Annotated in this window: 55 protein-coding genes (2 of these 55 cut by a window edge); 7 read left to right on the top strand and 48 right to left on the bottom strand. The window is 45.2% G+C overall.

Annotated features, from left to right (window positions below):
* The 22 genes from DN599_RS18665 to DN599_RS17155 all read right to left on the bottom strand — a co-directional run.
* Nucleotides 1–15, bottom strand: the 5' end (the start) of a protein-coding gene (locus DN599_RS18665) for a PDDEXK family nuclease (RefSeq protein ID WP_162599237.1). The gene continues 282 nt to the left of window position 1, outside the view; the window shows 15 of its 297 coding nt (coding positions 1–15); the start codon lies at nucleotides 13–15; the stop codon falls past the left edge of the window.
* 135 nt (nucleotides 16–150) lie between these two features.
* Nucleotides 151–1980, bottom strand: coding sequence for a glutamine--fructose-6-phosphate transaminase (isomerizing) (gene glmS / locus DN599_RS17255; RefSeq protein ID WP_110458830.1), 1830 nt, complete (start codon nucleotides 1978–1980; stop codon nucleotides 151–153).
* A gap of 43 nt (nucleotides 1981–2023) precedes the next feature.
* Nucleotides 2024–2794: a DeoR/GlpR family DNA-binding transcription regulator gene (locus DN599_RS17250; RefSeq protein WP_110458847.1), complete on the bottom strand. Its 771-nt coding sequence runs from the start codon at nucleotides 2792–2794 to the stop codon at nucleotides 2024–2026.
* Between the two features lie 209 nt (nucleotides 2795–3003).
* On the bottom strand, nucleotides 3004–5142 hold the full coding sequence (locus DN599_RS17245) for a TonB-dependent receptor (protein WP_110458829.1): 2139 nt from the start codon (nucleotides 5140–5142) through the stop codon (nucleotides 3004–3006).
* Between the two features lie 225 nt (nucleotides 5143–5367).
* Complete coding sequence (glmU, locus tag DN599_RS17240) at nucleotides 5368–6732, bottom strand: bifunctional UDP-N-acetylglucosamine diphosphorylase/glucosamine-1-phosphate N-acetyltransferase GlmU (RefSeq protein WP_110458828.1); 1365 nt, start codon at nucleotides 6730–6732, stop codon at nucleotides 5368–5370.
* A gap of 122 nt (nucleotides 6733–6854) precedes the next feature.
* The gene (locus DN599_RS17235) at nucleotides 6855–7214 is read right to left on the bottom strand and encodes a DsrE/DsrF/TusD sulfur relay family protein (protein ID WP_420820878.1); all 360 of its coding nucleotides are present in this window, start codon (nucleotides 7212–7214) and stop codon (nucleotides 6855–6857) included.
* A 165-nt stretch (nucleotides 7215–7379) separates the two neighbouring features.
* On the bottom strand, nucleotides 7380–7808 hold the full coding sequence (locus DN599_RS17230) for a F0F1 ATP synthase subunit epsilon (RefSeq protein WP_110458827.1): 429 nt from the start codon (nucleotides 7806–7808) through the stop codon (nucleotides 7380–7382).
* A 31-nt stretch (nucleotides 7809–7839) separates the two neighbouring features.
* The gene (gene atpD / locus DN599_RS17225; protein ID WP_110458826.1) at nucleotides 7840–9216 is read right to left on the bottom strand and encodes a F0F1 ATP synthase subunit beta; all 1377 of its coding nucleotides are present in this window, start codon (nucleotides 9214–9216) and stop codon (nucleotides 7840–7842) included.
* A 35-nt stretch (nucleotides 9217–9251) separates the two neighbouring features.
* The gene (atpG, locus tag DN599_RS17220) at nucleotides 9252–10112 is read right to left on the bottom strand and encodes a F0F1 ATP synthase subunit gamma (RefSeq protein WP_110458825.1); all 861 of its coding nucleotides are present in this window, start codon (nucleotides 10110–10112) and stop codon (nucleotides 9252–9254) included.
* 48 nt (nucleotides 10113–10160) lie between these two features.
* Nucleotides 10161–11702, bottom strand: a complete 1542-nt coding sequence (gene atpA / locus DN599_RS17215) for a F0F1 ATP synthase subunit alpha (protein ID WP_110458824.1) — start codon at nucleotides 11700–11702, stop codon at nucleotides 10161–10163.
* Nucleotides 11703–11716: 14 nt separating this feature from the next.
* On the bottom strand, nucleotides 11717–12250 hold the full coding sequence (atpH, locus tag DN599_RS17210; protein ID WP_110458823.1) for a F0F1 ATP synthase subunit delta: 534 nt from the start codon (nucleotides 12248–12250) through the stop codon (nucleotides 11717–11719).
* 16 nt (nucleotides 12251–12266) lie between these two features.
* Entirely contained in the window at nucleotides 12267–12737 is a 471-nt protein-coding gene (atpF, locus tag DN599_RS17205; protein WP_110458822.1) for a F0F1 ATP synthase subunit B, read from the bottom strand.
* Nucleotides 12738–12764: 27 nt separating this feature from the next.
* Nucleotides 12765–13022 (bottom strand): F0F1 ATP synthase subunit C, encoded by a 258-nt coding sequence (gene atpE / locus DN599_RS17200; RefSeq protein WP_110458821.1) that lies wholly within the window; start codon nucleotides 13020–13022, stop codon nucleotides 12765–12767.
* A 32-nt stretch (nucleotides 13023–13054) separates the two neighbouring features.
* Nucleotides 13055–13885 carry a F0F1 ATP synthase subunit A gene (atpB, locus tag DN599_RS17195; RefSeq protein WP_110458820.1) on the bottom strand — a complete coding sequence of 277 codons (831 nt, stop codon included), beginning with the start codon at nucleotides 13883–13885 and terminating at the stop codon, nucleotides 13055–13057.
* A 12-nt stretch (nucleotides 13886–13897) separates the two neighbouring features.
* On the bottom strand, nucleotides 13898–14281 hold the full coding sequence (locus DN599_RS17190; RefSeq protein ID WP_110458819.1) for an ATP synthase subunit I: 384 nt from the start codon (nucleotides 14279–14281) through the stop codon (nucleotides 13898–13900).
* Between the two features lie 223 nt (nucleotides 14282–14504).
* Nucleotides 14505–15383 carry a ParB/RepB/Spo0J family partition protein gene (locus DN599_RS17185; protein ID WP_110458818.1) on the bottom strand — a complete coding sequence of 293 codons (879 nt, stop codon included), beginning with the start codon at nucleotides 15381–15383 and terminating at the stop codon, nucleotides 14505–14507.
* 10 nt (nucleotides 15384–15393) lie between these two features.
* A complete protein-coding gene (locus DN599_RS17180; RefSeq protein ID WP_110458817.1) occupies nucleotides 15394–16182 on the bottom strand; it encodes a ParA family protein in 789 nt (262 codons plus the stop codon).
* Nucleotides 16183–16283: 101 nt separating this feature from the next.
* A complete protein-coding gene (rsmG, locus tag DN599_RS17175; protein WP_110458816.1) occupies nucleotides 16284–16907 on the bottom strand; it encodes a 16S rRNA (guanine(527)-N(7))-methyltransferase RsmG in 624 nt (207 codons plus the stop codon).
* Nucleotides 16908–17009: 102 nt separating this feature from the next.
* Nucleotides 17010–18899, bottom strand: a complete 1890-nt coding sequence (gene mnmG / locus DN599_RS17170) for a tRNA uridine-5-carboxymethylaminomethyl(34) synthesis enzyme MnmG (RefSeq protein ID WP_110458815.1) — start codon at nucleotides 18897–18899, stop codon at nucleotides 17010–17012.
* A gap of 483 nt (nucleotides 18900–19382) precedes the next feature.
* On the bottom strand, nucleotides 19383–19823 hold the full coding sequence (mioC, locus tag DN599_RS17165) for an FMN-binding protein MioC (RefSeq protein ID WP_110458814.1): 441 nt from the start codon (nucleotides 19821–19823) through the stop codon (nucleotides 19383–19385).
* A 192-nt stretch (nucleotides 19824–20015) separates the two neighbouring features.
* Nucleotides 20016–20780 (bottom strand): bifunctional 2-polyprenyl-6-hydroxyphenol methylase/3-demethylubiquinol 3-O-methyltransferase UbiG, encoded by a 765-nt coding sequence (ubiG, locus tag DN599_RS17160; RefSeq protein ID WP_110458813.1) that lies wholly within the window; start codon nucleotides 20778–20780, stop codon nucleotides 20016–20018.
* A 516-nt stretch (nucleotides 20781–21296) separates the two neighbouring features.
* Nucleotides 21297–21938: a LysE family translocator gene (locus DN599_RS17155; RefSeq protein ID WP_204165148.1), complete on the bottom strand. Its 642-nt coding sequence runs from the start codon at nucleotides 21936–21938 to the stop codon at nucleotides 21297–21299.
* A gap of 398 nt (nucleotides 21939–22336) precedes the next feature.
* Here DN599_RS17155 and DN599_RS17150 point away from each other — a divergent pair, with 398 nt between their 5' ends.
* Both DN599_RS17150 and DN599_RS17145 read left to right on the top strand, forming a co-directional pair.
* Nucleotides 22337–25504 carry a DUF3427 domain-containing protein gene (locus DN599_RS17150; RefSeq protein ID WP_110458811.1) on the top strand — a complete coding sequence of 1056 codons (3168 nt, stop codon included), beginning with the start codon at nucleotides 22337–22339 and terminating at the stop codon, nucleotides 25502–25504.
* 226 nt (nucleotides 25505–25730) lie between these two features.
* On the top strand, nucleotides 25731–26438 hold the full coding sequence (locus DN599_RS17145) for a sulfotransferase (protein WP_110458810.1): 708 nt from the start codon (nucleotides 25731–25733) through the stop codon (nucleotides 26436–26438).
* A gap of 1753 nt (nucleotides 26439–28191) precedes the next feature.
* Here the strand turns inward: DN599_RS17145 and DN599_RS17135 are convergent.
* The 17 genes from DN599_RS17135 to DN599_RS17055 all read right to left on the bottom strand — a co-directional run bounded on the left by DN599_RS17135 (nucleotide 28192) and on the right by DN599_RS17055 (nucleotide 42190).
* Complete coding sequence (locus tag DN599_RS17135; RefSeq protein WP_162599236.1) at nucleotides 28192–29079, bottom strand: OmpA family protein; 888 nt, start codon at nucleotides 29077–29079, stop codon at nucleotides 28192–28194.
* A gap of 11 nt (nucleotides 29080–29090) precedes the next feature.
* Entirely contained in the window at nucleotides 29091–29798 is a 708-nt protein-coding gene (locus DN599_RS17130; RefSeq protein WP_110458807.1) for a TadE/TadG family type IV pilus assembly protein, read from the bottom strand.
* Nucleotide 29799: 1 nt separating this feature from the next.
* Nucleotides 29800–30240 (bottom strand): tetratricopeptide repeat protein, encoded by a 441-nt coding sequence (locus tag DN599_RS17125; protein WP_162599235.1) that lies wholly within the window; start codon nucleotides 30238–30240, stop codon nucleotides 29800–29802.
* A 2-nt stretch (nucleotides 30241–30242) separates the two neighbouring features.
* Complete coding sequence (locus DN599_RS17120) at nucleotides 30243–30584, bottom strand: DUF192 domain-containing protein (protein WP_110458805.1); 342 nt, start codon at nucleotides 30582–30584, stop codon at nucleotides 30243–30245.
* Entirely contained in the window at nucleotides 30585–31460 is an 876-nt protein-coding gene (locus tag DN599_RS17115; RefSeq protein WP_110458845.1) for a type II secretion system F family protein, read from the bottom strand. It lies immediately after the preceding gene.
* A gap of 5 nt (nucleotides 31461–31465) precedes the next feature.
* Nucleotides 31466–32320, bottom strand: coding sequence for a type II secretion system F family protein (locus DN599_RS17110; RefSeq protein ID WP_110458804.1), 855 nt, complete (start codon nucleotides 32318–32320; stop codon nucleotides 31466–31468).
* On the bottom strand, nucleotides 32317–34035 hold the full coding sequence (locus tag DN599_RS17105) for a TadA family conjugal transfer-associated ATPase (RefSeq protein ID WP_110458803.1): 1719 nt from the start codon (nucleotides 34033–34035) through the stop codon (nucleotides 32317–32319). The genes DN599_RS17110 and DN599_RS17105 overlap by 4 nt, the downstream gene beginning before the upstream one ends.
* Nucleotides 34036–34044: 9 nt before the next feature.
* On the bottom strand, nucleotides 34045–35349 hold the full coding sequence (locus DN599_RS17100) for a type II and III secretion system protein family protein (RefSeq protein ID WP_110458802.1): 1305 nt from the start codon (nucleotides 35347–35349) through the stop codon (nucleotides 34045–34047).
* Nucleotides 35350–35360: 11 nt separating this feature from the next.
* On the bottom strand, nucleotides 35361–36293 hold the full coding sequence (gene cpaB, locus DN599_RS17095) for a Flp pilus assembly protein CpaB (protein ID WP_110458801.1): 933 nt from the start codon (nucleotides 36291–36293) through the stop codon (nucleotides 35361–35363).
* A gap of 11 nt (nucleotides 36294–36304) precedes the next feature.
* Nucleotides 36305–36556: a hypothetical protein gene (locus DN599_RS17090; RefSeq protein ID WP_110458800.1), complete on the bottom strand. Its 252-nt coding sequence runs from the start codon at nucleotides 36554–36556 to the stop codon at nucleotides 36305–36307.
* Nucleotides 36556–37215: a hypothetical protein gene (locus tag DN599_RS17085; RefSeq protein WP_162599234.1), complete on the bottom strand. Its 660-nt coding sequence runs from the start codon at nucleotides 37213–37215 to the stop codon at nucleotides 36556–36558. Before DN599_RS17085 ends, DN599_RS17090 begins: the two co-directional genes overlap by 1 nt.
* A complete protein-coding gene (locus DN599_RS17080; protein WP_110458798.1) occupies nucleotides 37212–38111 on the bottom strand; it encodes a hypothetical protein in 900 nt (299 codons plus the stop codon). Before DN599_RS17080 ends, DN599_RS17085 begins: the two co-directional genes overlap by 4 nt.
* A complete protein-coding gene (locus tag DN599_RS17075) occupies nucleotides 38108–39748 on the bottom strand; it encodes a TadE/TadG family type IV pilus assembly protein (protein WP_110458797.1) in 1641 nt (546 codons plus the stop codon). Before DN599_RS17075 ends, DN599_RS17080 begins: the two co-directional genes overlap by 4 nt.
* Before the next feature lie 136 nt (nucleotides 39749–39884).
* On the bottom strand, nucleotides 39885–40463 hold the full coding sequence (locus DN599_RS19020; RefSeq protein ID WP_239473340.1) for a hypothetical protein: 579 nt from the start codon (nucleotides 40461–40463) through the stop codon (nucleotides 39885–39887).
* A 48-nt stretch (nucleotides 40464–40511) separates the two neighbouring features.
* Nucleotides 40512–41087, bottom strand: a complete 576-nt coding sequence (locus tag DN599_RS17065; protein ID WP_162599233.1) for a hypothetical protein — start codon at nucleotides 41085–41087, stop codon at nucleotides 40512–40514.
* A 105-nt stretch (nucleotides 41088–41192) separates the two neighbouring features.
* Nucleotides 41193–41468, bottom strand: a complete 276-nt coding sequence (locus tag DN599_RS17060; RefSeq protein ID WP_110458795.1) for a pilus assembly protein — start codon at nucleotides 41466–41468, stop codon at nucleotides 41193–41195.
* A gap of 122 nt (nucleotides 41469–41590) precedes the next feature.
* A complete protein-coding gene (locus DN599_RS17055; RefSeq protein WP_110458794.1) occupies nucleotides 41591–42190 on the bottom strand; it encodes a response regulator transcription factor in 600 nt (199 codons plus the stop codon).
* Nucleotides 42191–42315: 125 nt separating this feature from the next.
* Between DN599_RS17055 and DN599_RS17050 the strand changes: the two genes are divergently transcribed.
* Nucleotides 42316–43761, top strand: coding sequence for an OmpA family protein (locus tag DN599_RS17050; RefSeq protein ID WP_110458793.1), 1446 nt, complete (start codon nucleotides 42316–42318; stop codon nucleotides 43759–43761).
* A gap of 485 nt (nucleotides 43762–44246) precedes the next feature.
* On the opposite strand, the gene mnmE is transcribed toward DN599_RS17050, so the two are convergent.
* The 5 genes from mnmE to rpmH all read right to left on the bottom strand — a co-directional run bounded on the left by mnmE (nucleotide 44247) and on the right by rpmH (nucleotide 48083).
* Nucleotides 44247–45608, bottom strand: coding sequence for a tRNA uridine-5-carboxymethylaminomethyl(34) synthesis GTPase MnmE (gene mnmE / locus DN599_RS17045; protein WP_110458792.1), 1362 nt, complete (start codon nucleotides 45606–45608; stop codon nucleotides 44247–44249).
* 109 nt (nucleotides 45609–45717) lie between these two features.
* Nucleotides 45718–47349: a membrane protein insertase YidC gene (yidC, locus tag DN599_RS17040; RefSeq protein WP_110458791.1), complete on the bottom strand. Its 1632-nt coding sequence runs from the start codon at nucleotides 47347–47349 to the stop codon at nucleotides 45718–45720.
* Between the two features lie 3 nt (nucleotides 47350–47352).
* Nucleotides 47353–47607, bottom strand: a complete 255-nt coding sequence (yidD, locus tag DN599_RS17035) for a membrane protein insertion efficiency factor YidD (RefSeq protein ID WP_110458790.1) — start codon at nucleotides 47605–47607, stop codon at nucleotides 47353–47355.
* On the bottom strand, nucleotides 47574–47930 hold the full coding sequence (gene rnpA / locus DN599_RS17030; protein WP_110458843.1) for a ribonuclease P protein component: 357 nt from the start codon (nucleotides 47928–47930) through the stop codon (nucleotides 47574–47576). Before rnpA ends, yidD begins: the two co-directional genes overlap by 34 nt.
* 15 nt (nucleotides 47931–47945) lie before the next feature.
* Nucleotides 47946–48083 carry a 50S ribosomal protein L34 gene (gene rpmH / locus DN599_RS17025; protein WP_011867659.1) on the bottom strand — a complete coding sequence of 46 codons (138 nt, stop codon included), beginning with the start codon at nucleotides 48081–48083 and terminating at the stop codon, nucleotides 47946–47948.
* Nucleotides 48084–48527: 444 nt separating this feature from the next.
* Between rpmH and dnaA the strand changes: the two genes are divergently transcribed.
* The 4 genes from dnaA to gyrB all read left to right on the top strand — a co-directional run bounded on the left by dnaA (nucleotide 48528) and on the right by gyrB (nucleotide 54615).
* On the top strand, nucleotides 48528–49910 hold the full coding sequence (gene dnaA / locus DN599_RS17020; protein WP_110458789.1) for a chromosomal replication initiator protein DnaA: 1383 nt from the start codon (nucleotides 48528–48530) through the stop codon (nucleotides 49908–49910).
* A 20-nt stretch (nucleotides 49911–49930) separates the two neighbouring features.
* Nucleotides 49931–51031, top strand: a complete 1101-nt coding sequence (gene dnaN, locus DN599_RS17015) for a DNA polymerase III subunit beta (RefSeq protein WP_110458788.1) — start codon at nucleotides 49931–49933, stop codon at nucleotides 51029–51031.
* A 67-nt stretch (nucleotides 51032–51098) separates the two neighbouring features.
* A complete protein-coding gene (recF, locus tag DN599_RS17010) occupies nucleotides 51099–52181 on the top strand; it encodes a DNA replication/repair protein RecF (protein WP_110458787.1) in 1083 nt (360 codons plus the stop codon).
* A 16-nt stretch (nucleotides 52182–52197) separates the two neighbouring features.
* Complete coding sequence (gene gyrB, locus DN599_RS17005; protein WP_110458786.1) at nucleotides 52198–54615, top strand: DNA topoisomerase (ATP-hydrolyzing) subunit B; 2418 nt, start codon at nucleotides 52198–52200, stop codon at nucleotides 54613–54615.
* Nucleotides 54616–54776: 161 nt separating this feature from the next.
* On the opposite strand, the gene pxpA is transcribed toward gyrB, so the two are convergent.
* From pxpA to glyS, 4 genes are all read right to left on the bottom strand, one after another.
* Nucleotides 54777–55547, bottom strand: a complete 771-nt coding sequence (gene pxpA / locus DN599_RS17000) for a 5-oxoprolinase subunit PxpA (protein ID WP_110458785.1) — start codon at nucleotides 55545–55547, stop codon at nucleotides 54777–54779.
* Nucleotides 55537–56469 carry a 5-oxoprolinase subunit C family protein gene (locus DN599_RS16995; RefSeq protein WP_110458784.1) on the bottom strand — a complete coding sequence of 311 codons (933 nt, stop codon included), beginning with the start codon at nucleotides 56467–56469 and terminating at the stop codon, nucleotides 55537–55539. Before DN599_RS16995 ends, pxpA begins: the two co-directional genes overlap by 11 nt.
* Nucleotides 56466–57128, bottom strand: a complete 663-nt coding sequence (gene pxpB, locus DN599_RS16990; protein ID WP_110458783.1) for a 5-oxoprolinase subunit PxpB — start codon at nucleotides 57126–57128, stop codon at nucleotides 56466–56468. The genes DN599_RS16995 and pxpB overlap by 4 nt, the downstream gene beginning before the upstream one ends.
* 153 nt (nucleotides 57129–57281) lie before the next feature.
* Nucleotides 57282–57671, bottom strand: the 3' portion of a protein-coding gene (gene glyS, locus DN599_RS16985; RefSeq protein ID WP_110458782.1) for a glycine--tRNA ligase subunit beta. Its footprint extends 1680 nt past the window's final position; 390 of the gene's 2070 nt are visible here — the last part of the coding sequence; its start codon lies beyond the right edge, outside the window — the gene reads right to left on this strand; the stop codon is at nucleotides 57282–57284.

The following is a 57671-nucleotide window of genomic DNA, read 5'->3' as shown; positions in this document are numbered from 1 at the left end:
TTCTGAGTCACGCATAAAAAAGCCTCCTGTCTCAATGAAGAGTAACAGGAGGCTAAAAAATATCAAACTATATTAACAATTATCAAACTATATTATAAAATATCAAACTTTATTATGAACGCACACTATCGATGTAGCAAAAGTTGTCTTTTACTCAACTGTCACCGATTTGGCTAGGTTACGTGGCTGATCCACATCGGTACCTTTAATCAGTGCCACATGATATGACAGTAACTGTAATGGAATGGTGTAGATCAGTGGTGCCATAAACTCATCACAATGAGGAATGGGGATCACCTTCATGGTGTCGTCTGACTCAAATTTGGCATCTTTGTCGGCAAACACATACATTAACCCACCGCGGGCACGCACTTCCTCCACGTTTGACTTAAGCTTTTCCAGTAACTCGTTGTTTGGTGCAACGACAATCACTGGCATATCGGCATCGATAAGTGCTAGCGGGCCATGCTTAAGCTCACCTGAAGCATAAGCTTCGGCATGAATATAAGAGATCTCTTTTAGCTTTAGCGCACCTTCCATCGCGATAGGGTACTGATCGCCACGGCCTAAAAACAGGGCATGATGCTTGTCGGCAAAGTCTTCCGCCAGTTCGGCAATGGCGTCATCTAAGCCCAGTGCTTGCTCCACTTTGGCTGGCATAGATTGTAGGCTCTGGGTGATTTTTGCTTGCATCTCGTCAGACATCCCATTATGACGACCAATCACAGCCGTTAACATCAGCAGTCCGGCTAACTGCACGGTAAAGGCTTTGGTTGACGCAACACCAATTTCGGCGCCCGCTTTCATCATGTAAGCCATATCAGATTCACGCACCAAAGATGAACCCGGCGCATTACAGATGGTCATGGTGGCTTTGTAACCCATCTCTTTAGCAAGACGCAGTGCAGCAAGCGTATCGGCCGTTTCACCCGATTGAGAGATAGTCACTAACAAGCTATTGGGAAACAGGTGAGATTTACGGTAACGGAACTCAGAGGCAATTTCGACATTGCATGACACACCCGCCCAATCTTCAAGCCAATAACGCGCCGCCATTCCGGCGTGATAACTGGTACCACAGGCAATGATCTGCACGTGTTTAATGTCTTTTAAAAACGCTGCTGCATTGTCGCCAAACGCCGAGTCCAATACCTGACCACCAGCAATACGCCCTTCTAAGGTATGGGCAATCGCACGTGGCTGCTCATAAATTTCTTTGAGCATATAGTGACGGTATTCGCCTTTATCACCCGCATCATGAGTCACTTCAGACTCTTTCACTTCGCGCTCAACAGGATTACCGTCAATATCGAAAATTGAGACTTGGCGTCGAGTCACTTCGGCCACATCGCCTTCTTCTAAGAAAGCAAAAGAGCGAGTCACTGGTAATAGTGCTAGCTGATCGGAGGCGACAAAGTTTTCGCCTAAGCCATAGCCAATCACCAACGGACTACCAGAACGTGCCACGATCATGCGCTCAGAATCACGACGGTCAATCACCACAGTGCCGTAAGCACCTTCTAGCTGTTTTACCGTCGCCTGTACCGCTGCCAATAAGGTATCGTGCGACTTAAGCTCGTGATGCACCAAGTGACAAATCACCTCGGTATCGGTATCAGAGGTAAATACGTAACCTAAGCCTTTTAGCATTGCACGCAGTTTATTGTGGTTTTCAATAATGCCGTTATGCACCACGGCAATGTCGCCAGATGATTGATGTGGATGGGCATTACGCTCACTTGGCTCACCATGGGTAGCCCAACGAGTGTGGGCGATACCTGTGCCGCCCGCTAATGGCGTTTGCTCTAGCGCGCAAGAGAGCTCCTGCACTTTACCTACGCGGCGAGTGCTCTTGAGCTCGCCATTGTGAATAACCGCCACACCTGCCGAGTCATAACCGCGGTATTCGAGGCGACGTAACCCCTCGACCAAAATTTCTGCAACATCCCGTTGCGCTACTGCGCCAACAATTCCACACATAATGTTTTTCCTACACGCTAATCTTAAGATTTAAAAGTAATAATTAGTTTGAGTAAGGCGCTAAGATCACTTCTACGCCTTGCTCGGTAATTTTTTTCACCACCGCGCAATCAATGCGGTCGTCGGTCACCAGCACGCTTATCTGTTGCCATGCCAACTCTAAATTCGGTATTCGTTTGCCAACTTTATCTGAATCAACCATCACGATAACGTCGCGCGAGACTTCGGCCATCACTTTGCTCAGGCCGGTCAATTCATTAAAAGTCGTGGTGCCACGCTCGAGATCTATGCCGTCAGCGCCGATAAACAGTTGGTCAAAGTTATATGAACGTAATACCTGTTCGGCAACTTGTCCTTGAAAGGATTCAGAGTGCGGGTCCCAGGTGCCACCAGTCATCAATAATGTCGGTTCGTTTTCCAACTCATGTATGGCATTGGCCAATTGCAGCGCATTGGTCATCACCACTAAGCCACGCTTATCATTAAGCTGCTGCACTAAACCAGAGGTCGTACTGCCACTGTCGATAATGATGCGATTATGATCTTTAATTAATTTAGCCGCTGCTGCGGCAATGGCTAATTTATTAGGTGCAACCTTAGCACTAAATTGCTGAGTGACTTCATCGGGCATGGCAACCGCGCCACCGTAACGGCGCAGCAAAAGACCGGTTTTTTCTAAAGCGGCTAAATCTTTGCGAATGGTAACTTCAGAGGTATCGAAACGTAACGATAACTCATCAACACTCACTTCACCTTGCTCATTGAGGATGGCGATAATGCTATGTCGACGCTGTTGAGTGTTGCGTTTATTCATAAAAGTGGCGGTTAAGTTTCGTTTCGAAAGCTGATTATAATGAAACGAAACTTTTTTGTCAGTATCGAAAGCCAACTTTGTAAAAATCGATCATAAAAAAGCCCCTATCGAAAGATAGAGGCTTAATGAGTATGCTTTAGCTTACAGCAATATTAAATATTAAATATTAATCGGGCTCAGCCATTTGGCTTCTCCCACACTTAGCTTGTTTAGAACTTAGCTTCTAACGCCAAACCAAAGTGACGCCCTTCACCTACCGTAACATCGGTATTAGTGCCACCCGCTAGGTAATCGGTATCGAATAGGTTCTTCACATTCAGGCGTACGCTGACATCACTGCCCATGACGTCCATGGTATAAGCTGCCCCCATATCGAAACGTACATAGCTATCTTTGCTGATGCTGTTGCTGGTGTTGGCAAAACGCTCACCAACATAAATAGCACCAAAGTTAAACGCTAAATCATCAGTCATCTCATAACGAGTCCAGACGTTTGCCGACCATTCAGGCGCATCCACTGGTGTCTTACCGTTTAAGCTATCAGCTTCGGGACGAACATACTCTGCATCAAGGTACATCATAGAGCTAGTTACAAACCACTGATCACTGACTTGTCCCTGTGCACCTACCTCGAAGCCTTTATGGCGTTGCTCGCCGCTTTGGGTGGTAATGGTTTGCTTACCCGCGCTAGAGATAACATCAAGCTCTTCGGTGACAGTGACGTTAGAGACTGTGATATCAAATACGGCACCCGTCAATAGCAAGCTGCCATCAAAAAACTCCCACTTAGTCCCGATTTCGTATTGTTCACCATACTCAGGATTAAGGTTCATCTTATCGTTAATATCTTCGGCATCGTTAACTTGCCCTTGCGGCGTGAAGCTCTTGGAGTAGTTAACATAGATGCTACCGTTGTCCGTTGGCGAGTAGATCACGCCAAACTTAGGCGACACGGCATAGCTATTATTACCCTCACCCTCTTTTTTCTGCTCGTCATAACGCACGCCCGCCAATACCTTCCAGCTGTCGTTAATGCTCACGAGATCCTGAATGTAGAAACCATAATGTTTGTAATCACTCTCAGACTTGGTACTGTCTCTGTGATAATCCAGATCGGGACTAGGGAGTGGTTGGCCAGGCATCACGGGTTGACCTCTAGTGCCAGCATCTTTTAACTGACCATAATAGTAGTCAAGCATATTGGCGCCGATTAAGAACTGATGCTCAAAACTGCCCGTGCTGAACTTGCTCGTGATATCAACAAAGCCAGTTTTGTGCTGCCAATCGTCATAACGATCGAATGGGCTGATGGTATAACCATCTTTAAATGGATCTTCAGAACCTTTAGCTAAACTTGGCAATGAGTCTAAGCGCTGACGATTAAACTGTTGGTCGTTATAACCGGCTTTAACTTTCCAATCATCATTGATGTGGTAGGTCAATTCGGCGCCCAAATTAGTAATAGTATTGTCGGTAAACGCCCATGGCATATCCCAGATAATGTCACGGCCACCAATCAACTCACCGTCACTATTTAACCAACCGCCACGGTCAATACCGGTTTTATCTTGGGTATGATCATATTTGAGTGACAAAAGAAGATCGTCGGTAATGTCAAACTCTAGATTTAAGTAGCCTAACCAACGATCACGCTCTTGATTAGTGTCATCCTGATAATCACGCCAGTATTGTGTATCTTGCTTAACCAACACAGTGCGATAGCGCATAGTTTGTGCTTCATTTAAACTACCACCAGCATCGAGTTTTAGACGGGTAGATCCATATTCGTCAGTATCGAAACCAAGCTCAAGTAATGATTCACCGCTGGCTTTTTTAGTTACCATATTGATAAGTCCACCAGGACCAGACTGACCATATAGCATACTAGATGGTCCCTTTAAGACCTCAACCTGCTGTAATGTCTCGATAGGTTGTACATAGTGAGACCACTGTTGCTGGCCGTTAATCAAGAATCCTGAACCTGAAGATAGTTCAAAACCGCGAATATTAAACACTTGGCGGTTCCATTTTTCACTACCACCGGTGACACTGGAATCATTAACCAACACCTCAGAAAGGTTAGTGGCCAGTTGCTCGTCAGTGACGAAATCAGGGATAACGGTAACTGATTGAGGGGTATCCATTAAGTCAATATCGCCACGCATAGCGCCAGAAGCTACACCCACTTTATAATCGTTAAAGGTACGGCCGGTAACCGTAATACGTTCTATGCTAGCATCGGCAGTAGTATTGCCCGCTTCATCAGCCGAAACAGACACACTAGCTAATGCAGCTACAACAGCTAAACCTACACTCGAGTATTTAAACGTAGCGCCCTTCATTGACATAACAACCCCATAACTAAAAACGACAACAGAAAAAGTTGCGCTAAATATAAATGAGAATTGTTTTTATTTAAGCTTCTTTACATCTCTTTACAATGCAAAGTGAGCCAGTTCAATTTATTGCGCCTTAACGGTTAAATTTCATGCACCTCAATGAGCTGGCAATAAAAAAGCGACCCTGTAAGGTCGCTTAATTGTTGGACTCAAGTCCAAACTTAATACCCTGTTTTACTTCTTAAGCTTAACGGGACGAGTCCAGCCGCTTAAGTGGCGCTGCTTGACGCGAGTAATGACCAACTCATCGGCCGCTACATCACGGGTTATGGTTGAACCCGCCCCCAATGTAGCGCCCTTACCTATGGTGACAGGCGCAATAAGCTGAGTGTCACTACCTACAAACACATTGTCTTCAATCACTGTAAGATGTTTATTGGCGCCATCATAATTACAGGTGATGGTACCCGCACCGATATTCACTCCCGCACCAATTTGCGCATCGCCAATATAGGCAAGATGCCCCGCTTTAGAGCCTTCACCTAACACGGCTTTTTTCATCTCTACGAAATTACCAATATGGGCATCACGTTTAAGTTCGGCGCCGGGGCGCAAACGTGCAAAAGGCCCTGCGCTGGCTTTTTCGCCAACAATGGCATTTTCAACAATCGAATAAGGTTTGATTTCAGCGTTATCGGCAATGTCACAGTCAATTAAAATCGCGCCAGCGCCAATGGTCACGTTATTACCTATGGTCACTTTACCTTGGAATATCACATTCACATCGACCATCACATCCATACCCACACTGACATCACCGCGAATATCGATACGCGCAGGATCTCTAAGGTTAGCCCCAGCCAGCATCAGTTTTTCAGCGGCGCGGGCTTGATAAGCACGTTCAAGTTGGGCTAACTGTACGCGATTATTAGCGCCTTCCACTTCGATAGCGGACTCTGGTTGGGCTGTGGTAATCGCAACCCCATCGCGATGAGCCATAGCCACTATGTCGGTAAGATAATATTCACCTTGCGCGTTATTCGCTGATAATTGCCCCAGCCATTCTTTTAACTGTTTACCTGGCGCAGCCATAATACCGGTATTCACTTCATTAATGGCTAGCTGCTCGGCATTGGCATCTTTTTGCTCGACAATACCAACGACTTTACCCGCATCGCGCACGATACGGCCATATCCCGTTGGGTTAGGCAGGTTAACGGTTAAGATAGCTAAGCCATTCGCTGCACGGGCAGCAAGTAGCGCCTCGAGAGTCGATGGCTGAATCAAGGGCACATCACCGTATAAAATCAGCACGGTATCGTCATCATTAATATTGTCATTGGCTTGTGCCACAGCGTGACCCGTTCCCAGTTGCTCAGCTTGTAATACCCAGTTAAGTTGCTGCTCACCTAAGCTCGCTTGCAACTTATCAGCACCATAGCCATACACCAGCTGAATCGTATCGCTGCCCACGTTATGCGCGGTATCAATCACATGTTGCACCATACTTTTATGGGCAATAGGGTGAAGAACTTTCGGGAGATCTGAGCGCATGCGGGTTCCCTTGCCTGCGGCCAAAATCACTACATTCAGTGCCATGGGGTTATCCTTGAGCTAATGCTGGTTTAAATAATGAGGTCAACTTTTGTGGGGGTGATTTTAATGGATTGAGCATGTAAAAGCGACTTCCCCCCCATTAAAGCATCACTCATTGTTAATCGTTAAAAAGTCACGCTTTTATCAGTGGTTAATACCCATTGGGCTAAATCATCCATAGTGGCAACTTGGCACCCTTCAATCACCACCAAGTCGCTGAGTCCACGAGCCTGCATACAAGAACCACAAAATTTCACCTCCCCCCCCTGGGCGATAACGATCTCTAGCATCTGTTGCAAATTATAGCCTTCACTAGGGTTCTGTTTAGGTAGTACCGCGGTGATCGCATCTGATAACAAGAATAATTTTACCTTTGCTGGTGAAGATTCTTGTTCATTGAGTTGTATCGCCAAACGTAATGCATTAAATAATTTCTCAGAGCCATAAGGGGCATCATTCACGATAATGAGAATCTGTTGCATCATAAAACCTCTTGCTAAAGTAGAAAGGGAAAAGAATAACACTGATTAAATGCCAAAAGACTTAACTGGCTCACGTCCAAAAAAGATCCTTATTATTGTTGGTTTATTTTTAGATACAAAAAAGGCGAAAACCTTTCGGTTTCCGCCTTTCATAATCAAACAATAACCTTATCTGGCAATGTTCTTTTTGATGGTTTCGACAACGCGAAGCTGAGCAACTGCTTGAGCTAACTCAATCTCTGCTGCTGCATAGTTAAAGTCTGCGCCAGCATTTGCCATATGGGCTTCTGCACGACGCTTAGCTTCAGCTGCTGCTTGCTCGTCAATCTCATCGGCACGCATAACGACGTCAGCCAATACTGAAATTGAAGAAGGTTGTACTTCCAGGATACCACCCGAAAGATAAAACACCTCTTCGCTTCCATTTTGCTTGACGATGCGCGCCATGCCAGGTTTGATACTTGTTAGCAGAGCCGCGTGACCAGGCATAATACCTAGCTCGCCTTCTATTCCGGAAATTTGTAGCTGAGCTACTCGACCAGAAAATATATGATTCTCTGCGCTTACCATATCAAGCTGTACTGTCATGGCTGCCATCCGTTCTCCTTAAACTAAATCAAAGACCTAGTTATTTTTTGTTAGCTTTCTCAACAGCTTCGTCGATTGAGCCAACCATGTAGAACGCTTGCTCTGGAAGGTGATCGAATTCACCCTCTAGAATCCCCTTAAAGCCACGAATGGTGTCTTTAAGAGAAACGTACTTACCTGGAGAACCGGTGAATACTTCAGCAACGAAGAAAGGCTGTGAAAGATATTTTTCAATCTTACGAGCACGGAATACAGTCGTCTTATCTTCATCAGATAATTCATCCATACCGAGAATCGCAATGATATCTTTCAGCTCTTTGTAGCGCTGAAGTACGGTTTGAACACCGTTAGCAACATCGTAATGCTCTTGGCCAACAACCTGTGGATCAAGCTGACGAGAAGTCGAATCCAATGGGTCAACCGCTGGGTAAATACCCAGTGAAGCAATGTTACGTGACAATACAACAGTCGCATCTAAGTGAGCGAAAGTTGTTGCTGGTGATGGATCCGTTAAGTCATCCGCAGGTACGTATACGGCTTGAACAGAGGTAATAGACCCTGTCTTAGTCGATGTAATACGCTCCTGAAGTACACCCATCTCTTCAGCCAATGTTGGCTGGTAACCTACTGCTGATGGCATACGGCCTAGCAGTGCAGATACTTCAGTACCCGCCAAGGTGTAACGATAGATGTTATCAACGAAGAAAAGAACGTCTTTACCTTCGTCACGGAACTTCTCGGCCATTGTTAGACCTGTCAGTGCCACACGTAGACGGTTTCCTGGAGGCTCGTTCATCTGACCATAAACCATGGCCACTTTATCGAGAACACCAGAATCTTCCATCTCGTAGTAGAAGTCGTTACCCTCACGAGTACGCTCACCTACACCGGCAAATACTGATAGACCAGAGTGTGCTTTAGCGATGTTGTTAATAAGTTCCATCATGTTAACGGTCTTACCAACACCAGCACCACCAAACAGACCAACTTTACCACCCTTAGCAAATGGACATACAAGGTCGATAACCTTGATACCCGTTTCTAAAAGTTCAGTGGTGCTTGATTGATCTTCATACGAAGGAGCTTCACGGTGGATCACATAGCGATCTTCTTCACCGATTGGGCCCGCTTCATCAACAGGCTCACCCAATACGTTCATAATACGGCCAAGGGTCGCAGACCCAACCGGAACAGTAATTGGTGAACCAGAGTTTACAACCTCTAGGCCACGACGCAGACCATCTGAAGAACCCATAGCGATGGTACGAACTACACCACCACCAAGTTGCTGCTGGACTTCCAGCACCAAGCCTTCACTTTTGATCTCTAGAGCGTCATATACCTGAGGTACGGCATCATGTGGAAACTCTACGTCCACAACCGCGCCAATTACTTGGACAACAGTACCTGTGCTCATGATTAATCCTCTAAAACTTGTATTCGTTACCTAGCCTAAACGGCGGCAGCACCTGAAACAATTTCCGACAACTCTTGCGTAATCGCAGCCTGACGGGCTTTGTTATAGACCAACTGCAAGTCATCAATAAGTTCACCAGCGTTGTCTGTTGCAGCTTTCATAGCAACCATACGGGCCGCTTGCTCAGATGCAATATTCTCAACAACACCTTGATAAACCTGAGATTCAACAAAACGAACCAACAAAGTATCTAACAATACTTTTGGATCTGGCTCATAGATATAATCCCACTGATGAGTAAACTCATCTTTTTCAGACTTAGGCAAAGGTAGCAGCTGCTCGATCACCGGGGTTTGCGTCATAGTATTTACAAACTTGTTGAATACTACGTACAAACGGTCCAGTTTGCCTTCGTTGTAAGCTTGTAGCATTACACGCACTGTTCCGATCAGGTCGGCTAGCTTTGGGGCATCGCCTAAACCTGAAGCAGAAGCAGACACCTGTCCGCCAAAGCTATTGAAGAATTGCGCACTACGTGCACCAATTGCACAGAATTCGACTTCTGCACCAGCTTCACGCTGCTTCTTTACGTCTGCGACAACCTTCTTGAAAAGGTTGACGTTCAGACCACCACAAAGACCACGGTCGGTTGACACCACAATGTAACCAACACGCTTAGCTTCTCGCACTTCCAAATATGGATGCTTATATTCGAGAGAACCTTGCGCCACGTGACCGATCACCTTACGCATATTTTCTGCATATGGACGACTAGCTGACATGCGATCTTGTGCTTTACGCATTTTGCTCGCGGCAACCATTTCCATTGCAGACGTGATCTTCTGAGTGTTTTTAACACTCGCGATCTTGGTTTTAATCTCTTTAGCGTTGGCCATCTTTACTCTCCAATTCTGGACCTGAGGTGCCTGAGGCACCTCTAAAATTTACCAGGTTTGGGTTTCGACGAACTTGTCCAAGCTAGCCTTCAACGCACCTTCGATATCGGCATTATAATCGCCAGTATCGTTGATGGTTTTCATTAGGTCAGCATGTTCACTGTTCATGAAAGAGAGCAGAGACGCTTCGAAGTTACCAACTTTGTTCAGCTCAACGCTCTTCAAGTAACCTTTTTCAGCTGCGAAAATAGACACAGACTGATCAGCGATACTCATTGGAGCATATTGCTTTTGCTTCATTAGTTCGGTAACACGCTCACCATGCTCAAGTTGAGCACGAGTTGCATCGTCAAGATCAGATGCAAACTGTGAGAACGCTGCAAGCTCTCGATACTGTGCAAGAGCGGTACGGATACCACCAGACAGTTTCTTGATGATCTTAGTCTGCGCTGCACCACCAACACGAGAAACTGAGATACCTGGGTTAACCGCTGGACGTAGGCCAGAGTTAAATAGGTCGGTTTCAAGGAAGATCTGACCATCGGTAATCGAAATTACGTTAGTCGGTACGAATGCAGAAACGTCACCTGCTTGAGTTTCAATAATCGGCAGTGCGGTTAGAGAGCCTGTTTTGCCCTTAACTTCACCTTTAGTGAACTTCTCAACATACTCGGCGTTTACACGTGAAGCACGTTCTAACAGACGAGAGTGAAGATAGAATACGTCACCAGGGTATGCTTCACGTCCTGGAGGACGCTTAAGCAGCAATGAGATCTGACGGTAAGCAACTGCTTGCTTAGACAGGTCATCATAGACGATTAGTGAGTCTTCACCGCGGTCACGGAAGTATTCACCCATGGTACAACCAGAGTATGGTGCCAAGTATTGCAGTGCAGCAGCTTCTGAAGCTGTAGCAACGACAACAATGGTGTTAGCCAAGGCGCCATGCTCTTCTAGCTTGCGTACTACGTTAGCGATTGTAGAGGCCTTTTGGCCTACGGCTACGTACACACACTTAATGCCAGAATTTTTTTGGTTGATGATGGCGTCGATCGCTAGAGCGGTTTTACCGATCTGACGGTCACCAATGATCAATTCACGTTGTCCACGACCGATAGGGATCATAGAGTCAACAGCTTTGTAACCAGTTTGTACTGGCTGATCAACTGATTTACGCTCAATTACACCAGGTGCAATTACTTCAACAGGTGAGAAACCATCGCTATCGATAGGTCCTTTACCGTCAATTGGCTCACCTAGAGTGTTGACTACACGGCCTAATAGACCACGGCCAACAGGTACTTCCAAAATACGGCCTGTTGTTTTAACTTTATCGCCTTCAGCCAAAGAGGCATAAGGGCCCATTACTACGGCACCGACAGAATCACGTTCTAAGTTCAACGCGATTGCAAAACGGTTGCCAGGCAGCTCGATCATTTCACCCTGCATCACGTCGGCTAGGCCGTGGATGCGGATGATGCCGTCACTTACTGCAACGATAGTACCTTCGTTGCGAGCTTCACTAACGACTTCGAACTGCTCGATCCGCTGTTTAATCAGATCGCTGATTTCAGTGGAATTCAGTTGCATGCTCAAACTCCCAATTACGACTGCAGCGTATCAGACAGACGCGAAATTTTTCCGCGGACCGAGCCGTCAATGACTAAGTCTCCTGCCGTGATAATTACACCAGCAATAAGGCTGGTATCTATGCTGCAATTCAGCTTAACTTTGCGTGCTAGACGTTTCTCTAGAGAAGCGCTCAGCTCTTGTAGTTGCTCAGAGGTTAGCTCTGTAGCTGAAACAATGTCTGCTTCAACTTCATTAGCATACTCACGTTGCATCTCAACAAATTGTTGAGCAACAGCTGGTAGCGCAACTAAACGACCGTTTTCAGCCATTACCTTTAACAGATTCTGAGCTTGCTCATTGATCTGCTCACCACAAACTCCAATAAAGAGTTCAGCAAGCTTACTGCTGGCTAAAGAGCCAGACAATAAAGGCTGCATGGTTTCGTTTTCACTCACCAATGCGGCAAAGTTCAGCATTTCTGCCCAACTCTCTACTGCTTTCTGTTCAAGAGCGAAATCAAAAGCTGCCTTTGCGTAAGGACGAGCGATGGTGGTTATTTCAGCCATAACTCAAGCTCCTTATTTAAAGTTCAGCAACAAGTTTATTAACTATGTCACTGTGTGCGGCTTCATCAATCGAACGTTCAAGAATCTTTTCTGCGCCAGCAATAGCTAATACTGCTACTTGCTTACGTAGATCTTCTTTCACGCGATTACGTTCGTTTTCAATTTCGGCATGACCCTGAGCAATGATTTTCGCTCGCTCGGTATCAGCTTCAACTTTTGCTTCATCAACGATCTGAGCTTTGCGTTTATTCGCTTGCTCAATAATTTCGTTTGCTGTTGCTTTTGCGTCTTTTAGTTGCTCTGTGGCTTTCACCTGAGCTAACTCTAAATCTTTTGCAGCACGTCCTGCATCAGCTAGACCATCAGCAATTTTCTTTTGGCGTTCTTCGATAGCGTTCATCAATGGCGGCCATACAAACTTCATGCAAAACCACACAAAGAGAAGAAAAGAAATCGCTTGGCCTAGCAGGGTAGCGTTAATACTCATAACGACAACTCCTTTCTAAGGGGACGATTAGCCAGCTAATTGATCTAAGAACGGGTTAGCGAATACGAAGAATAATGCAACACCAACTGCAATCATTGAGATCGCATCAAGTAGACCAGCTACAATGAACATTTTAATTTGAAGTGCAGGAGCAAGCTCTGGTTGACGAGCAGAAGCTTCTAGGAATTTACCACCTAGAATAGCAAAGCCAATACCAGTACCTAGCGCTGCTAAGCCAATCATAATTGCGACAGCTATTGCTGTAAAACTAATTACAGTTTCCATTTTATCTCCGGTAAATATCTAATTTTAATAAATTAATGGTCTTCATGTGCCATGCTTAGATATACAATCGTAAGCATCATAAAGATAAACGCCTGTAGGGTAATAACCAAAATATGGAAAATTGCCCAAGGCACTGATAAAACAAACTGCGCCCACCAAGGCATCAGCGCTATCAGAATAAAGATCAACTCACCTGCATACAGGTTACCAAACAGACGAAGCGATAATGAAATCGGCTTCGCAATCAAGGTGACTGTTTCCAAAATAAAGTTAACTGGAATCAGTGCCCAATGATTGAAAGGCTGCATAGTCAGTTCTTTAGTGAACCCACCAACACCTTTAACCTTAATACTGTAAAAAACAATTAACGCAAATACACTTAGAGCTAAGCCCAGAGTAATATTCAAGTCAGTTGTAGGTACAATTTTTAGGTAAGGTACGCCTAATAATCTGTTTGCGGCCTCAGGAACAAAGTCAATAGGGACTAAGTCCATTAAGTTCATCAGGAAAACCCAGACGAAAATAGTAAGACTTAATGGTGCGATAACTGCATTTTTCCCATGAAATGAGTCTTTTACAATTTTATCTACACCTTCCACGCAGATTTCAACGAAACATTGAAGCTTGCCTGGAACACCAATTGTTGCCTTGCGTCCTACTTTGTAGAATAACCACAAAAATAGAACCCCTAGACCAACTGAAAACAAAAGTGAGTCAATGTGCCAAGTCCAAAATCCCGCATCTTGACATGCATAGTTAAAAGCAATTCCACCATCGGCGGAACACATTTTCGCATTAGTCAGGTGATGCTGGATATAGTCGGAAGCCGTTATAGTTAACGTATCATCCCCAGTTGTCGCCATGATTAATCCCACTTAATTTTGTTTGAGGTATAAAGGGGCTGTCCACGGTACGATTAACACAAGTAGATAACTGACGAATAACGGCATAAATGACGCTTTCATCAAACCAAATGCTAGTGAAAAAAACACAATGGTTAACAGCAACTTTACCGCTTCCCCCAGGAAAAAAGAACGTACGACTTTTCCTGATGCTTGCGCTCCCACATGGGAGAAAGCAAGGGTTGCGAACACAAAATTAGGAAGTACAGCAATAGCGCCACCTGCCAAAGCAGATAAACCATACTGTTCCCCCCACATAGCGAAAAAGAAAATAGAAACACATCCAGTCATCGCTGCCTGTAGTAAAACTAATTTATAAGCTGACCACCGGCCACGATGTGCTAAAACCTTGCTCAATTTGCCTTCTCCGCATTCATACTTTTTGTTTCTATATACGGATTATAAATATCCGCACAAACCCGAGGTACAAAAAGCTTGCGAAAGTATACCTTTTCGGTCATTCAAAGCAAGTTTAAGGTAGGGAAAATCGAGACTTTTCGCGTGATCTACTCCAAAAGTCTAAAAGAGGCAGATTAACAGATATCACAAAATTACATAATATTGCGTTAACTTGTAATAATTAGCGGATTTTTCCAATAATACCATCTAATTCAGCCAAGTTTTGATAGTTAATTACCATTTTACCTTTACCCTTTTTATTATGGGTAAGAGAAACTTTGGCACCTAATTTTTCAATTAACTGACTCTCTAAACGGGCAACATCATGATCTTTTGCTGGTTTATCGACGATTTCAGGTGGATTTAAGGTTTTATTAATTAATCGTTCAGTTTCTCGAACAGTTAACTCTTTAGCGTTCACTAATCTAGCCAGTGTAGTCTGCTCTTCACCAGTGACAGCAAGTAACGCTCTGGCATGGCCCATATCGATATCACCATGCTCTAACATGCGTTTTACTGGCTCATTTAAACCATTCAAACGTAATAAATTAGATACAGTGGTCCGCGACTTTCCTACAGCATCGGCAGTTTGTTGATGGGTGAGGTCAAATTCTTCAATTAAACGGTTTAATGCAATTGCTTCTTCCATCGCATTAAGATCTTCACGCTGGATATTCTCAATTAATGCAATCACGACAGCCGACTCATCGGGCACCTGTTTAATGATACAAGGCACTTTATCTAAGTTAGCTAACTGTGACGCACGCCAGCGACGTTCGCCGGCAATAATCTCATATCCTTGATCAGAAATATGGCGCACTACGATAGGCTGAATAATACCTTGATTACGAATAGACTCAGCGAGCTCGTCTAGCGCTTCGGGTGACATGTCTTTACGAGGCTGGTACTTACCCGGTTGCAGCAAGTCCACGGCAATCATCTTTAGCTCTTCATGGCTGTCACTCGTTGTATCCTGTGAGGTCACATTTTTAGCCGCTGCATGGCTAGTGCTTAGCAGTGCATCTAATCCTTTACCTAAGCCACGTTTTTTCGGTGTCATCAATTTTTCCTTAAGCTTGCTCTAACTGAGAATGTTGCTCTGCACGTCTAATAATTTCACCTGCTAGTGCCAAATAAGCCTTTGCCCCCGCACTAGACTTATCGTAATACATAGCCGGAGCACCAAAACTGGGGGCTTCGGCCAGTCTCACATTACGTGGGATCACTGTGCGATATACTTTATCGCCAAAATGCTGTTTAAGTTGATCAGATACATCATTTGATAATCGATTACGCGGATCGTACATGGTGCGTAAGATCCCTTCGATAGACAGCCCCGGATTAACCATAGCGGCTAGCTTACTGATGGTGTCCATGAGTGCAGTTAAACCTTCGAGGGCGTAATATTCACACTGCATAGGCACAAGCACTGAATCGGCAGCCGACATGGCATTGACCGTCAACATGTTGAGCGAGGGTGGGCAGTCAATAAAGATAAAGTCGTAATCATCTTTGATAGGCGCAAGTGCATTTCTAAGACGAATTTCGCGGGCAAAAAACTCCATCAACTTAATTTCGGCAGCGGTCACGTCACCATTACCGGCGATCAGATCGTATTTACCCGTTGTGTCGCGATACACTATGTCATCGAAACTTTTTTCTTCAACGAGCAGCTCATAGGCGGTATTTTCGACACTGTATTTGTCGACACCACTCCCCATAGTTGCGTTACCTTGAGGATCAAGATCGATAAGCAAAACTTTGCGCTTAGTGGCAGCCAAAGATGCAGCTAAATTCACACAAGTTGTTGTTTTTCCGACACCACCTTTCTGGTTGGCCACGGCTATCACTTTACCCACAATATTATCCTGTCTATCTTGTTAGCTGGTTTAGGGTCAGTTTATTCTGCTATCAAATTGCTTGAACTGATTAAATAATGCAACTGTCATCGACCTCGAGCCTAGGGGTTTTTAACCACTCTGAGCAAATGACGCTGCTCATCGAGACGAGGTACTTTTAATTCGAATACATGGGTAACGCTATAGCCTTCAGGTAGTTGTGCCATTTCATCATCACTTAATTGGCCTTTTAGCGCGTAAAAACAGCCAGTATCTTTCGGTAAATGGTGACACCAATGCAACATATCCTGAATTGAAGCAAATGCACGGCTTAATACGCCATCAAACTTTTCTTCAGGTTGATAGGCTTCAACACGACTTTCCACCGAGCTTATATTACCGATAGAAAGTTCAAATTGAACCTGTTTCTGAAATCGAATTCGTTTACCCAAACTATCAAGTAGTACAAAGGTTTTATCGGGATTCATAATCGCCAGCGGAATACCGGGTAATCCGGGACCTGTGCCCACATCGATAAAGCGCTCTCCAACAAGATGTTTGCTTGCCGCAAGGCTATCCATGATGTGACGGATCAGCATCTGTTCGGGTTCTCTCACCGACGTTAGATTGTAGGCTTTATTCCATTTAGCCAACATGGCAACAAAGTCGAGCAGCTGTTGTTTTTGCTCTGGCGTTGCCGTCATCTCGATTTCGGCAAGGTAAGTATCTAATTGGGCTGATAACACAGACGTATCCTCGATAAACAATGGGATATTATGAAGCGGACGAGCCTAGATGGGAAGCACCAAGGCTTACCATCTAGACTGATACCAATCAACAGCTTGGTTTTATGCGCTCTTTCTGAGCAAACCACGTTTTTTAAGATGGACCAACAAAATAGAGATCGCGGCAGGTGTGATACCAGAAATACGCGACGCTTGGCCGACGGTTTCAGGTTTATGATCGTTTAATTTGGCGATCACTTCGTTAGATAATCCCGGCACTTCTTGATAATCAAGCTCCAACGGCAGACGAGTCTTTTCATGACGAATCGCTTTATCAATCTCATCTTGTTGGCGTTGAATATAACCAGAGTATTTCACCTGAATTTGTACTTGCTCAGCAGCTCGTCGATCTTCAATAGCAGGACCAAAACCTTCAATACTCATCAACTTAGGATAATCTAACTCAGGACGACGTAGTAAATCTTCAAAAGTCGCTTCACGCGTAATGGGCGTATTAAGGTGTGGATTTAACGCATCGACCAAAGGTGAATTAGGGTGGATCCACTGACTGCGTAAACGCTGAAGTTCTAGCTCAATGGCTTCACGCTTAGCATTAAATTTAGCCCACCGGTTATCATCAACCAATCCCAGTTCACGACCTTTCTCGGTTAAGCGCAGATCGGCATTGTCTTCACGCAGTAATAAACGGTATTCCGCGCGGCTAGTAAACATGCGGTAGGGCTCTTTAGTGCCAAGGGTTGATAGATCATCAACCAGAACACCAAGATAGGCTTCATCACGACGTGGACACCAAGACTCTTTGCCTTGCACCTGCAGTGATGCATTCATGCCAGCAAGTAAACCCTGAGCGCCAGCCTCTTCGTAACCTGTGGTGCCATTGATTTGGCCAGCAAAGAAGAGTCCGCTTATTGCTTTAGTTTCGAGTGAGTTTTTGAGATCGCGCGGATCAAAATAATCATATTCGATGGCATAGCCAGGGCGAATAATCTGCGCATTCTCCATGCCTTGGATCGAACGGACCAAGTTTAACTGCACATCAAAAGGTAAACTGGTCGAGATACCATTAGGGTAGATCTCGTTAGTATTAAGCCCTTCTGGCTCAATAAAAATTTGATGTGAGGTCTTGTCTGCAAAGCGATTGATCTTATCTTCAATCGATGGGCAATAACGTGGACCAATACCTTCGATGACGCCTGAATACATCGGGCTTCTGTCGAGTCCGCTACGAATAATGTCGTGGGTACGCTCGTTAGTATGGGTTACATAGCAAGAGACCTGACGAGGATGATCTTTTACATCACCGATAAACGACATTACAGGTAATGGATCATCACCTTTTTGTTCGCTCATCAAGTCAAAATTAATGGTATTGGCATCGATACGTGGTGGCGTACCCGTTTTTAAACGTCCTACACGGATAGGCAGTTCTTGTAATCGCTGCGCCAAAGAGATCGATGGTGGATCGCCAGCGCGTCCTCCGCTGTAGTTTTCTAGCCCGATATGAATTTTACCGCTCAGGAAGGTTCCAGCAGTTAACACTACCGCAGGTGCTTCAAATGCTAAGCCCATTTGGGTTACAACCCCTACAACGCGATCGTTTTCAACAATGAGATCATCTACCGCTTGTTGAAATAAACGTAAATTAAGTTGGTTTTGTAAAATCTGTTGGATCTTAGCTCGATAAAGGGCTCTGTCAGCTTGAGCTCTGGTGGCTCTAACAGCGGGGCCTTTGCTCGAATTTAGGGTTCTAAATTGAATACCCGCATGGTCTGTCGCTATGGCCATAGCGCCACCTAAGGCGTCGATTTCTTTAACTAAATGGCCTTTACCAATCCCACCAATTGCCGGATTACAGGACATTTGTCCCAAGGTATCAATGTTGTGGGTCAACAATAATGTTTTTGACCCCATCCTAGCAGATGCCAATGCAGCTTCGGTTCCGGCATGACCGCCACCTACAACAATTACATCAAACCGTTCATGAAAATGCATCACAGTACCTTAAATAAAACCTGTATCGAAATTGAAAGTAGATTGATATTTGCTACCGACAAACGAACCATCGAGTAGCCGAGTATTTTAGCACTTGGAAGGCATTTGGTGAAAGATCAATTTAGTCCTTTCGATCTCAAGTGGATCTGCTTAATAGATCTTAAGATCTTTATATAGATCCTTTATTATGTTTACTATTAGGATTGCACTTTTCGGTGGATAACTCTAATTCACCTTTTATATCAATGGATCGCGTCACTTTGATCCTGTGATCTGATCGCGATCTAACTGGCGTAAGCTTGGGGATAGATCGCCTACTTATCCACAAGGGGGATCTTTGGTCATCGGGGGCAGTGAATAATACAGAGTTAGATCATGATCAAATAATAGCTTATCCACACATTTATCATTTTTAAACGTAATATGTGGATAAGGTTGATCTAATCTGTGGGCTATTACTCAAGTTATACGGATATGGGATCGTTAGAGATGATCTTGCCAGATGCTTAACCAAGCCTGAGCTGGCTCTTCAGGGATGGGATCGTATTGCACATCGATCTGGATCTTATCCACATAGACTTGTGCACCGCAATTTTCGATCGCTTCAATTAATTTTTCAGGCCCTTGGCAAAAAGTGTCATAGCTGGAGTCGCCAATGGCACACAAAGCATATTTGGTTCGACTAAGATCGGGGTTTTTGGCTACGATTTCTTCGTAAAAAGGCTGAATATTGTCAGGTAGATCGCCTGCACCATGGGTTGATGACACGATTAACCATAGGCATTTAGGGTCAAGATCGCTCAGTTCTGGAGTTAAATGCACCTGAGTTTGGTGATCTAAAGCCTCTAATTGTGCCGCTAATTCATCGGCAACATACTCGGCACTGCCCAGTGTTGTACCGACAATCAGTTCTATTTTTGCCATTATTTTTCCTATATTGAGTCATAAGATGATTAAGCTTTATGCTGCATTAACCGATTAAAACCGAGTTAATGTCAATCTAAGCCATTATGGCATCATAAGTGAAAAGCCCATTTAGGTCTTGTAGGTAAGTAGCTTATAACGATAAATAAATGCCATACCACATAATGTGATAGGGGTCTCTGCTAGCCAGTTTTAAAGCGGTTTTTGGGCATAGAGCAAATAGTTTACGTCGGGTTGGCGGCTGGTTTTCCATTGGTTGAAAAATGGGTTAAAGCGCATTCCTTCCACTTTTATGGTGGTTAATCCGTGGCGCGATATCATGTTATCTATCTCTTGTGGCTTCACAAAATGACGCCAATCATGAGTGCCCTTGGGTAGGTACCCCATGACATACTCAGCCCCGATAATGGCGATAAGATAGGATTTTATCGTGCGATTGAGGGTCGCCATCACCAATAATCCTCCTGGTTTTAACAGCTGACAACACACATCGATTAACTGGCGTTGGTCGTCGACATGTTCAATCACTTCGGTATTTAAAATCACATCATATTGGAGTGGTTTATTCAGTAAATCATCGGCTAAGCAATGTTGATACTCGACTTTGATCGACCAACTTTTAGCATGTCGTTGTGCCAATAACACATTATGGGCGCTGGCATCGATACCGGTGACATCGGCGCCCTGACTGGCTAACGGTTCGCATAGTAGGCCTACACCACAACCAATATCCAAGATCGACAAACCTTCGAAGCAGACGTCTTGAGTTAAATCTCGTTGATAATGACCTGCTATGGCATCTTCTATGGCGGTTAAGCGAGTCTGATTAAAGGCTAATACGTGCTTAAATTTACCTTTAGGATCGCGCCACTCCCGCGCTAGAGCATCAAATTTGGCGATTTCAGCTTGTTGATCGAGCATCTTGGGTCTATTGCTCAGCTGGCTTTTATCTAACATAAAGATCCATTTCTATTTGCAGGTTAGTTGATTATATACGTACAAAACGGTGACGATAGTTCACCTAAATCTGTGGATACTTAATCGTCATTATTTGTCGGAGCCATCATTAATATTAGGCTAAAGGAAGGTTAGTCATGGCACCAAGTGACGAATGGTATAGCGCTGCAGATTTATCAATCATTAACAGTGTAGTAAAAGAGGCAAGCGCTGGGCGCTCAGTGATAGCTGTTTATAGGGGAAAGAATGGGGTGGTTAAGTCGTTTATTTTGTGGCTATGACTTAATGGCTGAATCGCCACTACTTCAATAGACGACTTTTAGCATTATTGAGTGTTTTGAACACTCAGGTGAGGCGGCTTTACTTTCATTAGTCCGTGTCAAAGTGTGGTTTAAACAACACCGGGTAATTAGCAGGTAAAAGGCGTGCGTTGGTCGGCGGCTAATTGCCCATAAGCTGATATTCATACTAGTAAGCTTATATAAGTACAGCAGCCAACAACGCGTTAAAGCTGGGTTAACTAATACTTTTAACCTGTGATACCAAAAGCCAAATGGCTAAAGCAAAAAAGATGATCCCCATAAACTTATTTTGATTTTGTCTAAATTTATCATTATTAAGTAATGACTTACCTAATGTACCCACCATAGCGACCAATAATAGATTAAATAGTAATCCCATTACATTGAGTAATAGACCTAAGACTAACATTTGCTGGCCAGAGCTCGTAGCTAGCTGAGTCGAGACAAATTGAGGTAAAAACAATACAAAAAAGATCAACGCTTTAGGATTGAGCAGATTGCTCATCACCGCACGTCGGTACAATTGTTTAGCAATATTATCTTGTTGCTCAATTTGCGGGGCATCGGCCGCACTGCTGCGAATACAATCCCATCCCATCTTCAATAAGTAGGCGGCACCTAATATACGAAGTAGTTCTAAAGCTAATGGATTAACCGCTATGACTGCAGAAACGCCCAGTGCCGCCAGCAATGTCAAAATAAGCCCCGATGTGGCATTACCAAAGCTGGCATAAACCCCCACCTTTTTACCATAGCTTAGGCTAGAACTGGCGATTAATAGCATGTCAGGGCCAGGGATCAGCAGCAGCGCAATTACAGTGGTTAAATAGAGTGGTAGTAGGTTGAGATCGATCATCAAAAATGGACTGCTTAAGGTTAAAGACTAAAACAAGGCGCGGATTTTACAGCGATCGATTAAAAATGAAAGTGACAAGGGATTTAAATCCATAAATCACTGGCAGGGCAGGTTTACGATGGTGGAATTAACTGCGTATTTTTAGTTGAGCTTCACAGTTTAATATTAGTGATTAGTGGCTAATGCCTGAAAGCTGGTGAGCTGAGCAATACTATTTCTACTGTGTATTTTACTCAAGGCTAAACAGGTTTGCGCTGTGGATATTATGAGTCAAAGTCTAAGTGGTATTTATCCCTAAGCTAAATATAAAGCCATTATATAAAATATCATCTTGAATCAATTTCTTATGTGATATATTCACTAGCACTTTGATTGTTAGTCTTGGGGCATATCTGGCTATGGAACAGGTCGGGATTTACGAAAAGCTTATTACTCAACTCATTGAGCAGCGCTTAGATAAGGACATATTTTTTGTTGGGGAAAGGAAGCTAGAAGTTGCTGAGGCAAGTGTTTGGCTCTCACGTTTTTTGACTAAAGTCATTGAATATGTGATTAATTCTGTTCCCGCAGATGAAAACCAAGTTATCAATCAAATCAGTTTGGCTAATCGGTTAGTGATGTGGCTCAAAGAGCACATTAACGATGATGATTTTATTGATGAAAATCTCATCGATAGCCAAGGCCGGATACTCACGGCTCTCTTTAACAAGCAAAATCCTATTGCAACTGATTTACCTAAATATACGGCCGCCATATTTCCATTAACAGGGCTCACTCAGAGTGAGCTTTTTTGTGGTAGTAATGCGGGATTATCGCTTGAAAGTGAGCTTAAACGTGAGATCCGCTCATCAGATAAAATCTATTGGCTGGTGTCATTTATCAAGTGGGCGGGTATTCGTATCTTCAAAAATGAACTTGAGGAATTTACGCGCAGTGGTAAAGAGTTACGCATCATCACGACATCTTATATGGGCGCGACTGATGCTAAGGCCGTCGAGTTTCTAGCCAGTTTACCCAATACCCAAGTAAAATTAAGTTACAACACTAAACGCGAAAGGCTGCATGCAAAATCCTATTTATTTTTACGGAATACGGGTTTTCATACTGGTTATATCGGTTCTTCAAATTTATCGCATTCTGCATTGACTAGCGGGCTTGAGTGGAACCTTAAGATCACCACCCAAGAAATTCCCCACATCATTGATAAATCACTCAGTACCTTTGAAACTTACTGGGAATCGAACGAATTTGAGCTTTTTAGCGGTGATGCGAGCAGTAAAGAAAAGTTAAACAATGCACTCAAAGAAGCAAAAGGCAGTAGTACCGAATCGAGCTCATTTCATTTTGACATTAAGCCGTTTGCGCATCAGCGAGAAATCCTCGAACAGCTTGCTGTAGAACGAAGCGTTCATGGCCGTTTTAAAAATCTCATCGTCGCGGCAACTGGCACGGGTAAGACTATTATATCTGCGTTCGATTTCGCGCGATTTTATAAACAACATCCAGAAGCCAATTTTCTATTTGTTGCCCATAGGCAAGAAATTTTACAGCAAGCCCTCAGTGCTTATCGCGGTGTGTTAAGGAATAATCAATTTGGCGAGTTATGGGTAGCAGAGCATAAACCAAATAGTTACAAACACTTATTTGCATCTATTCAAAGCTTGAATCTGCAACTTGATAACCTGCCATTAGCGGCTGATTTTTATGATTATATTGTCATCGATGAAGTCCATCACGTTGCTGCGAGTAGTTACCGAGGACTATTAGAACATTTTGAGCCGACGATTTTATTGGGGCTTACGGCTACACCAGAGCGTCATGATGGTGTCGATATTTTGGCTGACTTCTGCGGTGTGATTGCCGCAGAAATACGTTTACCCGAAGCCATCAATCAACGGCATTTATGTCCATTTCAATATTTTGCGATCGATGATGAGACAGATCTTCGCAAGCTAAGTTGGAGCCGTGGCCGATACGATGTTGCTGAACTGAGCAATTTATATACTCATAATGAACAGCGTGTGACGCGTATTATTCGCAGCCTAGCTGAAACTGTAACAGATATAAATAATATTAAGGCGTTAGCCTTTTGCGTAAGTAAGGAACACGCCGAGTATATGGCGAAAAAGTTCAATTTATCAAAGATTAGCGCCGATGTGCTGACCAGTGATAATAGTGAAGAGCGCCACGAAAAACGGCAAAGCTTAGTTAGTGGCAAATTATCCATTTTGTGTGTGGTGGATATTTTCAACGAAGGTGTCGATATTCCAGAGGTCGATACCTTGTTATTTTTACGGCCAACGGAAAGCTTGACTATATTCCTGCAACAACTTGGCCGTGGTTTGCGTCTCACCGATGATAAACAGTGCTGTACGATATTAGATTTTGTTGGCAATTCACGCGATGAATATGATTTCTCACAGAAATTTAGAGCGTTAGTAGGTAAAACCAATCAGTCGATTAAAGATGAAGTTCTGAATGATTTTCCGCATCTACCACTAGGGTGCCGAATTGAACTTGAGGAGAAAGCGCAGTCGATGATTTTGCGTAATATTAGCCGAGCTACGCTCAATGCCAATCGATTCACCAGTCTAATGGCAAACTTTAAACATCAAACTGACTTGCCGCTCACGTTAGGCAATTTTTTACGCATGAACCCGCAAGTAAGTCTTGAAGATATTTATCGCATAAAGATTAATGGCCAAAGTGGATGGACCTTGTTAGCCGAGGCCGTACAGGGAAATAAGATTGCAGAACCTGCAGTTCAGCCCGATTTAGCTAAAGCTTATTATCGCGCGATTAACTTCCACTTACTCAGTTGCACGTCATTATCCTATTTAAAATTTATCAAACAGTTATGCGAAAATGATTTTGTCTTTAATGGGGTGGATTCTATTCAAAATCAGTTTGCTTTGATGTGTCATTACAACTTTTGGGATAAGTCAGGTACGGCTTTAAACGTTAACAGTTTAGCGGCTAGTTTGCTGATGCTACGCAATAAGCCGTTACAGGAAGAATTGTTGGCAGTATTGGCGATACTGATCAACCGGATACACCATCAAGAAATGGATTTGGAATTGGCGCAGCCCAGCGCATTGAAAGTGCATTCTCGTTATACTCGTGAGCAAATTTTAGCAGCAATCGGTGCAAGCACATTTGTAGCTAAATCGCCTTCAAGAGAAGGTGTGCTTGCTATTAATGACCAAAATCTTGAATGCTTATTTGTAACGTTAAACAAATCAGAGAAGCAGTTTTCACCGACAACCATGTATCACGACTATGCCATTAGCGAGCATCTTTTTCACTGGCAATCACAAAATAGCGCACGGCCAGAACGTGGTCGAGGCCTGAGTTATATTGAGCAACAAAAGCTAAGGAAAACCATACTGTTGTTTGTTCGAGAGCAGTCAAAAGACGAAAATGGCCGCACTATGGGATTCGTGAATTTTGGCAAAGTACATTATGTCAGCTATAGCGGTTCACAACCGATGAATATCACATGGCGATTAGAGCATCCAATACCTGATGTAATGTGGCATGACGCCGCTAAATTATCTGTTGGCTAGCAAAGAGCCTCTGCTTATCAATTAATCAATCAAAACATAAATCTAAATTCCATTTTATTGCAGATAGTTATAGAGAGTTGCAAAGGCTAAGTTGTTCCCAAGGCGCTATATAAAGGCATGTTCAATTAACGCATTTTTATAATGCTATGTAAGCTCGAACAAACTTAGCCATTCCCTTATACTGCATCTCATCAAATCGAGACCACTTAAAACTAGGGTTAAGTTTATGCCGAATTGCTGCAATCCTAATAGAGCCAAAATCTTCATCATAGGTCTGCCGCGAACAGGAACCACGAGTGTTAGTGTGGCTTTGTTAGAACAGGGCTTTAAAGTGGCTCATCAAGCGTTTACTAAGCAGGCATTTGAGTTGGCGGATGTGGTGTCTGACGCGCCTTGTTTCAGTGATTATCGGCAATTACATCAGCTCTATCCCAATGCAAAATTTATTTATCTTGAGCGGGCTTTAGATGCTTGGGTGCCATCGATGCAGATGTTACTTAGTCGAATGTTGGTGCACCTTGATGATAAAACGGGGCGGTTTCATCCCATTTTAAAGCGCAGTTTTAATCACTGTTTTGCGATTAATCGGGTGGATGATCCTATGTGTGCGATGCATTTGGTTGATTGTTATCATAATCATAAAAAACAAGTTTTTGATTACTTTAGCGAGCAAGCTAACTTTATTAGTATTGATATTAGTGATGCTGATAGTTTGGCAAAGCTTATGACATTTTTATCGGTTGAACCTTTGAACGGCGCGCTATCTTGCGATCTGAAACCATCTTCCCACTCAAATTTGCCTCATTTAAACTTTCCTCATTTAAATAAAGGGCGAAATGTCGCCAGTTGGGATGAATATAAACATCCTAATAAAATCAGTGCTAATGCTGTCGGGCCCGATAAACGTAAGTTTTTCAGTTACAAATTGGGTTAACTTATCTTGAACATCACATAATTACAGTGGAATAAACGAGAGGTGAAGTTTCACGTGGAACTTCACCGCCCTAGTGGCTATTAACCAAAGGCTTTGAATTGCACTATTAATAGGTAATAGGCAGTAACAACTGAGTCTGTTTTTATACATGGTCTCTTACCCACCCCACTATGCTCATCAAACCCGCGCTAGCGTATGCTGTTCTCTAAACTTCGGTTGTTTAGACTTCAAAATATCACGACTGGCCATGTTAACTTCCGCTATCGAGCTCACTTTCGACGTTTTACCACCTTGATGCCGCCATGTTTATCTATAGTTGCTGCGTGTGTTATCGCTCGCAGTGGGTGTTGGTCATAGCCTACTCGGTTTATCTTCATGTTAATTGAGTCATTACTGCCTAAAGACCTGATTGATTTCGATCTAAATTATTTAGGCTAATACTGGGTTAATTAGATTGGTGTTGATTGGCGTGCATTTGTAAGGTCTAAATATAGGATCGAGTGCTGGGGAAGCAGAGTTATTGCTTGTTAGTTGGTATGCTGAAAAAGCGTGAAAATCTAGTATAAAAAAGCGAGTAGAATGGTTGACATCGACTAATCAGTCGATCTGCGCTGCGATCTGGCTTATTTTTAGCGATAAATTTTGAGTATAACTTTTTTACTGAGATCTGAAATTTACTAAGCTAATCAAAATCCACAAAAAACATCACTGTATTTTTTCTTTAAAAAACAGACCTTTAACTCTTTCCACTTTATGTTTATTAACTTTAGATCCCCCGTGGATTACTTGTTGATATCTCTGTTGATTAAATTGATCTCGATCTGAGTGTTTATGCATCAAAGCGTGACAAGATCTTTAAATGATCGCCACTTTTTTGTTTGATTTTTGAGCGGGTATAGCGCCAATGTCATGGCTGAATTGGAGGTAAGATTGAACGTCAATTTTGGTGCGTTTGAAAACCATTTTGGTGCCCCTGCTTTAAAGCGTGATTATTTTGATCTTGCTTCGGGTGAATCTATAGTAATGGTTTTTAGCAACGTTGAGTTGTCATCATTAGCCAAGTCGCTTTTGTTCGCATCAATATACCAAACCTTTATTCGACAAGTTGAGAGTTGAGTAAGCCCGTTCGGTGGTTTAGTGACTTATCAATTTAAAGAGAATAAGCCACAACTCAATATTACATCAGCAGAATTCAACGATTTCAGTGTTACGTTAAACTGATCTGAGGTTATTTACCGATACAGAAACCAAAAATATAAAACCACTCAAAGTATTAGAAAGCTATTGGTGCATATGTGGAGTGCAACCTTTTGTCAGGTTTTATCATGGAAGTACCCATTTTAGAATATTTTCAGTATGTTAAAAGTGGGGACATCTGGGAAAGTGGGACAATATTAGGCCTGCTCGTCCTTCAAATATCTCTGGGGCTTAAAAGCTTAGAGCAACGTTTGGTCGTTTGTCACTGCCCATGCATTCAAAGACAGAGCCACCAGCCAGCGAGATTAAGCATTTTATAGCCGAGACACACCAACATTGGAAACAGGGAATAAACGTGGGCTCCGGACCAAAACAACCTTAGATGTCCTTAAGTCAAAGCAAGCAGATATGGAATCAAAGAAAGCCCCTTTGAGGTGATTCATTTAACACACTTCCATGTAGTGCGCGGGCGCGCTAATTTCAAGTAAGTGATACTAATGACTCTGGAAATAGAATTCATCTCAAGGTCATATAGAATCAACGACGCCCGTTACATTTACAGCCTGACAGGTATCAGTTCAACTCGTCTATTTGCCGACCGGCCAACAAAGGAATTATTGCTCTTGAGCGGATGAGCTTCACCTCCCCCTTGCACATCAACCATTTCAGCAGGGATGCCATATTGTTCGACGAGCAGCTTTGCCAAACTGTTGGCTCGCGCTTCGGACAATGCGAGATTGGACGCTTCATCTCCCTGACTATCAGCAAACCCGGTGATTTTATATTTGCCTGTGATGTCACGTTGAATCACTTCTGCAATACTGGCAACCTGATTTTTTTGCATCTCTGTTAACTCAGCAGAGTTTACGTCGAAATTAAGTGTTAACGCTTTATTTGATGCGCTCTTTATGGGGGCTGCCGTCTCGATAACTTCCATCACCAAACGAGGTTGGGAGTCGATATCTGTTACATGACCAACAATATATGAGGCCGACAGGTTGTTATTCATTTTACTGGCAACAATTACTTGCTGACGATTCTCAACACCGTCGATAAAGCGGGATAATGACGCTCGCCAACCTATTAAGTCTCCACAGGATATTTCCTGACAACGGTAGCGAATAGCATAACCCCTTTGATCCAACAAATCCTCAAGCAATTGCGCTACGTGAAATGCTGAATATTGTCGACTGAAGTCAAATATCCGCACTTTTGCCTGACCGTTAATCCGCACGGCCTTCTCAGGATAATATCCTTCAGTACGTTCGTTGGTTTCCTGATGGGCAAATGTTAGGGGGCCAAGGGGAACTTCTCTATTGTTCAGAATCTTACTTTCGTTGCTGAACAGCTTTGCCCCTTTAAACCTATATTCGCTGAGTGATGCTGCTTGTGTGGCAAATGCACTACCTAAGAGAAACCAACCCAAAAGCAATTTGATGTTCATAACCATCCCTGTTATTTCAAATTTCCATCAGACACTATATGTGACTGCATTCTGATTGTTGACTGCGAACTCAGTGCCAGTCGAGGCCCACTCAATGCGCCAAGCGCGTTACATGCTCTTTGCTCTGGAGAGCCAAACCATCCCAGGCTTGAAACCAGAAGTTCGCGTAAAATTGGCACCTTCAGTTTGTAGCACCAAAGTGTTTTAATTTTTAGCAAGTTGGCATCCTGAATATTCAGGCTTTCATTTTTTCCGGCAATTTTAACGGTTTCTTTTTTGGCTGAACGGTAGAGCAGGCTATCATTGGGAATAATCCAACGTTCCTTATCAGTAGTATCGTTCACCAAAGCTGTTTTACGTTTCACTTTGAAGGTGTCAAAAACGGCTATTGTGGGATGAACTATGGTGACGGTTGCGGATGCCATATTCATCGCGGCTTCATCGAGCTTGACCTTGATATAAGCCTCCCCCATTTTCAGAGTCCCGGTTCCGCCCTGCATATACAAAGGTACCATGCCTTTACGCAGTGCTTCGCGCATTGGGTTAAGCTGAGCGTTGTTAAGAGAACCCGCACGGGTTGCTTCAAATGTCGCGGTATTCAAGGTGGTTTTAGCGCGATAGATATAGGTAAATTCCAATATTCCAAACAGCAACAGGAAGAAAATGGGCATCAGCACCAGAAACTCTGTCAGGCTTTGACCACTGAAATATCGTTTCACGTTAACTCCCCTTGGAAACCTGATTAAGGGATTGCGTTAACAGCTTGATTTGCTGTAGTTCCGCGGTGTCTGGCGCGAGAATTTGCTCGGCTTGCTGCAAAATTTGCCGTGATTGATTGAGTTTAACTACAGCTAGGTTAAACCAGGCTTTGCCGTCCTGACTGTCCAGTACCAACACCTTCTCATAGTAACGAATCGAAGCCTCATATCGTCCCTGACGAGCATAGATATTTCCAAGCTTAAACCAGGACTCTTTATATTCTGGATTTGTCTGGGTTAGCTGCAGGTACAAGGTTTCGGCGTCGGTTAAACGGGCTTCAGTGTAGGCCTGTTCGGCGACTTTCAGTCTGTCAGTGAAGGGTACATCGGTCTGTGGACTGTTCGGTGCAGCGGCACAAGCTGTTAGCAGAATACATAGTGATAACAATACGATTGGCTTCATTTTCATCTCAATTTCAGTTGTTGCCCGAGTATCAGTTTCAGACGACCGACACTGCCAGAGGCCAATTCCAATGTGTGTTCGGCATTGGCGCAGTACGCCATCCGCCACGGTGCCAGATCAGGCACCAATTTACAGATCTTCAGATCGCCATCCACAAAGACGATATCTAACGCATAACGCATACCAAACATGTGGATGGCGCGGCAATCGTTGAATAAAAAACCTTCATCCTCCAGCAAAGGTGGCTTACCCAACAAGCCTCTGGCTCGTTGCCAAAAACTGTGTGGTAAAAACACCTTATTCAGCAGTGTTCGTTCACCGAAATACAAGGATTTAAGTTGCATTTACCCCCCCTTGGAAAATAGCTCGAACAGCTGGGTTGCGATAGGGAAAAACAGCACTATAAAGGTGGTGGGAAAGATAAACAGTACTAAAGGCCCTACCAGTTTTACCGGCGCTTGCATCGCCAGCTTTTCGGCTCGCTGGAAACGTTCTGTGCGTCGTTGCTCTGATTGGATCCTCAATGTTTCGCCCACGCTTGAACCACTTTTTTCTGCATGGGAAAGGGACGACACTAGGCTGCGTATTTCACGAATATCTAGGCGTTCGCTCATATTCCGCAGTGCCTCTATTTTCCCAACCCCGGCTTTAATATCCCGAAGCACCTTTTGAAACTCATGGTTCAGTGGCCCCGGGGGGCCCTTTTCGACGGCCTGCATCAGAGCACTGTTAAGATTCATCCCCGCTTCAACCGCCATAGTAATGAAGTCGAGATAGACTGGTAACAGGCGCACAATCTCCTTTTCGACCTTCTTTTTACGATCGTTGAGATTGATTTCAGGAAAAATGAAACCGAACAGTGAAAACGCCAGCGGCACGATACCTGCAGGCTTGCCCAGCATCAGAAAACATAACCAAGACAATAGCATAAACATGAATGCTGACAATAGTTTAAGCGCAAAAAACTGTTGAGCCGTTATCAGATAAGCAAGACTTGCCCGTCTCAGTTTAATTTTGCTTCGCTCGATGTATTCCACCGAGAGTAAGTCACCGAAGTAATGTGACAGGAAATTGATTACTGGCCAACTGAGCCTCATCAGCGGCGGCAGCGGATCCATATATTGCCTGTCGGCCTTTTTTACAAAACTGACAATACGCCCAAAGGCTATGAATCCGATGAAAATGGCGATGCTGATAGCCAATGAAATAATAAAGGTCATCACAATTACACATCTATGCTGACGATTTTTCTGATAAAGAAAAATCCAATAATCTCAAGTACGACTACGATGGATATCACCACCCAGCCATACCATTCCGTCCACAGCAGCGACATCTGCTCTGGTTCCATTTGGTACAGAACCAAGCCGAGCAATATCGGTAGTCCTGTCATCACATAGCCCTGTGCCCGTCCCTGAGCGGTAAGCGCATCAATCTTGCCTTCCATCTCCAATTTGCGACGCAGGGTATTTGCCATACGTTCAAGGGTTTCAGCCAGATTGCCGCCGATTTCCCTGGATATTTTCATCCCACAGATCACCAGGTTCAGATCCATTAGCGGAATGCGCATGTAAAGATTGTCCAGCGCTTCGTTGAAGCTCACCCCCACCCGTACTTCCCGCAGGAACAAATCAAACTCCTGCTTGATTGGGTCGCTGGATTCCGAAATCACTGACTCTAGAGCCTGGTTCAAACTGGCGCCTGATCGCATTGCCGTCGATGTTCCCTGCAACATGTCTGGCAATTGACTGATAAAGGCCTGTTGCCGCCGATTTCGCAGTATCGAGAAAATCACTGCTGGAGATGCCCCGACTAAAACAGCCATTAAGGCTGCGGGGATGAGATTACCAGTCAGAAAAAAGGTGAAAACGAAAAATAGCACTACGGCCGCTAGGTTCAGCATGAACAGCTTTTCGGGCTCGATGGTCAGGAACAGATCTGACAGCTTGATCTCGGCCTGTGCCGTGAAGTTCCGCCGATAGCTGACAGCGGCATTGGAAACCACCCACCCGAAAAACCAGGTAAAGACCCCGGCTGACAGTGAAAAAAAAGCCGCAACCAGCGCAATTTCAGAAATCATAGTGCAAAGTCCTTTACCTTGGCGCCGGGAGAAAAAATGTCCATATCCACCTCAAGCCCCCGTTTCGCTAGTTCTTCATAAAACTGCGGCACTATGCCGGTTGAGACGAACTCACCCTTCACCTTACCATCGTCGCCGTAGCCGTTTTGTTGGAATTTGAAAATCTCGCCGAGCTGGATCCGGTTGCCCTCAACCCCTGCCACTTCGCAAATACTGACAATTTTACGTGAACCACAGGCAAAGCGGGTTTGCTGCACAATCAAGTTAACAGCCGAGGAGATCTGCTCACGAATAGCCAAAATTGGCAGCTCCACTCCGGCCATCATCACCATCACTTCCAAACGTGAAATACAGTCTCTGGGGCTGTTGGCGTGAGCCGTGCTGAGTGAACCATCGTGGCCGGTGTTCATTGCCTGCAACATATCCAAGGCTTCACCACCGCGGCACTCACCTACCACAATCCGGTCTGGACGCATACGCAAACAGTTTTTCACCAACTCCCGAATCGGCACTTCCCCCTTCCCCTCCTGGTTTGATGGCCTAGCTTCGAGTGAAATAAGGTTATTCTGGGTCAACTTTAGTTCCGCGGCATCCTCTACTGTGATAACCCGTTCATGCACCGGAATAAAGTTGGACAGTACATTCAAAAGCGTGGTTTTACCCGAGCCGGTTCCGCCTGAGATGATGATGTTTTGCTTATACTTCACTGCCATATCCAGAAATTGCACCATGGCTGGGCTCAAGGTGTTAAAATTCACCAAATGCTGAGCGGTGAGTCGCTCATTCATAAACTTACGAATGGTGATACAGGGGCCTTTCAGTGCAATAGGGGGGATCACCGCATTTACTCGTGAACCATCTTTCAATCGGGCATCCACAGTGGGTGAGCTTTCATCTATACGCCGTCCAAGCGGTGTCACAATTCGTTCAATCGCCGCTAACACAGAGCGATCATCGGTAAAGGTCACGTCTGATTTGGTAATGCGCCCCGCTTTCTCATAAAAGATTTCGTCGGCTGCGTTCACCATTATTTCACTGACGTCATCCATCGCCAGCAAAGACTCCAGCGGACCAAGGCCAACCGCTTCGTTGAGCACCTGATCAGAGATATTTTGCCTGTTGAGCTCTGCAGGAAAATCCTCCATCTGTGTCACAATGCCGCCAATCATTGTGTCAGTGAAAGTACGCAGTTGCTCATCCGTCATGGTATTCACGTTTATACGACGTAAATCCATTTGCTTAAGCAGTTCCTGATGGATTTTGCTACGCCATTCTCTGACGAGAGTGGAGTGATCGATATCCGCAGCAACAGGCTCTTTTACTTGCAGCTTTTGTGGTGGCGGGACCTCCCGCACCTTGGCGGTGTCAGTCAAATCCGTAACTGTTGCCACAGGAGCTGAATCGGCATTAGTTTTGAGCTTGGTGTGATTTTTTGCCGTTATTTGGTAGGAATGCAGCTCAATCAAATCCTTTGCCTGCAGCGGGCCGTAGGTCTCGACAGCATTGCCATTGATCCTGAGACCACTTCTTGGGATTAACTCACTGACAAACAGACCATCATCGGTACGAGTGAAACGAATGTGCTCCTTGCCAATTCGCCAGCCATGTAGCTGTACAAAGCAAGACTCGTCTTTACCCAAAATACAGCTTGCTTCCTTGCAAATCTGATCCGCAACTCGGGTGCCTTTGTTAGTTTTAACATTCAGTTGAAACATCACGTCTCCTCAGTCCAGTAACCAATCTGAAGTAGGTACATCAACTTCGGTATTTTCCATATCCGTCAAATTCTGCTGAATATCGTCAGGAAGCGATACATCAACTTTGGCTACTGTAGGTGTGACCAGAATGATGAGTTCGCTGCGTCCTTCCTGGAAATTACGGGAGGTGAAGAGCTCCCCCAAAATAGGAATGTCTCCCAGCAGCGGCAGTTTTTCGTAGCTACGACTGTCTTCCACCTTGATAAGGCCTGAAATCACCAGCGTTTCGCCTGCTCTCATATTGACCACCGACTCGGTATTGCGTGTTAGCAAACCTGGAACGCCCTGCACCACGGTGGAGAAATCGATGGAGCTCATTTCCGCCCGAACGTTAGAAATGATATTGCCCTGATCGTCGATAACTGGTTCTATATCCAGTTGAATACCATAGTCCTGCATTTCTACTACGGGCTGACCAAACTCATTCAACACCGCGAGCGGGTAAGAACCTCCTGATTGAAAACTGGCTTTCTCACCACTGCGGGTACTGAGGGAAGGTTCTGCCAAAATACGGGCCGTACCTTGTTCCTTAAGCAGATTAATCATGGAGTTAATACCTGTGGCTATGCCGCCGTAACCATAAGCTTTGGATGATGAAATAGGTAGGGTGCCATCAAAGAGTTCCAGCAGCTTGTTGCCGTCAGAACCGTATACGTAATAGTCGTTGGGTTTGAAATTGGTCACCAGAGCCAGGGAGGGGCCACTGATGGCATTATCCCAGTTGATACCGAACTGAAGGCCGTCGTTCTTGTTTATCTCAAGCACCTTGACCTGCATTTTGACCATATCTTTAATTTCAATTTGCTCGGCCCTGACCATGGAGATGACTCCGGAAAACTTCTCCAGCGTTCCCTGGAACAAGGTTGCATCCTCAGGGCGGATTTTCCCTTCAGCCAGAATTATGCCGCTCTCATGACGGAAGCTGACATGCTCAAAGGTGCGGAAAATTGAGCGAAGCTCTTTCAGGGTTTTACTGGCCTGTGCCGGCAACACATCCACGGTGACTGTAAGCTTACGCTCGCCCGCTTTCCAGACGTGCAGTTCAGTGGAACCCGGTGTTTTGGGGATCAGAAGCAACTCGCCATTGTCCATCACACTGGCACCAAGAACGGTATCCATACCCACAGCAATCCGCTTAACCATTCCAACCTGAATGGTTTTGACCTGTCCCATGTACAGCTCAATGTATTGTTTTGCCGGTGTCGCTAAGGTCGATTGAGCCAATACCAAACCAAGCAGGAACATCACCACATTTACGCGCTTAAAAAACATATCCTTGTCACCTAATTTTTCACTGCCTGAGAGGAAGCGCTGTATTTCAAAAGACTGAGTTCACCCGTTTTTGTGCTTGGGCCTGCAATGGATACTGTTACCGGTTTTAGGCTGCCACCGGACGTACTGGATAAGGTATAAAGCTGGTACTGCCCTTCACTGTTGGCTTCAGATGCTAACTGCTTGCTGTCGAATATCGTCTTGGCCAGTCGCTGTCCGTCTGAGCGATTTCGCAGCATGAAGGCTATCTCACCGACCTCTTTGGCCAGTACAAGCTTTGCCGCGTCCTGATATTTTACGCCAACTGTGATTGACGAGTATTCGAGTGAGCCTTTGCCAATTCCATGAAGCACAAAGTCCTGAGTGGGTGAAACCAGAGATATGTCATCCACAGCCAGAATACGAACGCTTTGTAAAAGCGGCTGGATTTGGGTGATCTTGTCGGTACTCTCTCCTTCAGGCTCAACTTCGGTGACCAACATGAGATCAACTATATCCCCCGGTAAGGTCATTCCTGAAACTGAATTGATTTCATCGATTTGCAATGTCACGGCACGTTCGCCTTCACCGAGCAGATCTGAAAAGCTTTCAATACCAAGGCCCGAGACATAGTGGGTCAGCAAAGGCTCTCCGGGTGACATATCGTGCTTCACCACCTGGCCGTTGTAATAGTCAAAATCCCCAGGCGTAACGGTTGATGCCGAAGCAAACGCTGCTGGCATATCGGCGACCGCCATATTCTCCGGGCTGATGATTTCGCCTATTTGTACTGCCCTAGATGCAACCACCACTGAAACCGTTTCAGTTTCTTCCTGTACGATTTGGCTCTTTAATATTTCTTCTTTATTTTTTAGATAGCTATTTGACAGCCAGAACGCGGCTATTGCGACAAGCACTGCAATAGTCAGCATTAACCAACTGCTTTTAGATTTTTGGAAAGACACAAGTGACTCCTTTACTTGTTAAAGCTTTCTAATTTCGTTTTCGCTTTAGGGGCTGGATTAGCTTTTGTCGACGCCTTGAGTGATGTCACCTGAAATTGACTTAACGTTTGCGCATAGATGTAGCCGGAATGCTCCTGCTTCACTGCATCAATCAGCATATTGGTTATCGATTTGTTGTCTTTGTAAGGCATAAAGAAAATCGTCACTAACATTACAATGCCCAGTGCGTATTCCGTTACGCCAAATCCACGCTGATTTTTCATCAGTTGTCTATCCTTATCGCCTGAATGAAGGTTTGACCATCTCTGTAGGTCATAACCAAATTTAGGGTGCTGTTGTCCTTAGCAAAAAGTAGGGCCTCACCTTCTGAAGAAGCTGATTCTCCATGTTGCAATACCCAGCCTTGCCCGGTTAAGGCCGATTTGTAAAACACCATGTTCGACTTCATAGACATCTTGTTGACGAGCAATAAATGCCGCGACTCGCGCAGTCCATCGTATGCCTTGATATCGTTGGCAACTCGGGTGTTACGCGCCTTGGGAAAGCCTTCGCCCAAGCTTTTTAGCTGCTTTTTTTGCAGAGATGGCAAGTTGGAAATAGCCAGTGTGCCCGAGATTCGCAGCTTATCCTGTTGCTGAAACTGCACGGTAAAGAGCAAGCCATCTTTGAGGTGGGAATAGATAATCCAGTCGCCAAAGACCGACTCCCTGATCTCACCCCGCCAGGCATTCTGATAAAACTGATAAATCTCCTCGGGAGATTTATTGGTGTCAAAACCGGTAATCGACATATCGACGCCATTAAAAACCAGATCGTCAGCAACCACCTGCAATTTAAAAAACTTGGGAATGGGAAACTGCACGCTTTCCTGCGCCTGAGTACCAAAGGCAATCAGCAAGGCCAACACCATGCACCGCATCATCTTCTCCTGTGCCCCAACTCTTGTAATTTGGCCTTTAAACGCCTTTCACAATTGGCAGGTGTACTGACTCTCCCCTTGCGGTCATAGGTTCCCAGTCTTACGCAGGGAACCGCATCCGGCTCAATCTTGGCCAAATCCAACCACTCCAGCTCGTCGGCAATGGGCAATACAGACAAGAGTTTCATCAGTTTCTCCAGCCCCAGCTTCTCGGCGAATGCGCCAATGGGCACCAGATACTTAAGCTCACGTTTCGCTGCGGCAGGCCCACCAATCATCCAGCCTTCGGTAAGTAAGGCACCCTGGCGAGTCATCGCCAGGCTCTTATCACCCAGCTCGGGAAACCACTTAAAATTGCGTAACTTGCTGCTGACATTGACCCGGTAGAAGCCCTTGTTATTGAGATCCATATCAGGTGCGATGGAGAGCACCTTGCCAACTGCGGTCGATACCTTAGAAAAGTTACCGGGAAGACCTGACTCGCTGGTTTGACTACTGTGATAAAAGCCGGCTTTATTTTTATCTTCTTCAAATAAGGTCACCCACTTACGCGTGGTCTGATCTTTTACCTGCAGCACGGGGTTTAACGTTTCCTGCACCTTATTGGTATTTTGACTAAGATAAATGGCTGCATTTTTATCGGCAAACACGCGATTGCGGAGCTCATTGCTAATTTGAGCATCAGATTTAACCGGCGTGTCAGAATCGCGGTTCTTGGGTTTGCTTTGGAAATATGCCACCCGCTCCCAGACGGCATAGCGGGCTGCCTGTTCTGTCATCTGACGGTTTTCCACGTGTTTGAACACCATGGGCAGCAGCAACGCCAACGGCATCAGTACAAAACCACCAATCACAATAAATTCGGCTAGTACTCCGCCACGTTGTTTCAGGGACTTCATGAGATAACTCCCAAACCAATCAGCATCTTGATAAGGTTGTCATCACTCTTCTTTAAGCGGGTCTGCCAGAATGGATTGTACAGATTGCCGAACTCTCTGAGTTTGTCCTGTCTGGACCATTTGATCATCCAGGGCTTATTACTGCGGGACTTTACTTCGTCGGGTCTGGAGAAAATGGGGACTGCCGACGCCAAAGCAAACAATTGCTGACCTGGCATACCGCCCTTTTCCTCGACCTTGTACTTATCTGATCTGTCAGCCTTGGTATTTTTGTCATCTAACGTCTTCCGGGTCGGCATTTTCGACTCATCTTTTTTAAGCAGAACAGTAAACTCAGGGCCAATATCGGTTTTGGTGTCGGCCTTGAAGTCCAGGAAAGTTCTCAGGCCCTCTGTTTTTTGAAGGTTATAATCAATGTCCCCTTTACTTTCACCCTGATGCCTAGTTGGGCGGTATACCCCGTTGGCCGCGCTGTTATTGCGCCAGGCATTTGACCAAGCTTGACGATTATTGTTGCGATTGTAGTTAACGGCCTTCCATTCACCGTTGTGTGGAAAGGCTTTCTCCGCAACGCCCCTGCGATCTCTATAGGTGTATCTGTCACTGCGCAACTTCTGATCCAGTGCATGAGCAGCACCCCACCCCAAAGGTGAAAACTCCCGGGTTCTGGTCTTATGGCAGAAAGTTCCCCTGCGATATTTGTGCCAAAAACTAAATGTATCTAGTGAGGTCCAGTTCCACTGATACTCACGGTTTTTCTTGGTTACAGTAAAGTCGGTGCCGCCGTATTTTTCCGCCCAAATTCTTCCGGTAATAGGACCATCACAGCCGATTGGTACAGGAATGCGCGGCCCCACCTTATAGCCACGATTCGCCATCATGCGATCGCGGGAGTCGTTTACCACGTTGCCAAACTCCGCAAACCGCTGAGCAGTCACAGGGTCATTGCGGATCTGCCGACGCTCGAAGTAACGGGTTGAACCGCGATAGGCCTGAATGAACTTGCCAAAGTTGTATGCGTTGACCAAGGGGCTGGCCTGAACATTCGGGTCGTTAAGCTTAACGGCCTCCTCATACAAACTGGCTCCAGAAGACAACGTCGCCTCATGGTTAACCCGCTGCAGCCCTGCCAGCAATGTAATTAGCTTGTCTTGGGCAAAGATAAAGGGGCCACTGCCAGTCTTGATGGCATTTCTCAGCACTGTGGTACCTTTGTGCATGACTTCGGTCAGCTTTTCTATGATAGGTCCGACGTAGGGGATCCATTGGATCCAGTCACCGATGGTTTCAAGATTTCCGGTGAACTCGTGGATCATATTCGTCCATGACGCGAGCGCTACGACCTGGCCGATGGCAATTTGATTGGCAACCATGGCCCGATTGGTGATGGCGATAACATTCATATCGCGGGTAACCATGGTGGCGGTGCTGTAGGCGACGTTGTCGGCTGTGTTCTGTAATCGAATCCGCTCGGTAGCGACCACACCAGAGTCATACAAAGAAAATACCGCCAAACCAATTGCGGCAAATATCGCCAGAAAAAGGACACTGGCGTACCCAGCCTGCCGGTGAGGGAATCGACTTAAATTAGCTTTTGCTGCGACTCTGTATAACAGGTAGCGGTAGAACACTTGCATGGCTCAATCCTTGACCCTGATTTACTTTCTCGGCTATTCGACTATCTCAATCACTTCTGCATCTTGAACTCATTGCTATAACGCAATGAAAATACCGATATAATATTGAAATACATATAAATTAATATGTACAGAGTTACTCGTTTTCCCAAATGGACAGAGGCTGAATAGAACACCATTGCCAGAATTTCTTCTCAACCAAGTCACTTGCCTCTAAAGGGACTTGTCCTTCAAACAGGCGCCAATTCTCTTCGGCAAATTTCAATGCGTAGCGGTAAAGCTGTCCCTTCGTCGTTTCAAAATTTGACTCATCCATGCCAAAAGCACTGCCATCACGCATCAACTCCCAAGGAATGACTATTTCCCCTGACTTCTTCTTATGGTTTCTGAAAAAAGCTTCGGTATACACACTGGCGGAGCCTCCGACCTCTGTACAGTCATTCCATCGCTGACAACTATAGTAAAGCTTGTCGCTTTCGGCAGAACCATCTTCAGCTTCCAATGCTTTATATGGACATGGGCGTTCCCAAGCTCTTTCTATACTGGCCTCAGCTACGCTTTTACGCGCCAGTTCAACCTCATGGGGCTTAGGAATGGCCATTTCTAATAACAAGTCATAGCCAGTTTTTTCCTCTGCAATGGAAAACGTTGCGGCGCTGAGCAGCGAGACACAAAGTAAAAATTTTGCTTGAAATAACCTTATTCTGAATCGCATTTTTGCACCTAAGTCACTGTTGATATGAAGTTGAAATACATAATAATTCTAATCATCTAGTTTACTTTTCCAAATAGACAAAGGTTCGACCGCGCACCATTGCCAGAATTGCTTTTTAACGAGTTTGTCGGCTTCGCCAGCACTGCGCCCTTCAAACAAGCGCCAGTTTTTTTCAGCAAATTTCAAGGCGTAGTTATACGAATGTCCCGAACCACCGCCAAATTCTGCATCATTCTTGGCCAAGTCTTCGCCATCATTTTTCCACTGCTGAGGAATTTCCTCCCCCGTTTTATGGTGCTTGAAAAAACCTTCAGTAAACCGACTCGCATCAGCACCTGCTGTTTTACAATCTTGCCAGCGGCGACAACGCAGGGCGGCTTCGTCAACATCGAAATCGCCCGAACCTTCAGTAAGCAAACGAGAGCTGTTATAGGGACATGGCCGCTCCCAAGCATTCTCTATGCTTGTCTCTGCCACACCTTGACGGGCAAATTCAACCTCATCGGGTTTAGGGGCGTTAGCAAGGATGCTTTGCACAGTTACCGCTTTTTCTTCTGCTATGGATGCAGGAGCAACACAAAGCAAAGCAGCACAAAGTAAAATATTTATGCGAAAATTAATCAAGTTGAGTGACATCCTTGTAGTATTCCGTTTTGATAGGCGTTGTCTTTGCAGAGATGGGATAAGGCCACATAAAGCTATAGCCTTAGTCCCATTATGTCATCGCTATTAACGAGTACTGGCTTTAGACGCAGTTTCGTTATATGCGTTCAAGCCACCAGCCTTGGCAGCGTCAGTTACCGCTTTTTTACCTGCTTTTTCAGCTTCACTATTGGCAGTCTTAGCTTCACTTGCACTACCTGAAAGTTCAGCGGCCATAGAAGCCGTTTGATTACGTACCACATCACCAAACATAGTGAACGCACCGATCGCCGCAATGGCAATCAGAGCAACAATAATTATGTATTCAGTCATACCTTGACCGCGAATTTTACGTTGGAACATTGTTTCACTCCTTGAATCAATTGATAGTAATTTCGCAGTTATTATTAGAGCGTTCCTTCGATGAATCAATTGCTCTGGAGGATAATAATTATTCAGGTATCACACCCTTAAGGGGTAATTAATTAGTATGATGACATTAATTGAATTCGCCCTTTAAGGTTGTTTTTCCTGTAAATATTTTGGAGATGCATTTTCACAGTGTTTAGCGAAATATTCAGCGCATTTGCGATTTCCTGATTGCTTAGTCCTTTAAAAATACAATCTACTATTTGCCGTTCTTTCAGGGTGACATTAAGAGCCATTCTTTCAGAGTTTTGAGTCTTTTTATTGTATATTTCATATACATATTGTGAGAGCGCTTTTCGTGAAAAGTACATCTCCCCTTTAACAAGGAAATCGATAGCAGTTAGCTGCAACACTAAAGAACTATTTCTTATCAATTGGCCGTGAAACCCTGTCCGCAGCAATTCGATTTCGATTTGAGTATCGAGGTGATTTACTATCGCGATATAGGCTGTAGAGGGCTTTCGCGTCGAAGAGACGCAGGGCTCTGGCTTTTGTGTACAATCTACAAAAACCACGCGATTGATATGCTGTTCATCCGTGTATGATAATGCTTTGCGTAAACACCGACCATTCGCAAGGTAAAACTGCTTTAACTCAGGTAGTAAGTCAAAACCCTCTCCCTCCAGGCGTATACTGGTACGAGTTCGTATATCCATATAGTTCTCGGGTAATATTAAGCTGAAACAAATACGGAGGCTGACACTTTAATTGTTTTGTCGTATCATCCTATTCTCTTATTAATACGCTAAAGTAAGATTCGCCCGCTGAAAAGGATTTTTTTATGGGACAAAATACTTTATTGAGTGCAGTATTTTTGGTTGTTACTGCCTTCAGTGCCTCTGCCAGTACGTTTTTCAGCACCTTCCCGGATGCCAAATATCCCGCAGAAAAACGCATTCATTTTACGCCATTCGATCTCATTACTGCCGTTGATGGAGACAAACTCTCTGTTTTGCCTGTGTCAGGAAAACTGACTCAACATAGTTTCGAGCTTCCAGACAGCTATACGCTGGACCTTGTTATCAATAACTATCTGGCACAACTTAAAAAACTAAATGCTGAGATAGTGTTTCAATGCCAACAGGAAGCCTGCGGTGATCCCTATGTCCTAAGGGACCAGTTGGCACCTAGGATAACCGTAGATACCAGTTATCCTGGCGCATATGTGGCGGCAAAGCTAACTGGTTCCAGCGGGGATGTTTACAGCGTCATCTATGCTTTTCACCGTGAGGACCGTTACACCAAGGTACAGCTTGTTACCCTTGAGACTATTCCCGAGCCACTGGATCTGATTGTGGCAAATCCGGCGTTTTTACAGCAGACTCCACAAGAGGTGGAGATAAAAGATAGACGAAGTGAAGATAGTCAGGACTCGGCAGATCATCCACTGCTTGGCCGCATGCCCGGCAGTTTCATCACTCGCTACAAGCAAACCAATTTTACCCAAGTCCCTGTGATCGTCGGTATGTCTGCAGCCGGTTATCAGACCCAGCCACTCGATGCCAAACTCACCTTGATACGTTATCGGATGCCAGAGGAATACTCGCTGTTTGAAATCAGCAGTAACTACGCCGCCGCTGCCAATAAGCTGGCCGCTGAGTCCGTATTCCATTGCAAGGGTAAAGCCTGTGGTGACGATGCCGAATTGATAAAGTCCATGGGGTTACATCAGGATGATAACACCGATGAATGGCAGGACTATCAGCTATTTAAACTAAGCCGCCCAGGTGGTGATGTGTATTTCGATATCTATGCTCAGGGCCGCTACGATGGTACGCCGGCAGACACCACTGTGCGAGTGATGGAGCTCTCGGCACTGAAAGATGACAGGGTTGTTATTGACCTCGATGCCCTCACCAAGGCCATTACTCAATCGGGCAAGGCTACCTTGGAAGGCCTGCTGTTCGATTACGACAGTGACCAGATGCTGTCAGAGTCCAAGACAGTGCTAGAAGTACTGGCAAGCTACCTTAAACAATACCCAAAACTGGATTTTTACGTGGTCGGCCACACCGACGATAAGGGCCACAACCGCTATAATCAGAGTCTGTCACAGCGCCGAGCGGCGGCAGTGATAAAACAGCTCACCGAGCAATACCAGATACCCGCTAGCCAATTAACAGCCCATGGCAATGGCGAGTATAGCCCCGTTGCCAGCAATGCCAACGAAGCAGGCCAGCGGCTGAATCGCCGTGTGGAGCTGGTGCTCCGCTCTGACAAAAAATAACCCACAGAACCTTCGCAGCCGGTTACATTGTACTGCCATCAGCTGCGAGGATAACCCGTTGGTTACATAGGGAAATAGACCATATGATTGTAGATGACTTTACTCTGGCTGGGGTTCGGACGGGTCTTTGTTCTATAGCTGGCAGCCGAAGATATTTATAAGTTGGTCGCAGTTTTGGGTTTATCGTGACCGTACAGGTTTAAGGTTTCTTAGCTGCGTTTACGTTTATTTTGGCGTTCACCTTGTATATTTGTGGTGTAGCCATAGTCATAAACTACATAGTCATAAACTAAGCGTAGTGAGTGTTATAGCTTTTTAAATAGAAATTTTTATTTTAGACTCCACTTGGGCCCCCAATCGGTGCGAGTAGCATGTCATGGAGCCCAAGTTGGGGCTATGTTTGGCAATAAACGGCAAGTGACGATCTAATAAAATCAGTATGTTATCTACCGTTGCTTGCTGTTGTTTTCCGTTATTTGCCCACTTTACTTCCCGATACAGAAAGAGCCGAATATTTTACCCAGTAGGTCATCTGAGGTGAATTTACCCGTGATTTCAGATAGGGCCATTTGGCACATCCGCAGCTCTTCAGCGAGCAGTTCACCCGCTTGATAAACCTCTAACTGCTCTTTGCCCAGTAATAAGTGACTACTAGCAAGCTCTAAGGCTTCTAAATGGCGCCTACGGGCGATAAAGCCACCTTCAAGGTTGCTTTGGTAGCCCATAAGAGATTTAAGGTGTGCTTTAAGCTCCTCGACGCCTAAGCCGGTTTTTGCTGATAGACGAAAGACTTTATAACCCTGTTCTTGGCTGGTCTCTAATGGTTCGCCAGTCAGATCGGCTTTATTACGTATGACGGTGACGCCAAGGTTTTTGGGGAGGCGATCAATAAAGTCTGGCCAAATATCGTGGGGATCGACCGCATCGGTGGTGGTGCCATCGACCATAAATAACACTTGGTCGGCACTTTCTATTTCGGCCCAAGCTCTCTCGATACCTATTTGCTCTACCGTATCAGTGGTGTCACGTAGGCCTGCGGTGTCGATAATGTGCAGCGGCATACCATCAAGGTGAATGTGCTCGCGTAATACGTCACGGGTTGTGCCGGCTATTTCGGTAACGATAGCCGATTCTTTACCGGCTAATGCGTTCAGTAGACTCGATTTGCCTGCGTTCGGGCGACCCGCAATAACGACTTTCATCCCTTCGCGAATAATAGCGCCTTGTTTGGCACTCGATTGCACCGAGTCGAGTTTGTCGATAATACGGTTGAGCGAGGCGGCAATTTTGCCGTCCGAGAGAAAGTCGACCTCTTCATCGGGGAAGTCGATAGCGGCTTCAACGTATAAACGTAAGTTAGTCACCTGATCGACCAGATCATGTACCTGAGTGGAAAATTCACCCTGCATCGAATTGAGGGCGCTTTTGGCGGCTTGTTCGCTGGTGGCATCAATCAGATCGGCAATGGCTTCGGCTTGGGTCAGATCCAGCTTGTCGTTCATAAACGCCTGCTCGCTGAATTCCCCAGGTTTAGCAATACGTACGCCGCCCACTTCCATGACGCGTTTTATCAGCATATCCAGTACGATTTGGCCGCCATGACCTTGTAGCTCGAGTACATCTTCGCCGGTAAATGAGTTTGGCCCCTTAAAGAAGAGGGCAATGCCTTGGTCTATCACGGTGCCATTAGCATCTTTAAAGTCACAGTAATCGGCATAGCGGACTTTAGGGATATGCCCTAACACGGCCATTGCCACTTTGCTGGCGTTGTCGCCCGAGATACGTATGATCCCCACGCCGCCGCGTCCGGGAGCGGTTGCCTGTGCCACGATAGTATCTGTTGTCATTACTGTGTTTCCTAAATTGATGGTGAATGGCAAAAATATGCGTTTATATAAAACAAAAAAGCGGTCAATACTTAGTATCCGACCGCTTTTGTTTGTTGGAACTAAAAGGTTATTTTAACCCTTTTTTCTCCAAACCAGCATAGATGATCTTCTGCTGAGTAATCGCAACAATGTTACCGACTAACCAGTAAAGTACAAGACCTGCTGGGAACCATAAGAAGAATACGGTAAATACCACAGGCATCCATTGCATCATCTTCTGTTGCATTGGGTCCATAGTTGGCGCCATTGGCTGCATTTTCTGCATTAAGAACATTGAGATACCCATTAGGATTGGCATCACATAGTAAGGATCTTGTACCGAAAGGTCGGTGATCCATAGCATAAAGGGTGCATGACGCAACTCAACGCTTTCTAACAGTACCCAGTAAAGGGCAATGAAAATCGGCATCTGTAGCAAGATAGGCAGACAGCCACCCATAGGGTTTACTTTCTCTTTCTTGTACAGTTCCATCATCGCCTGACCCATCTTTTGACGGTCATCACCGAAGCGCTCTTTCATCTCAGCTAGCTTAGGCTGCAGGTTACGCATCTTCGCCATTGAGGTGTATTGTGCTTTGGTTAGTGGGTACAGCAGGCCACGAACGGTTAAGGTGATAAGGATAATCGCTAAGCCCCAATTACCTACAAATGATTGGAAGATCATCAGTAGTTTGTAAATAGGTACTGCCAACCACCATAGGAAACCATAATCGACCACTAGGTTCAGTGATTCAGATATTTCCGATAATGCCGCTTGGTCTTTAGGACCAACATAGAATTGCGCACCAATGGTTTGGCTGCTACCTGGGGCAATATCATACACTGCACCACGGAACCCAATATTGGCTAATCCGCTTGCGCTAATGCTAGAAAAAATCGTGTTTTGGTCGTTTGCTGGTGGAACCCATGCGGAAACGAAGTAGTGCTGTAGCATTGCAGCCCAGCCACCTAGGGTTTTCTTGTCTAGGTTTTTGTCAGCCATATCTTCGAAGCTGTATTTCTCGTAACGGGTATCTTGAGTCGAGAATGCAGCACCGCGATAAGTTGGCATCATCATGCTACTTTCGCTTTCTTTGATACTGTGCTTGATTTGGCCATACATCTGCACCTGTAGCTGTTCGCTGGAGGTGTTGTTGATACGGTAATCTACATCGATGTTGAATTTACCACGATGCAACACAAACACTTTGGTGTAAGTCACACCATTGTCGGCCACATAAGTCAGTGGTACTTCGAGTGTTTCTTGGCCATCGGCCATAGTGTATTGCTGTGCTTGGCTTGAATAGTGGGCACGGCCTTTAACGCTGCTATCGATACCGTTACGACCAATTAGGCCGCTTTGCGCGATATAGTAGATGTCGTTGGTTTGCTCGAGCAAAACGAAAGGTTCGTCTTTATCGAGTTCAAGTTTATGCGCCACTAATGCCGAATAAACGATATCACCACCGACTGGGTTGATTTTTAATATCAGCTGGTCTGTGGTGACAGTAATGAGTTCTTTAGATGCAACGACAGCTTCTGGAAGTCCAGCATCGGCATCAGGAACATCACTACCGTGTGAATTTGCGACAGTAGTTGATGCGGCCACTGATGATTCAGTAGCAACGGGTTGCGGGTTTTTGTCTGTTTGCCATTGCTGCCACAGCAAAAAGCTGACAAAAAGCAGACCGATAAGCAATATATTGCGTTGAGATTCCATAGCCTATTTATTACACCTGTTATTTTTTGGAGGGACGGGGTCTTCACCGCCCGGATGTAAAGGGTGACATTTTAATACGCGTTTCCCTGCAAACCAACTCCCTTTCACAAATCCATGCAAATGAATGGCTTCAATGGCGTAAGTTGAACATGTGGGGTGAAAACGGCACTTTGGCCCTAGTATAGGGCTGATAAAGATTTGATAACCACGAATTAGCTTAGTGGCTAGCCATTGTAACGGCGACTGAGTTTGCGCCATAACTTCTCTACCAGTTTGTGGAGTGTTGCATTATCCATATCCAGTACGCCATTTCTTACCAAAACAACGATATCAAGCGGGGGTAACTCGTGCTGATGCAGACGAAAATTATCACGTATGATGCGTTTAATTCTGTTGCGTTGATTAGCTCTCTTTACATAACGTTTAGCAACGGTTAATCCAATACGTGGATGTTGCTCTGAGTTAGGTATAGCAAGTAAGGTAATTTCAGCCGAAGAAGCTTTGATAGGATTTGAGAATACAGATTTGAATTGCGCGGGAGTTAACAAACGTAACTCCCGCGTAAAGGTATAGCTGGTCACTTGCATTTCTACTGATTAAGCAGAAAGACGAGCGCGACCTTTTGCACGGCGACGTGCGATAACCTTACGGCCACCGACAGTAGCCATACGAGCGCGGAAGCCGTGAGAACGCTTGCGCTTCAGGTTGCTAGGTTGAAAAGTACGTTTACTCATTATGGCAATCCGTCTTTGTTAGGTGAATAAACCTGACTCCTAAAAATTTAGAAGTAAGGGCAAAAAAGAGGCCGAATTGTAATCACTTTAGCGATGCCCGTCAACAAGCAAAACCAACAAGTGGACAAAATCTTCCTTTTACACTTCTGAACAATGAGGTTAAACACACACTCTGTTGTGGATAACTCTGTGAGTGAACACTACATCTTGTGGATCTCGCATTCATTTGCCTGATCGAAGCCCGCTAATTATAGATCGATCTGGATCGCTTAATAAAGCTGACTTTACGGGTTTATCAAAATAAATTGATCGGCTGCGATCGATCTGGATCTGTGTAAAAAAGTCAAGTTGATCTTACTGGGGATAAATCTATTTAAAGGATAGCGATCCTTGTGATCTCACTATAGAATACACCCCTTTGTATGATCTTTTGGGGATAAGTACGTGGCGGTTTCACTTTGGCAGCAATGTATCGGACGACTACAAGACGAGCTTTCGGCTCAGCAATTCAGTATGTGGATCAGACCGTTACAAGCCGAAATGGACGGGGATACTCTAGTGCTGTACGCACCAAATCGGTTTGTTCTCGATTGGGTGAGAGACAAGTACCTTAATACCATTAATCAATTTTTTACTGAGCAAATGGGCAGTAGTGCGCCTAAGTTGCGTTTCGATATTGGTAGCCGTCCAGCGAGCCAGCCTGTTCGACCGACTGCTTCAGTAAAGAGTGCCACGATACCGTCGGCCAATAAGTCCCCAGGTAAGCCGTCGTTCAACACCAATGAACCGTCGACGATGACTAATCATCGTAGCAACATCAATCCTACTTACCAGTTCGAGAACTTCGTTGAGGGTAAATCGAACCAACTGGGTAAGGCGGCTGCATTGCAGGTGTCGGAAAACCCAGGTGGTGCCTATAACCCACTGTTTTTATATGGTGGTACCGGTTTAGGTAAGACGCATTTACTGCATGCTGTCGGTAATGGCATTATCAAGAATAATCCCAACGCCAAAGTGGTTTACATGCATTCTGAGCGCTTCGTTCAGGATATGGTTAAAGCGTTGCAAAATAATGCGATTGAAGAGTTTAAGCGTTATTACCGCAGTGTGGATGCGCTGTTTATCGATGATATTCAGTTTTTTGCTAATAAAGACAGATCACAAGAAGAATTTTTCCATACCTTTAATGCCCTGCTTGAGGGAAATCATCAGATCATCCTGACCTCTGATCGTTATCCCAAAGAGATCGATGGCGTTGAAGATCGTCTTAAGTCGCGCTTCGGCTGGGGCTTAACCGTGGCGATTGAACCACCAGAGTTAGAAACCCGTGTCGCGATTTTAATGCGTAAGGCACAAGAGAGCGGGATTAACCTTCCAGATGAAGTGGCATTCTTTATTGCTAAACGCTTACGCTCCAACGTACGTGAACTCGAAGGCGCATTAAACCGTGTTATCGCTAACGCAAACTTTACCGGTCGCCCTATCACCATCGATTTTGTGCGTGAAGCGTTAAGAGATCTCTTGGCTCTGCAAGAAAAATTGGTCACTATAGACAATATTCAGAAAACCGTTGCTGAATATTACAAGATCAAGATGGCCGATATGCTGTCTAAGCGTCGTTCACGTAGCGTGGCACGCCCACGACAGATGGCAATGGCACTGTCGAAAGAGTTGACCAACCAAAGTTTGCCTGAGATTGGCGATGCCTTTGGCGGTCGTGACCACACTACCGTTTTGCATGCGTGTCGAAAAATTGCGCAGCTACGTGAAGAAAGTCATGACATTAAAGAAGATTATGCTAACTTGATCCGTACGTTATCTTCATAAAATCTGGGAAATTGAAACACATGAAATTTTCAATTGATAGGGATGCCCTATTAAAGCCACTTCAACTGGTTAGTGGAGCGGTGGAGAGACGACATAACTTGCCTATTCTGGCAAACCTTTTAGTTGAAGTAAGTGGTCACTCACTTAAGCTGACCGGCACCGATTTAGAGGTGGAACTGGTTGGCCAAGCACAGCTTGAGGGTGAGGTCATTGAGGGGCGGACGACCGTTCCAGCTAAGAAATTTCTCGATATTGTTAAATCACTTCCCGATCAAGTCGAACTTAAAATAGAGCAGCAGGAAAACCGCCTGTTGCTGCGCTCGGGACGCAGCCGTTTTACCTTGGCGACGCTGCCTGCCGAAGAATACCCAAATGTTGACGCCTTTCAAGCGGAAATCGAATTTACCCTCAAACAAGGCACCTTAAAGTCGCTCATCGATGCAACCCAGTTTTCGATGGCTAACCAAGATGTGCGTTATTACCTTAATGGTTTGTTGTTAGAAACCGAAGGGAATGTGCTCAGAGCTGTTGCAACCGATGGGCATCGTTTGGCGTTGAGTCATCGCACCTTAGCCGATTCATTACCTGAAAAGCAGGTCATTGTGCCGCGTAAAGGTGTGTTAGAGCTGCAACGTTTATTTGAAGGTGAAGATCTCGATGTCACCATCGCGATTGGTGACAATGCCATCCGTGCTATCACTCAAAGTGCGGTATTTACCAGTAAATTGGTCGATGGTCGTTTTCCCGATTACCGTCGAGTGTTGCCGAAAGGAGGCGACAAGGTGGTGATTGCCAGTCGTCACCAATTGAAACAGGCCTTGCTACGCGCCTCTATTTTGTCGAATGAGAAGTTTCGTGGGGTGCGGGTACAGCTCGAACAAAACTTGATCAAGATCACCGCTAATAACCCCGAGCAGGAAGAGGCCGAAGAGATCTTAGATATCGAATATGATAATGCTCCGTTAGAGATTGGCTTTAACGTCAGTTATCTTTTGGATGTATTAAACAACTTACCTTCCGATGATGTGCGTATCACCCTAATCGATGGCAACTCCAGCGCCCTGATTGAAAACCATATTGAAGAAGATTCTATGTATGTTGTGATGCCAATGCGTCTGTAACGCAATCGGTAACGCCACTTAGCCGTGGCGTTTGTTGTACCCGTCTGGTAGATCAATTGAGTATTTAATGAGTTTAACTCGCCTTCATATCGATGCTTTCCGTAACATCACTAGTGCGCAGCTGCAGTTAGGCGATGGTTTGAACCTTATCTATGGCCAAAACGGCAGCGGCAAGACCAGCATCTTAGAAGCAATTTATTTTCTTGGCATGGGGCGTTCGTTCCGCAGCCATCTATCGCAGCGTGTCATCCAAAACAGTGAAGATAAGCTCACGCTATTTGCTAATTTAAGCCTAGGCGATCAACAACACAAAATTGGCTTACGTCGTTTTCGCTCGGGTGATACCGAGGTTAAAATTAATGGCGATAAGGTCAAAAGATTATCGACATTGGCCGAAACTTTACCTATTCAGGTGATCACTCCTGAGAGTTTTTCTCTGCTTTTTGAAGGCCCCAAAGCACGGCGACAGTTTATCGATTGGGGAGCCTTTCATACCGACAAAAACTTCCACAGTGCTTGGGCTAACGTTAGACGTATTTTAAAGCATAGAAATCAGCTGCTTAAAAGCCAAACTGACTATCGGCAAGTCCAATTCTGGGACAGGGAACTGGTGCGTTATGCCGAAATCGTCACCGAGATACGAAAGCAATATGTAGGCTCGTTAAATGAACGACTTAAGGGTATAATCGAAGAGTTTTTACCTCAGATAGATGTTAAAGTTTCCTTTACTCGAGGTTGGGATAGCAAAACCGATTATCAGGCGTTATTGCAGGCACAATATCCCAGAGATTTAGCGGCGGGACACACTGCGAGTGGTCCCCATAAAGCGGACTTAAGACTGCGTGTAGGCACTTTGCCGGTGCAGGATGCATTATCTAGAGGTCAACTTAAATTGCTCGTGTGTGCGCTGCGCATTGCGCAGGGCAAGCTGCTAAAACAACAAATTGATAAAAACAGTATTTATCTGGTGGATGATCTTCCATCGGAACTGGATGCAAGACACAGGCAACTGTTGTTGCAGCAGCTATGCGATACCGGGGCGCAAGTGTTTGTGACGGCAATCGAGCCTGCGGCAATAGTGGATTCGTTAAACACACCGCCAGTAAAGGTGTTTCATGTGGAACAAGGGTGTGTAACGGTAATTGAATAACCGACGAGAGAATAATATGTCAGAGAATAGTTATGATTCTTCGAGTATTAAGGTTTTAAAAGGCCTTGATGCGGTACGTAAGAGACCGGGAATGTACATTGGTGATACCGATGATGGCACAGGTCTACATCACATGGTATTCGAAGTGGTCGATAACTCTATCGATGAAGCACTTGCTGGCTATTGTAGTGATGTCACCATCAAAATCCATTCTGATGGCTCGGTATCGGTTAAAGATGATGGCCGTGGTATTCCAGTCTCTATCCATGAGGAAGAGGGGGTATCTGCTGCTGAAGTGATTATGACGGTTTTGCACGCCGGTGGTAAGTTTGATGATAACTCTTACAAAGTGTCTGGTGGTCTCCACGGTGTAGGTGTTTCTGTGGTTAACGCACTGTCTGAAAAGCTGCAAATGACCATTCGTCGTGACGGTAAGGTATACGAGCAGTTCTATACCCACGGTGTACCTGATGCGCCTATCTCTGTGGTGGGTGAAGCTGCGACTACTGGGACCGAAATTCGTTTTTGGCCAAGTAACGAAACTTTTACCGACGTAGAATTTCATTTTGATATTCTGGCTAAACGTGTACGCGAACTGTCTTTCCTTAACTCGGGTGTTGGTATTCGCTTGGTCGATGAGCGTGATAACCGTGATGAGTTCTTTAAATATGAAGGCGGTATTAGTGCATTTGTTGATTATCTGAATGTTAATAAAACACCAGTAAACAAAGAAGTATTCCATTTTATCCAAGAACGTGACGACGGTATTACCGTTGAAGTGGCGATGCAGTGGAACGATGGCTTCCAAGAAAACATCTTCTGTTTTACTAACAATATTCCTCAGCGTGATGGTGGTACTCACTTAGCGGGTTTCCGTAGTGCATTGACCCGTAACCTGAATGCTTATATGGATCGTGAAGGATTCAATAAAAAGGGTAAAACCAGCGCCACCGGTGACGATGCTCGTGAAGGTTTGACGGCAGTTATTTCGGTTAAAGTGCCTGATCCTAAGTTTAGCTCGCAAACCAAAGATAAATTGGTTTCAAGTGAAGTGAAAACCGCGGTAGAGCAAACCATGGGTGAGCAGTTAAGTGATTACTTAATGGAGCATCCAAACGAAGCTAAGCTGATTGTGGGTAAGATTATCGACGCTGCGCGTGCTCGTGAAGCGGCGCGTAAAGCCCGTGAAATGACTCGTCGTAAAGGCGCATTAGATTTAGGTGGTTTGCCAGGTAAACTTGCTGACTGCCAAGAGAAAGACCCTGCGCTTTCTGAAATATACATAGTGGAAGGGGACTCTGCTGGCGGTAGTGCCAAGCAGGGGCGTAACCGTAAGAACCAAGCGATTCTGCCACTAAAGGGTAAAATCCTTAACGTAGAGAAGGCCCGTTTCGACAAGATGTTGTCGTCACAAGAAGTGGCAACGCTGATCACTGCGTTAGGTTGTGGGATTGGCCGTGATGAATACGATCCAGATAAGACCCGTTATCACAACATCGTTATCATGACCGATGCTGACGTCGACGGCTCGCACATTCGTACCTTGCTGCTGACCTTCTTCTTCCGTCAAATGCCTGAGCTTATCGAGCGTGGTTATGTGTACATTGCCCAGCCACCACTGTACAAAGTGAAAAAAGGTAAGCAAGAGCAGTACCTAAAAGACGATCCTGCACTAACCGAATACCTGACTAACCTTGCATTGGATGGGGGGGAAATTCACCCATCGAAAGATGCGCCGGCCATGTCGGGTGCGCCATTAGAGAAGCTGGTTTATCAATATCGCGAAGTCGAGCAAATTTTCGATCGTCTTGAAAAGCGTTTTCCATTGATGCTGACCGAGCGCATGCTGTATCAAGCTCCGTTAACTGACGAACTGTTAGCCGATGAAGCCAAAGTTAAGCAATGGTGCGACACTTATGTGGCTGCGCTAAAAGAAGCCGAGTCTGGTGGGTTTATCTTTAGCGGCGAAGCTGTGTTTGATCCTGAGCGTAAAGTGTATCTGCCACAGATCACTATTCGTAAGCATGGTATCGACGCCCATTACCTGTTCTCGTATGACTTCCTGCATTCAAGCGATTATCTGCGTATGGCGAAACTGGCCGATGCGCTTGACGGTTTGATTGAAGAGGGTGGCTACGTTAAACGCGGTGAGCGTACTAAAGAGATCAGCTCTTTCGTTGAAGCGTTAGATTGGTTGATGGGCGATTCAAAGCGTGGTCTTTATATCCAACGCTATAAAGGTTTGGGTGAGATGAACCCTGAGCAGCTTTGGGAAACCACGATGGATCCTGAGTCGCGTCGTATGCTTCGAGTGACTATCGAAGATGCCATTGGCGCCGATCAGCTATTTACCTGTTTGATGGGTGATCAGGTTGAGCCGCGTCGCGAATTTATTGAATCAAACGCACTTAACGTGGCTAACTTAGACGTGTAAGTCTTATTGACCGTTAAGCAGCAAAAGCCTCAGAGAGATCTGGGGCTTTTTTGTTGCTCATTTTTGACCATCGACTTCGATAAAGAATGAGTGGGAAGTGAGGCAAATTGCTCTCCATCCATCGGCCTCTAACTTACCAGATCTCGAGTGAAATTGGTTTGCTATAAAACTCGTGGCTTATATGCTGATTGGGATAGATGTTGACTAATAAGCTTAGCGAAAGCTAGCGCGTGTTCATTGTCACCATGCAGACAGATACTGCTGGCCTTTATGATGACCGATTTATCATCTAAGGTGCTAATAGGCTGATGATTGATAATATGCTCAACTTGTTTCATCGCCGTTTGCGTGTCTTCTATGACGGCGCCGGCAAGGCTGCGTGAGGCCAAAGCGCCGCTGGCTAAATAAGCTCTGTCGGCAAAGGCTTCTTCAATAACGTCAATATGTTGTGCGCGTGCTTGATGGACGAGTGCGCTGCCCGCTAGCATCAGCAGTTTTAAGCTTGGATCGACGCGCTTTATCACATCGATAATGATTTGTCCCAAATCGCTGTTTTCAGCTGCTTGGTTGTAAAGCGCGCCATGAGGCTTAACATGGTGCAGTTTTACGGCTAAGGCATCGCAAATTTGCTTTAAAGTGATGATTTGATCATATAGCGAGTCCAACAGCTCATTTTTGTTTAGATCCATGGTTTGACGGCCAAAGTTTGCTCTGTCTGGATAACTCGGATGGGCGCCAATTAGCACATTACATTGCTTAGCGAGTGTTACCGTTTGGCACATGGAGGCTTGATCGCCCGCGTGGCCGCCGCAGGCGATGTTAGCGCTGGTAATGATCTGCAATAACGCTGCATCGTTTACGCCTCCCTCGCCCAAATCGGCGTTGAGATCGATAGCGTAACGCCGCCCAACTTGCTTGGTGTTAACTGCCATCCATTGCCCTCGCTAAACGATAATGATACTGCTGCCATTCATAGTTGGCACTTTGTGCCTGACTTGGGCTGATATGTTGGAATAGCAACGCTTGTCCCGGTCTCATTTGCGCTACTTTCCATAAATCAGCCGCTATCACGCAGGCAATTCTAGGATATCCGCCAGTGGTTTGCGCATCTGCCATCAATACAATAGGTTGGCCATTCGGTGGAACTTGTACCACCCCTGGCATTACGCCGTGGGAGCGTAGATTAATGTCGGTTTCGGTTGCAAGGGGGTGACCATCGAGCCGAGTCCCCATGCGGTTGCTTTGATTGGAGACTTTCCAAGACGTATGCCAAAAGGCTTTTTTACTGGATGGACTAAAGAGCGGTAATTCTGGGCCGGGAAGGGCTCTTAAGATGCCGTCGTTGACTCGCTGTACCGCACCAATTGGACGGCTAAAATTGCTGAATTCAATTTTTTCTATGTTCAAGTTATCGCCGGCTCTAAGGTAGCGTCCATGGTGTCCGCCAAACTGGTTGGTGATGTCGGTGCCTTTACCCTTTAAAACCGTCTCACAAGCAATGCCTCCCATGATGGCGAGGTAGCCGTACATCCCTTGTTTCGGACCGCGCACGTGCAGTGTCTCACCTTTATTAACCTTACCGCGCCAGCCATTCCATAAGGGCCTATTATTGATGCTGGCATCGAAGTGCCCACCACATAGGGTGACCCAAGTGTTAGTTTCAAAACGGAGCGAAAATTCACCCGCGCTAAATTCTAATGCTGCACTGTTGTCGGGATTTGCCACTAAACGATTCGCGAGGAGTAACGCTTGTTTATCTATTGCGCCACCAATAGGAATGCCTAAGTGGGCGACTCCAGCGCGGCCTAGATCTTGAATAGTAATATGGCTGTTGACTTGCTCAATATGGATCATGATGTAAATGACCGAGTTGGAACGAAAGTCACGATATCACCAGGTTGTAATAGACTAGGTGAGGGCTGATGAGGGTTAAACAACTTAAGATGGGTTTGGCCGATAAGCTGCCAGCCTCCAGGGCTTTGGCTGGGATAGATCCCCGTTTGTTGTCCACCTATGCCGACAGAGCCTGCAGGTACTTGCAGCCGAGGCGTTGCCAATCTTGGGGTATGTAATGAGGCGGGTAAGCCATCGAGATAGGCAAAACCGGGTTGAAAGCCAATGAAGAACACTTGGTATTTGGCGCTACTGTGCTGGCTAATGACCTCGTCGACACTAAGCTGGTGGGCACTGGCGACATTATTGATATCGGGGCCATATTCACCACCGTATACCACGGGAATTTCGATATGTCGTTGCGCCAATGAATGCTGCGCCGCCTCATCCCATAGTTTTTGTAGTATCGCTTCGCCAGATTTAAGCCGTTCGGCGTTATCAAAATAGAGTGTTAAGTTATTCATCCCAGGAACCGCATTTATAACACCGGTTATGTTTCGGCAGCGACCAGCTATCCAGCAAAGTTTGTTTTGGAGGGCAAAATCGATTGTGGCTCGCGGCGCAGGGTCTAACACCAAGGCGTTTTCACCTAGAGGATAGATGATACTTTCAGATACCATGGCGGTTTAGACCTAGTTGTGGGAACGATAGGGTTAAGTCTAACTTGGCTTTGTATCGTCGCTCAAGCATTGCACTAAAATGATTGGGGTTATTATCCTCGGTCATAAAAAAACGCACCACTAAGGGTGCGTTTTTATTAGCAAAATTAATGCTTACTGCAGTAACGAAATGTCAGCTGCGTGTAAGAACTGATCGCGTAGGCTCGATAGCAAGGCTAGGCGGTTGTTCTTCAGTGCTTCATCATCGGCCATTACCATCACATCTTCAAAGAAGGTATCTACGCTTTCACGTAGGTTTGCGAGCAGTGAAAGGGCTTCTTGATAGTTAGCGGCAGCAAACAGTGGCGCTAGCTGAGGTTGTAGCTCATTAAGCTTGGCTGCTAGGGCTTTTTCGGCGCCTTCAACTAACAAGCTAGCGTCGATAGTGGCTGGAAGCTCACCTTCTACTTTCGCTAGAATGTTAGATACGCGCTTATTGGCTGCAGCGAGAGCTTGAGCTTGCTCAAGGGTTCTAAAGTGAGCAACTGCTTTAATGCGGCTTTC

The sequence above is a fragment of the Shewanella algidipiscicola genome, from assembly GCF_900380485.1.
GTDB classification, from domain to species: Bacteria; Pseudomonadota; Gammaproteobacteria; order Enterobacterales; family Shewanellaceae; genus Shewanella; species Shewanella algidipiscicola.
This window is presented reverse-complemented; position numbering and strand designations above follow the sequence as displayed.

Coding starts and splice junctions, on each gene's coding strand:
- glmU (WP_110458828.1), bottom strand. CDS start 6,732: ATGGCACTGAATGTAGTGATTTTGGCCGCAGGCAAGGGAACCCGCATG.
- recF (WP_110458787.1), top strand. CDS start 51,099: ATGAGTTTAACTCGCCTTCATATCGATGCTTTCCGTAACATCACTAGT.
- DN599_RS17145 (WP_110458810.1), top strand. CDS start 25,731: ATGCCGAATTGCTGCAATCCTAATAGAGCCAAAATCTTCATCATAGGT.
- DN599_RS17090 (WP_110458800.1), bottom strand. CDS start 36,556: ATGAAAAATCAGCGTGGATTTGGCGTAACGGAATACGCACTGGGCATT.
- gyrB (WP_110458786.1), top strand. CDS start 52,198: ATGTCAGAGAATAGTTATGATTCTTCGAGTATTAAGGTTTTAAAAGGC.
- atpH (WP_110458823.1), bottom strand. CDS start 12,250: ATGGCTGAAATAACCACCATCGCTCGTCCTTACGCAAAGGCAGCTTTT.
- yidD (WP_110458790.1), bottom strand. CDS start 47,607: ATGGCGCAAACTCAGTCGCCGTTACAATGGCTAGCCACTAAGCTAATT.
- DN599_RS17250 (WP_110458847.1), bottom strand. CDS start 2,794: ATGAATAAACGCAACACTCAACAGCGTCGACATAGCATTATCGCCATC.
- glmS (WP_110458830.1), bottom strand. CDS start 1,980: ATGTGTGGAATTGTTGGCGCAGTAGCGCAACGGGATGTTGCAGAAATT.
- atpB (WP_110458820.1), bottom strand. CDS start 13,885: ATGGCGACAACTGGGGATGATACGTTAACTATAACGGCTTCCGACTAT.
- DN599_RS17085 (WP_162599234.1), bottom strand. CDS start 37,215: ATGATGCGGTGCATGGTGTTGGCCTTGCTGATTGCCTTTGGTACTCAG.
- mioC (WP_110458814.1), bottom strand. CDS start 19,823: ATGGCAAAAATAGAACTGATTGTCGGTACAACACTGGGCAGTGCCGAG.
- atpD (WP_110458826.1), bottom strand. CDS start 9,216: ATGAGCACAGGTACTGTTGTCCAAGTAATTGGCGCGGTTGTGGACGTA.
- DN599_RS17075 (WP_110458797.1), bottom strand. CDS start 39,748: ATGCAAGTGTTCTACCGCTACCTGTTATACAGAGTCGCAGCAAAAGCT.
- mnmG (WP_110458815.1), bottom strand. CDS start 18,899: ATGCATTTTCATGAACGGTTTGATGTAATTGTTGTAGGTGGCGGTCAT.
- rpmH (WP_011867659.1), bottom strand. CDS start 48,083: ATGAGTAAACGTACTTTTCAACCTAGCAACCTGAAGCGCAAGCGTTCT.
- DN599_RS17230 (WP_110458827.1), bottom strand. CDS start 7,808: ATGGCAGCCATGACAGTACAGCTTGATATGGTAAGCGCAGAGAATCAT.
- pxpB (WP_110458783.1), bottom strand. CDS start 57,128: ATGGTATCTGAAAGTATCATCTATCCTCTAGGTGAAAACGCCTTGGTG.
- DN599_RS17245 (WP_110458829.1), bottom strand. CDS start 5,142: ATGTCAATGAAGGGCGCTACGTTTAAATACTCGAGTGTAGGTTTAGCT.
- DN599_RS17080 (WP_110458798.1), bottom strand. CDS start 38,111: ATGAAGTCCCTGAAACAACGTGGCGGAGTACTAGCCGAATTTATTGTG.
- DN599_RS17155 (WP_204165148.1), bottom strand. CDS start 21,938: ATGATCGATCTCAACCTACTACCACTCTATTTAACCACTGTAATTGCG.
- DN599_RS17060 (WP_110458795.1), bottom strand. CDS start 41,468: ATGTTCCAACGTAAAATTCGCGGTCAAGGTATGACTGAATACATAATT.
- DN599_RS17150 (WP_110458811.1), top strand. CDS start 22,337: ATGGAACAGGTCGGGATTTACGAAAAGCTTATTACTCAACTCATTGAG.
- DN599_RS17135 (WP_162599236.1), bottom strand. CDS start 29,079: ATGAACATCAAATTGCTTTTGGGTTGGTTTCTCTTAGGTAGTGCATTT.
- yidC (WP_110458791.1), bottom strand. CDS start 47,349: ATGGAATCTCAACGCAATATATTGCTTATCGGTCTGCTTTTTGTCAGC.
- DN599_RS17050 (WP_110458793.1), top strand. CDS start 42,316: ATGGGACAAAATACTTTATTGAGTGCAGTATTTTTGGTTGTTACTGCC.
- DN599_RS17110 (WP_110458804.1), bottom strand. CDS start 32,320: ATGATTTCTGAAATTGCGCTGGTTGCGGCTTTTTTTTCACTGTCAGCC.
- DN599_RS17120 (WP_110458805.1), bottom strand. CDS start 30,584: ATGCAACTTAAATCCTTGTATTTCGGTGAACGAACACTGCTGAATAAG.
- pxpA (WP_110458785.1), bottom strand. CDS start 55,547: ATGGCAGTTAACACCAAGCAAGTTGGGCGGCGTTACGCTATCGATCTC.
- ubiG (WP_110458813.1), bottom strand. CDS start 20,780: ATGTTAGATAAAAGCCAGCTGAGCAATAGACCCAAGATGCTCGATCAA.
- atpE (WP_110458821.1), bottom strand. CDS start 13,022: ATGGAAACTGTAATTAGTTTTACAGCAATAGCTGTCGCAATTATGATT.
- DN599_RS17235 (WP_420820878.1), bottom strand. CDS start 7,214: ATGATGCAACAGATTCTCATTATCGTGAATGATGCCCCTTATGGCTCT.
- atpA (WP_110458824.1), bottom strand. CDS start 11,702: ATGCAACTGAATTCCACTGAAATCAGCGATCTGATTAAACAGCGGATC.
- DN599_RS17055 (WP_110458794.1), bottom strand. CDS start 42,190: ATGGATATACGAACTCGTACCAGTATACGCCTGGAGGGAGAGGGTTTT.
- DN599_RS17115 (WP_110458845.1), bottom strand. CDS start 31,460: ATGACCTTTATTATTTCATTGGCTATCAGCATCGCCATTTTCATCGGA.
- DN599_RS17125 (WP_162599235.1), bottom strand. CDS start 30,240: ATGAAGCCAATCGTATTGTTATCACTATGTATTCTGCTAACAGCTTGT.
- atpG (WP_110458825.1), bottom strand. CDS start 10,112: ATGGCCAACGCTAAAGAGATTAAAACCAAGATCGCGAGTGTTAAAAAC.
- DN599_RS19020 (WP_239473340.1), bottom strand. CDS start 40,463: ATGCGATTCAGAATAAGGTTATTTCAAGCAAAATTTTTACTTTGTGTC.
- dnaN (WP_110458788.1), top strand. CDS start 49,931: ATGAAATTTTCAATTGATAGGGATGCCCTATTAAAGCCACTTCAACTG.
- DN599_RS17185 (WP_110458818.1), bottom strand. CDS start 15,383: ATGACACCGAAAAAACGTGGCTTAGGTAAAGGATTAGATGCACTGCTA.
- mnmE (WP_110458792.1), bottom strand. CDS start 45,608: ATGACAACAGATACTATCGTGGCACAGGCAACCGCTCCCGGACGCGGC.
- atpF (WP_110458822.1), bottom strand. CDS start 12,737: ATGAGTATTAACGCTACCCTGCTAGGCCAAGCGATTTCTTTTCTTCTC.
- DN599_RS17100 (WP_110458802.1), bottom strand. CDS start 35,349: ATGTTTTTTAAGCGCGTAAATGTGGTGATGTTCCTGCTTGGTTTGGTA.
- DN599_RS17105 (WP_110458803.1), bottom strand. CDS start 34,035: ATGTTTCAACTGAATGTTAAAACTAACAAAGGCACCCGAGTTGCGGAT.
- DN599_RS16995 (WP_110458784.1), bottom strand. CDS start 56,469: ATGATCCATATTGAGCAAGTCAACAGCCATATTACTATTCAAGATCTA.